We start from the raw sequence: 57,671 nt of genomic DNA on the forward strand, positions 1-57,671 counted from the left end.
GGCTGCCGCAGTGATGTTGTCAATGACGCTGCGGCAGCCTCAACCTTCTCAACCTTCCTCAACCTCCGAAACCCCTCAAAACATTCATCCATGCGGATTCTGTACTTCTTTACCCTACTTCTCTTGACTTGCTCCTGTGTGCAACACAAGCAATTGGTCAATTTTAACCAAGGGCCACTGCCTTTAAATAAAGCCGAAGCCATCCTCAATTCCATAGACCTGAGCATTCAGCCCGAGGATTTGTTGCAAATCAATGTGAGTAGTTTTGAACCAGACGCGATTAGAGCCTTCGTCCCTCAAGCGGGTGGAGCAGGCGGCCAGCAAAACAATAACTTCATGCAACAGAGTACCGGGGGAACTGGGGTCAATTCCTTGGAGTTGTTCACTGGCTATTTTGTAGATCGAGCGGGTTACATCGATTTCCCGGTCGTTGGCCGCGTAAAAGTAGGTGGATTAACCCTTGGCGTAGCACACGACACCATCCTCAATCGCATTTTGCCCTACGTGTCCGATGCGGTAGTTAGCCTCCGGTTTTTAAACCTCAAAATCACCTTATTGGGTGAGGTAGCCCAGCCCGGATTGGTCCGCATTTCGAATAAAAGAGTAACCTTGTTGGAAGCCATCGGCATGGCAGGTGATTTGACCCCATACGCCGACCGCACCAACATCCTACTCGTACGTGAAAAAGACGGACAACGCCAATACATTAATATGAATTTGCAGGATCCGGGCATATTTGCATCGCAATTTTTCTACCTGGAACAAAATGACTTCATATACGTAAGCCCGACTAAAGCAAAGATAGGGGGCATCACCGACCAGACCAGCCGCATTTTCACCTTTGGCTCAGCAGGTTTGTCTTTGATTACTTTGATCATTGCCATTTTTAGACGATGAGCACAAAAATCCATATCGTTGGATCCGGGTTGACGGGGGCTACCATTGCACGTTTGTTGCAAGATCAGGGCTATGATGTCACCGTGTTTGAACGCCGTGACCAGGTTGGTGGGAACGTGCACGATTTTGTGCATCCTTCGGGTGTCCGAATCCACAGTTATGGGCCACACTATTTTCGGACCAATTCAGAGGCGATTTGGGCTTATGTACAACGTTTTGGCTCTTTTTTTCCTTATCGTGCGGTGGTGAAATCATTTGTTGATGGGCAATACGAGAATTGGCCGATCTCTGCTGCATATTTACGGCGAATTGACTCAGGACAAGATTCGAAACCACACGCCTTGGCTAAGGCGAGACTCCAAGCCACCAATTTTGAGGAAGCTGCCCTACAGTTGATGCCTACAAAAGTGTATGAAAAGTTTGTCAAAAACTATACATTCAAACAATGGGGGGTGGCCCCTAGGCAACTCAGCCCTGATTTGGTCAAACGTTTTGAGATTCATCACGACGACGATCCACACCTGACTCCAGGCTACCGTTGGCAAGGCATCCCTACCGATGGTTATGCCTCATGGATGAGCAAAATGTTGGAGGGAATAAAAATACACCTCGGAGTAGATTATTTGCAACACCCGCAGGCATTTGAACCCGCCACCTATACCGTATTTACCGGGGCGATTGACGCGTATTTCGGCTTTGACCTGGGTCGTTTGCACTATCGCGGGCAGCAGCGTGAGCATGAGTACCTGCCCGCAGTTGACCGATATCAGCCCTGCGCCCAGGTGAACAATCCAGCCCTGGAAAACGGGGCACATATCCGCACTTTGGAATGGAAACACCTCATGTCGGTAGCGCAACAAGCCACCATCCGAGGCACCGTAATTACCCGCGAAATCCCCTTTAGTCCTCAAGACATTGATCAATATGAATACCCCTTTCCGGATACAATCAACCAACAACTTTACCAGCAATACCGCCAACGCGCCCAGAAAATCCCCAATTTACTCATTTGTGGCCGCCTGGGTGAAAACCGTTATTACGACATGGATCAGGCCATTGGCCGGGCAATGATGCTAGTACAGAAGCAGATACTCCCGATCTTGTCCGCAAATAGCGGGCGAATATTTTCAAACCTTTCGTACTTTTGAGCAATGGATACTTCACAATCTACACCCTACAACTATTCAGGTGGAACACCCACGCCCAGTGGCAACAAGGAGTTGGACATCAAATACTTCTTTTTCCTCTTCTTGCGCAATTGGCACTGGTTGGCGCTGGGCCTCATGATCGGGTACAGCATCGCCTGGGTCAAATTGCGATATGCGACCAATATATACCAGGTAGGAGGTAGTATCTTGCTGGAAGACAACGCCAAAAGCAGCATCTCCGAAGAAATCATCACCGAAAAACTGGGACTGGAGCAAGAATCCAATGTAGATGACCAAATTCAGGTGCTTAAATCAACGACCTTGATGCGCCGGGTCGTAGATTCCCTCGATCTCAACGTGACGTACTATACGGTAGGGCGAGTAAAAACCAGTGAGATGTACAGCCCCAATTGCCCAGTAGTACTAACTGGCGCTTTGCCTCAGGTGTTGGCCTATGGCACTTCACTGCGGGTTCGTACGCTGAACGATTACGATTTTACTTTGGTAAAAGGTGAAAACGATACCTTAACCTGCCATTACGATACCCCATTTGTCCTCAACCAAATTGAATATACCCTGAGCCGACGGGCAGGTTCGGTACCCGGAACTGAATTTCTGATCCGCCTCAATTACCCCGCAGGTACAGCCGCAGAATATGCGAACAAGCTGGTGATTCAACCTGTTCCTGGTTCCAACGTGCTCAACCTCAGCATGCGCGACCCCGTAGCAGAGAAGTGTATCGATGTGTTTAAAACCCTCGTCAATGAGTTTGACCGCAGTCAGATTGAAATCAAAAATGAGTCTGGTCGTAAAACGCTCGAATTTATTGATGAACGTTTAGGTTTTATCACCAAAGAGCTTTACAACGTTGAAAAAGACGTAGAAGGCTACAAACGCAGCCGAGACCTACCCGTGGCCATCGAAAGTAAGGCCAGTGAATACCTCAGCAAAGTATCCACTGCTGATGAACAATTGATGGAGCTTGATCTGCGCTTGACCATGTTGGATGCCATCGAAAAAAAGCTCAATGACCCAAATGCACAAAATGAATCCCTACCGCTAAGTTCGGAGATATTGGCCAGCAGCGCTGCGGCAGAGCTCATTAAATCTTACAATGAGATGGTTCAGGAGCGCAAAAAACTGTCGGCAACCGCAGGCCCTACCAATCCAGCCTTAAAATCATTGGATAAAAAAGTGGAGGAGTTGCGTAAACCCCTGTTTGAAAATTTTACGGTCATTCGGCGCGAGCTCAACGATCGTCGTGCCCAAGTTAGCAAACGCTTAAGGCCTATTGAAAATAAAATTGATGCGATTCCTACTTACGAGCGGGAACTGCTTCAGATTTTGCGCCAGCAACAAATCAAGGAACAACTCTTTTTGTTTTTGTTGCAAAAAAGAGAAGAAACGGCCCTGAGTGTTGCAGCGCAGGTGTCCAATACCCGTATCCTCAACCCGCCGGTTGGGCAGGGACTGGTGGCGCCCGATCGCCGCCGAACCTTTACCCTATATCTGTTCATGGGCTTTTTGCTGCCGGGACTTGTGGTTTTCCTATTTGATTATTTCAACAACCGGGTTTACGACGAAAATGACATTCGCCGCCATACCAATGCACCTTTTTTGGGAGGGATCATGCAATCTGCTGCTGGGAAATCTATTGTAGTCAATCGCAGCAGTCGCTCTGCCATCGCGGAGATGTTTCGGATGTTGCGCACCAATTTGCAATACCTGGCCAAGGGGGAAACGAAAAAGGTCGTCCTCGTCAGCTCCAGTGTGAGTGGCGAGGGCAAAAGTTTTATTACCATTAACTTAGGCATCAGCATTTCGCTTTCGGGCCAAAAAACCCTTTTGCTGGGTTTGGACATCCGTAAGCCCAAATTGAGCCGCTACCTTACTGGGCAGCAGGCTGAACGTGGGGTAACCAATTACCTGGTGGGTCAGGCTTCCTTGGATGAACTCATCAAACCTTTGCCTGATCATCCGCTGGTGGATTACCTGGATTGTGGACCGATTCCGCCCAACCCCGCCGAGTTGTTGATGAGTGATGCAACCCGGGATTTGTTTACGGAGTTGCGCAAGCGCTACCAATACATCATCGTGGATACTGCCCCCGTCGGACTGGTCACCGATGCCCTTTTGCTCAATCAACACATTGATCAAACCATCATTGTCACTCGTTTTGGGATGAGCCGCACCCCGTTTCTGCGTATGGTGCAGGACATTTACAGCAACAACAAATTACCTCAGGTGGGTATCGTGCTCAATGGCCTCAAGTCCAGAGCAGGATACGGCTATGGCTATGGGTATGGCTATAGTGCATCATATGGTTATGGGTATGGCCAGGGGTATGGCAGTGAGTACTTCGACAAAGAGCCGCGCCGCCGTTGGTCCTGGCGCAGTATCCTCAAACGCTTGCGGTTAAAATAATTTTATAGCTTTGCGCCTGAGTAGTGGGGCAAAAATAAGTGTTCATTTTTTTTGAGCCAAAGGATTAGAGAAGACACTTGAAATGAACCGTTTACTTATCTAATCCTTTGGCAAAATGAACACTTATTTTTTTATCGCCCTTAAGTTAAGAAACAACGTACTGGAATGAGTCCTCAAAAAATAGAAGCAGCGCTAGCCGATTTATTTGAGCAGTGGGCGGGTGAAAGCCCCAAATTGATTTTGCCCTTGGCACCTTCTGGCTCCGAGCGGATTTATTACCGTTTGCAGGGTTCCGAACGGGCTGCCATCGGCACCTATAGCCCCAATGATCGGGAAAGTCGGGCATTTTTGGACTACAGCCGCCATTTTCACAGCAAATCCTTGCCCGTACCCGAAATCTATGCAGAAGACTTAAGTACCAAGGTCTATTTGCAAGAGGACTTGGGTTCTACTACTTTATATAGTTTTTTGTTGCAAAACGATGATTATTTCCCCGATTACTTGGCCCAAATCTACAAGCGGGTGGTGGAGCAATTGGCTCGTTTGCAAATCATTGGGGGGAAAGAACTCAGCTACGAGCACAGCTACCCCAAACCCGCCTTCGACAAAGAGGCCATGTTTTGGGATTTGAACTATTTCAAATACCACTTCCTGATGCTCACCCGGGTACGTTTTGATGAACAGGCCCTGGAAAAAGACTTTCACGATTTGGCCGATTATTTGCTTACTGCGGATACCCAATATTTCTTGTTTCGCGATTTTCAGTCGCGCAACATCATGATCAAAAGTGGCGAGCCTTACTTTATCGATTATCAGGGGGGACGCCGCGGTGCCCTTCAATACGATTTAGCCTCTTTGTTATTCCAAGCCAAAGCCAATATTCCAGCCGATATCCGCCAGGAAATTTTGCAGCATTACATCAAAGTGGCCGGTGAGTTGACACCAATTGATCCCGACCGGTTCACCGAGCATTACAATGGCTATGTGTTGATTCGCAACATCCAGGTTTTGGGGGCTTATGGCTTCCGGGGGCTGTTTGAGCGCAAAGAGCATTTTTTGAAAAGTATTCCCCACGCCTTGCGCAACATCAAAGGGCTGTTGGAAAACTGGCAGTTGCCCATCGAACTGCCCCACTTGCGGGAGGCGATGCAACGCATTTTGGATTCCAAAAAATTTGAACCCTTCAATAAAATCAAAAGCAGTAGCAGCTTACTCACGGTAGGGGTCAACAGTTTCTCCTACCATGCTGGCGGCGTTCCAGAAGATACTAGTGGCAACGGCGGTGGTTTTGTATTTGATTGTCGCTTCGTACACAATCCAGGCCGCTATGAGCCGTACAAAAAATTGACGGGCCGCGACGAATCGGTCATCAATTTCCTCAAGCAGCACAGTACAATGGACGAATACCTGCACAACGTATTCCGCATTGTGGATGCTGCGGTAGAAGACTACATCGAGCGCAGCTTCATGAACCTCACGGTCAATTTTGGTTGCACTGGAGGCCAGCATCGCTCCGTATACGCCGCCGACGCCCTCGCAAAACACCTAAAGGAGAAATACGGCGTCAAGGTGATCTTGCACCATGTGGAGCAGGAGAAGAAGAATTGGGAAAACTAATTTATTAGAGATGAAAGATGAAAGATGAAAGAGGCTACCGCAGGGACTTGTACAAGGTTATCGTCAAAAACGCTGCGGTAGCCTCTTTCATCTTTCATCTTTCATCTCTCATCTTTCCATAAATGTCTCTACTCAAAAAACTCGCCGGAGAAACCGCCATTTACGGCATGAGCAGCATTTTGCCGCGCTTGCTCAATTTTGTTTTGTTGACCCCTTTTTTGACCCGGGTGCTGAGTAAAGCGGATTATGGTATTTTTAATGACCTGTATTCTTATGTGGCGCTGTTCAATATCCTGCTGACCTTTCGGTTGGAGACAGCTTATTTTCGCTACGCTCAAAAACAGGAAGATGTAGAGCGGGCTTTTTCCACTTCGGCTTTATTTCTGCTGTTGTCTACCCTCGTTTTTACTGGTATTGCGCTTTTTTTGGCGCAGCCCATTGCCGATCTTCAGCAATATCCCGAGCATCCAGAGTTTATCGTGGCGCTCATTTTGATTTTGGGGCTGGACACCCTGACCTCCATTCCTTTTGCGCGGTTGCGCTTTGACAATCGCCCCTTGCGTTTTATGGGGATCAAACTGACCAACGTCATTGTCAATGTCCTGCTGGTGTTTTTTTACCTCTATTTTTGCCCAAAACTGGAGCAAAAAGCCGCATGGCAGTGGTTGCAATACCTGCATTTTAAGGACAACATGGTGGGAGATGTCTTTCTAGCCAATGTGGTGGGCAGTGCCGTGAATTTGCTGCAAGTATTGCCGACATATCTGCGCATGAAATTGGGGATCGACTGGGTGTTGCTGCGCCAAATGTTGCGCTATTCTTTCCCGCTGATCATTGCCGGAGTAGCGGGAGTAATCAATCAGTTTATTGGTACTCCACTGTTGAAATTTTTGGGGGAAGGGAATCTGAATCAAAATTTGGGCGAAGGCGGGGTATATGCAGCGGCGACCAAAATCCCGGTGATGATGAACCTCTTTACACAGGCCTTCAACTATGCTGCCGAACCATTCTTTTTCCGCAATGCCAATGAAAAAGGTTCAGAAAAGGTGTACGGGCAGGTCGCTCAAGCCTTTACACTGGTCAGTTGTGTGGCTTTTTTGGGCATCATGTTGAATATCGATTGGGTGGGTTTGTTTTTGGGGGAGAATTTCCGGGAAGGTTTGGCTACAGTTCCCGTGTTGTTGTTGGCCAACCTGTTTTTGGGATTGTTTACCACCTTTTCCATCTGGTACAAATTGGCCGATCGTACGGCGGTTGGAGGCTGGATTGCGCTGGGGGGCTCACTCATCACCATTGTGCTCAACGTGGTGTTGATCAAACAAGGATACAGCTACTACGCTCCGGCCTGGACTGCCCTGGTGTGTTATATTTTTATGACCCTCGTCAGTTATTGGGCAGGCCAAAAATACCATCCCATCCAGTACCCATTGGGGCGCATGTCCCTGTACCTGGTGCTGGCCTTGCTGGCTTATGGCTTGAGCGAAGGGGTACGTTACTGGGCACAAGATGCATTTTGGGTGATTTTGAGCATCAATTTTTTAATTCTTTTGGCTTACTTTGCCGCCATTGCCTGGATCGAAAAGCCGCTGATTAACCGTTTGTTGGCGCGGAAGGGACAGGAATAAAACGCTAAGTTGTTTTTTATGGAAAAGCATTACACTCTCATTACCGGCGCCAGCATGGGCATTGGTCGTGCGTTGGCGGAAGAATGTGCCAAAAGGGGCAGAAATGTATTGCTGGTAGCATTGGATGGCCCGGAATTGCATACTGCGGCCCAGGAAATTGTGCAAAAACACGGGGTGGAAGCCCATGCGTTTGGCCTAGACCTCACTGCAACCGATGCACCGCTGAAAGTGTATACCTGGTGCCAGGAAAATGGCTACAGTGTAGACATGCTGATCAATAACGCCGGATTTGGACTTGGCGACATCTTGGATAGGGTGCCGATTGGGGTGTACCAAAAGATGCTGCGGCTCAACAACCAGGTGATGTTTGAAATGACCTATCATTTTTTGCCGCAGTTGAAACAACTAGACAAGGCTTACATTCTCAATTCCAGCAGCATGGAAGGACTGATGCCGATGCCTTTCAAGGCGGCATATACCGCAACCAAACACTTTGTGACAGCTTTTTCCCTTTCGCTGCGCGAAGAGTTGGCCGAAACTGGCGTCAGTGTAAGTGCCTTGTGCCCTGGCCCGGTGGTAACCAACGAGGATGGCCTCAAACGCATTCAACGCAGCGGACGCAAGGCCAAACTGGTCGTGATGTATCCGTATCAGGTGGCGCCTATCGCCATCAATGGCCTGCTCAAAGGCAAACGCATCATTATTCCGGGGGTGATGAACCAGATTATGATTTTGGTGAACAACGGCCTGCCACTGGCTTTGCGGATGAAGTTGCTGCGGAAAATTGGGGCGGCGGTTATACCGAAGGAAACATGAGTTGTTTTCCCGAATGTTGATTTTTTTGCGGAAAACTAATCGCGGAGCGATTGAATTTAGAATAGCCCCGGTCGTCCGAGAAAATGCAAGGGAAATGGTCACAACCGTGGTAGCGGTTGAATTCATAGTGAATTGTTCAACCGCTGCCGCGGTTGTGGAATCCGCCTGAATCCTCCAAATCCCCGGACGACCGGGGCTATTCTAAATTTAACCGCTGCCGCGGTTGTGTTTTAACATTCAAGATGAGGAATGCTCATGTTCATTCCGTGAAAATTTCCACGCGCAGGCCGAGCCACTCGGTGCGGTAAACACTGGTTGTGCCCGTGACGTAAAAGTTTCTACTTTTTATATGGATGGCCAAACGTTTTACTTTGAGGCTCGCTAGGTCAGGCATAGTAGATTGGTCAGGCCCACCGTTGATGCTTACCATTAGTTCTTTTTCGGCTTTGATGCAGCGCTCTACTCGATTGCGAATGTTTGCAATACCCTCTTCCGAAAGAGGGCCTTCAAAAGTAGAATGGCCATCTTCTATAATTTCGCGCCATTTTTTGGCTTCCAGGGTCAATAATCGGCGGAGGTAAGTATTGTTTTGGTTGCTCAGGATTTTGGTCTTGTAAGCTTCAAAACCTTGGGGGTCTAAGGGTATCCCTCCAATGATGACTTGCATGTCTTTACTCCAATTTCCGGTTTGCATTTTCTTCAAAATATTGAAGTCAAACGCTTCGGTGCCACAGCCACTTTCATGTCCCTGAATCACTAAAGGGAATTCGCTGTTTTCACCAGCGTAAATTCTACAAAGTCCACCATTGGTGTCTTCCAGGGCTATAGAGCTCAATCGGCCATTTTCATTCAAGGTATAAGAAATTCGTTTATTGATCTTTAAGGGAATTTTAGTCAAACGCTCTAGTTCAGCATGATCAATGTCCAGATCGACGATGATGAGGATAAAGTTGGTTTCTGATGGAGGCAAAATGGTATCTGGGCTTGGGTTTGGGACAAGTGTAACATTTGTTGATTCGGGTTTATTGGGAGCAAGCACCTTCTTTTTTTCTTCCTGTGCAGTTGGTGCGGGATCAAAAGAAATGGACTCCGGTTCATGCTGTACTTGAGCATCTAAAGCAAACTTTGGGGTATCCTCCACCGGAGTGTTCTTTCCATCTGCTGGGCGATTAAACATGGGCAACAAAGGGAACAACAACAATGCCAGCGCATACCGCAGGGTGTACGGTTTAGGAGAGGGTTTACTGTTCATCATCATGATCCGTTCTTTGAGCAATGAAAAACTGTAAGAGGTGGAAAGGCTATTGCTGAATGAGGAGTTGGCCCAGTTCAACAGGCTGCGTTGATAAGCTTTTTTATCCCAGTGTTGTTGCAATACCGCATGATCTGCCAGGTATTCCAGGTTGTTTTCCACCAGTCGGCGATAAAGCCAGGCTGCTGGATTAAACCATTGCCAGATCAGGGTGAGTTCAGCCAAAAGGATGTCCCAGGTATGCCTTTGGTGTACGTGCGCCAATTCGTGGGTAAGCACCATGTCAAATTCTGAATTCTGGTACAGTTGCTCCGAGATAAAAACGGTCCGACCAAAGGCAAAAGGAGACAAAGCGCCGGGGCAGACCGCCAGGCAGTAACTGCCCCTTCGCTCAATGCGTGCACTACGATACAATTTCCACAACGATAAAATTTGGAGGATGAACCGAATGCTCAAAGCCAGGCAGCCAAGGCCATAAAGCCAAGGAACAATTTCCATAAAACGAATTGGGTGAGTAGACTTGGATTGGGGTTTAATTGGAGATGGATTGGATTGGTTTTCCTGGTCGTTTTGTGTCAGTGCGAAGGGAGGACTGAACTCAATCATGGCCTCATTCTCGCGCTGACTGGGGGTAAGCAATTTAATGTGCTCAGATGGAACATTGATTTTACGCCAGATCGTCCAGGACTCTGGCAAGTGGATATAGGGAATGATCAGGCTTGCCAGCAATAGCCCCAATAAAAAGCTACGGTTCCAATTCAAGTAGGTACTCCTAAGGAATAGTACATGATACACCACTACCCCGATGATGAGGATGACGGCAGCCGTTAAGTTGTATTTTAGGATTGGGTCGTGCATAGCCGATGGGTGTTGACAGGATCAATTATTGCTCAGTGAAAATTTCCAATCTCAATCCAGCAGGTTCCTCCTTGATCAACTTTGTGGTATTCTCCTGGTAGTAATGGGCTATTTTGTCATGGGCTTCGATGCGGCTCAATTTTAAATTTTCCAGCACGGGCAAGGTATTTTGCGGCGCTCCTCCATTGATGGTTACGATCAATCCCAGGTTGCCTTCTGTACATTTTTGCACCTTACCTTTAAGGTGATTGAGCGTCTTTTCGGTAAAGGTGGTATAGGTCATATGGCCCTTTTCGTAGGTATGTACCCAGTTTAAAGCTTTAAGCTGAATTAGTCTTCGAAGGTTTCCAGCTTCATAAATGGCCAAAGCTTTGGGGCGAAGTGCAGCAATCGCCTCTTTGGTTGCCGGCAAACCAACGCAATATATTTTGGTTTTATCCCAGTCTGCCGCCAGGATTACGTCAAGCACCTCTAAGGATAGTTGATCTTCACCACCTGTGGATCCTTTTTTGCCAAAAAGAACACTAGGCAAGCGATCCTCTCCTATGGGCATCGAATTTCCACTTGCACTCCCTTTCCCTTTTAGGGTGTATCCGATTAATTTGTTGTCTGCATTTCTATCCAGGATGAGCTTTCTATCCAATGGAAAGCTCATCTCGCTCAATTTTTCCATTTCACTTTCGGTCGCATTTGGCCCGATCACGATAAAAAATTCGGATGAATCCGTTTTCGATTCGCTTGATTCTGTGTGTGTAATGATTGAGCTTATGGATGGTTTGGAAGGTGCTTTTGTTTGACGAGCTTCACTGGAGGGCGCTTGAACAGATTCGTTCGCTTCCAAATTCAAATCGGTATTTGCTTTTTTATAATCCAAGGGAAATTTTGGACCTTGATCTGAGTCAATTGCAGCAGCTTGTACAAATGCTGGCTGGTTAAAAACAGACAAGATTGGTAATAGGGATAAAATCATTGCATAACCCAGGAAATACACTTTTGACGAGGGTTTCCGATTCATCATCATAATTCTTTCTTTTAGGAGTGAAAAATTATAGGAAGTGGAAAGGCGGTTACTCACATTCGAGTTTGACCAATGGAGCAAACTAAGCTGGTATTGTTTTTTATTCCATTGTTGTTGAAGCACACTGCGATCGGCCAAGTATTCCAGATTGGTTTCCACCAGTCGCCGGTACAGCCAGGCCCCTGGGTTGAACCATTGCCAGACGAGCAGCAGCTCAGCCGCCAGAATATCCAGGGTATGCTGCTGTCGAACATGCGCCAGCTCATGGGTTAAAATCAGTTCCAAGTCTTCACTTTGCAGCAAGGCTTCGGATAAAAAAATGGTATACCCAAATGCAAAAGGAGACAATTCCTCCCGGCAAAAGGCCAATTGATAGCCATCCCTTTCTTCAATGTGGGCATTCCGGAATAGTTTAAACAGCGATAATAAGTGTATCAAAAAACGTATGCCAAAAACCAAACGACCCAGGCCATAGAACAAAAACAACAGTTGGGTGATGGGCACAATGGGGTGCTTGGTGGAAATCACTTCACTTGTTTCGGAGGGTGTTTCTTGCTCGCTTAGGTTTATCTCCGTAAAAAACTGAGGTTCGGGCAGTTTTTCGTCAGCATTTAACCTGGTTACAGGGAGTGAAGTAGTCACCTTGTTTTGCCAGCCTTGTAAAGTCCATGATGCAGGCAAATGCACGAATGGCAGAATCAGCGAAGCGAGCAAGATGCTCCACAACAACACCCGGTTCCAGCGCAAAAAGGTACTGCGCCAAAACAATAAACAGTATAGCAGGGTACCAACTAGCAGCAATATAGCTGCTTGCAGCAAATGGGAAAAGACCATACCTATTACACTATTATGAGAGGCATCTGACGTGCGAGGTCGACTTACTCTCCTTTTTCAATGGCTTTTAAGATGTCTTTCAGTTCTTCAGGCGTAATTTTTTTCTCGCGGGCAAAAAATGCCACCATGTTCTTGTAGGAGTTGTCGAAATACGCAGTCATGGAATCCCCCAGGAACTGGCGTTGATAGGCTTCCTTGCTGATCTTGGGTAAGTAACGGTGAGTGCCGCCAAAGTCTTCATGTGTCACGAAGCCGTAGGGTTCGCTTTCCAGCCTGCGAATCACCGTTGATACCGTGTTGTAGTGCGGCTTTGGCTCGGGCAGTAGCTCGATGAGGTCCTTGACGAAGGCTTGCTCCAGTTTCCACAAGGCTTGCATCAGCTCTTCTTCTTTGCGCGTAAGTCGCTTCATGGTTATAATTATTGTGTTTGACAAACATATAACTAGTTTTATAGTTTGTCAACTATTTTTCTAGTTATTTTTAACAAAAAAAATCCAGCAGCTTTTTTGATGCTGCTGGCTTTTTGCTTTAGCGCTTACTTAGAGTTTGAGTTCAGCCCGTTTTCCCATTTGGTCGATGCGGAAAAGTTTTCCGTCCTCGTACAGCAAAGCCGTTGAATTGGGATCCACGTGGCGGGTATCGATGGCGATGACTTTACCACCATAAAAAGATTTTACTGCATTGACTAAGGTGTGTCCAACCACAATTCGTTTCCCGCCAAATTTCCGTAGTGACTCCTCTATCTCTGCCTCCTGAGCTTGCCCCATCACATAGTTGCGGTACCAAATCGGACCATTGGCATCAAACAAAAACCTCAATATCTCATCGTCAATCCGAAACACATCCTCCTGGATGAAATAAAAAGGCCGCATGGTATTGTTGATTTCTGACAGGGTTTTATCCAAATAATTCAGATCAGGTGCCAGGCCACCGTGCACAAAGATGAAGTCGCCAACTCTTTCCACCACGTTTTTGGTGGCCAGCCAGCGGCCCAATTCTGTAGTGCCTTTAAACCAGTTGCCATAAGGCTCTTGATACAAGTCGGCATTGCGCATGTATTTGGGGTGCACATAACGATGGTCGTTGGACATGTTCATGATCTCATGGTTGCCCAAAATAAAATGCACATAACCTCCGGCAGCCTTTGCCTTATCCTCCAAATCGTAAATTAGCCAAAGTGTTTCGGTGACATTGGTACCTCGGTCAAAAAAATCACCTACACATACGAGATGTCCTTTGCCAAAAGTCCAATTGTATTGCGCATCGATTACTTTGTGGTTGATCAAAAAGTTGCGGAAAGACCCAAAGGTCCCCTCGATGTCGGATACCGCCAGGATTTTTTCAACTTTGGGATACTCGGTATTCTCAATTCTATGCTTGGACTTGAGCTTGGTGCTGAAATTCCATTCTGGATTTTTGGTGAAGTGACACTTAATGGTCAAGTTGTCTTTTTGTCTGGCCTCAATGGAGTCAAGGGTGGCCACCGCCAAGGTGTCCTTCATCTGGATTTGTCGGATATAAACCTTGTTTTTGCGGTAAAAAAGGTGTGGTCCATCGGTATCTACCTTACCTGCTTCGGGAGGCAGAGGAGTGGCATGGTCTTCCTGTGCCATTAGTACATTGCTGATTAAAGCCAGGCAAAATACCAGAAATATAGAGTTGAAAAACGCTGATTTGTCCGTGTTCATAATACGTCGCTTGTGATCAATATAAATAGGGTTAAGTATATGGTTTTTTGATTTGCCATCAAAATAAAAAACTTGTGCAGCCTTTTACGACAAATTTACCCTAAGCCATTGTCTTTATGACGAAATAAAAGCAAATAGCCACAGTTTAAACGCAAGTATTGTAATAATTAGTCAGCCATAGTGGCTTTAGTGGCTACTTTCTTTGTCGCAAAGCCTCGAATAGCAAAATAGCCGTTGAAACGGAAACATTCATCGAATCAACTAGCCCATGCATCGGAATGATCACCCGTTGGTAAGCATTTTGAATCCAAAAAGACGATATCCCATCTGCTTCCGTTCCCATCACCAGTGCCGTAGGGCCCCGAAAATCACAATCGTAATAGGGATAACTGGCTTCCAGATGGGTAGCAAAAATCCGAATCTGGTGTTTTTGCAACCATTCCAGCGCTTCCGCCGCAGCTACACTAAAAATAGGCACCGTGAACACTGCGCCCAAACTGGCCCGGATTACATTCGGGTTGTACCAATCCGTTTGGGGGTCGCACAACAACACCGCATCTACCCCGGCGGCATCGGCAGTGCGCAGAATGGCACCCAGATTGCCAGGTTTTTCTACCGTTTCGAGCAGCAAGATCAAGGGATTTGTTTTAACCTTAAACTCGTTTAAAGCTGGGGATTTGCTCCGCAATACCGCAACCACATTGGGTACATTCGCCCGGTATGCGATTTTTTCCATCACTGGCCCATTCACCTGAATCAGTTGTTGGGCGGCAGAAGGTTGATGTTTTAAGACTTGTTGGATATTTTCTTCAGGGGTGATGTCGGGATTGTACAAAAGTTGTTCCACTACATAACCTGCGCGCAAGGCCATTCCCACTTCGATTAATCCCTCAGCCACCAACAAACCCTGTTTGCGGCGTTCCCTGGCTTTCTCCAGTAAGCTGCCAATGTTTTTAATCAATGGATTTTGCAGACTGCTGATTATCTTTGCGCTTGACATATATTTGTAGTGGGGCAAAAATAAGTGTTCATTTTTCTTGAGCCAAAGGATTAGATAAGGCACTTGAAATGAATCGTTTACTCATCTAATCCTTTGGCAAAATGAAAACTTATTTTTTTATCGCCCTTTTAAATACTTCACCTTAATAAAACAGAGCGCTAAAACTGCACAAATTCGTGCACTTTACCTACTCTGAAGCCTTTATTTTGGTGTATTCGCAACTATGCAGGCATTACCATTACCTCCTTTTGAAGATTACGAGCTCATCGATAGCGGCAATTTTAAAAAATTGGAACGCTTTGGGCCATACGTCCTTTCACGTCCAGAGCCGCAAGCCATTTGGTCGCCAGCACTAAGCGAAGCAGAATGGAACAAAAAAGCCCAGGCTACCTTTAACCGAAAATCAGGAGCGGCCGCAAGCGCCGAAGATGGCAACTGGGAACTCAAACCCGGCATGCCCGAACAATGGCACATCCGCTACCACTACGAAGGTATGCACCTGACTTTCCGATTGGGACTAACGGCGTTTAAACACGTGGGCGTTTTCCCGGAACAGGCCGAAAACTGGAACTACATCTATCAGGGCTTGCGCCAAATGGAAGTCGATCAACCCGTAGTGCTCAATCTTTTTGCCTACACGGGTGGTGCTTCTTTGGCTGCCAAAGCTGCTGGTGCCGATGTGGTACACGTGGATTCGGTCAAACCCGTAGTGAGTTGGGCCCGCCAAAATATGGAGGCCAGCCAACTGAGCAACATCCGTTGGACGGTAGAAGATGCCCTGAAATTTGTGCGCAAGGAAGCCAAAAGAGGCCGCAAATACCAGTCGATCATCCTCGATCCGCCCGCTTATGGCCGGGGACCGGAGGGCGAAAAATGGTTGTTGGACAAACACTTGCCTGAGCTCCTGGAGCATTGTGGGCAGATTCTCGACCCTGAGCACCACTTATTGATCCTCAATTTGTACTCAATGGGCTTCTCAGCCTTAATTGCCGAAAATTTGGTGAAGCAATATTTTCCCTTTGCGCAAGATGTGGAAAATGGGGAGTTGTACATTCGGGATCAGGGGGGGAGAAATCTGCCACTGGGGGTTTTTGCGCGATTTTATAAAAAACAAGTGTTTATAAAAAAATAATAAAACTTTTTTTGGTAAAAAAATAAAAACATGCTATTTTTGAGTTTAAGGTCACCTAAACCCAAAATATGGCGAAACCTATTGACTACGACGCGCTGCTCAAAGATTTCATTACCGATTTCTTCCCTGACCTCATTGCTTTTGCTAACCCGCTTCTGTACGCGGCTATTGATTGGGATCGAGGGTATGTTTTTCTTGAACAAGAATTGATTAATGCGCTACGCGGAAAATTTAAAGTGCGAGGCAAACGCAAGCAAACCGATAAATTGGTCAAGGTATACCTCAAAAATGGACTGGAGCACTTTGTATTTGTACATATAGAATTCCAGCATAAAAAAGAGAAAGGCTTTGGGCGACGTATGTTTGTCTATCGGGCATTAATTGGCTTGCGCTATGGATTAGATAATATCACCGCGATGGCCATTTTCACTGGTGCACCTCCTCCTGTGGAAGAACGCAGTTATTATAGTGATACTTTTGGTACAAGCATCGAGTATAAATTTGGTACGGTCATCGCCGCAGAATTAGAAGAAGAGCATTTACTTAAGGTCTCGAATAATCCCTTTGCGCTAGCGATGCTTGCAGCTTTATACGCTTATCAAAGTCGAAACAAACCTAAGGTCCGATTGGGGCTAAAAAATCAGCTGTTTGCCTTGGTTAAGTCTCAAGATATCGGCATTGACAAGATTGTAAAGATGCTTATCTTTGTAAGAGACTATGTGAATTTGCCTCAAAAACTGGAGAATGAGTTTCAAGAGACTCAATTTTCTTTAGTTTTTCCAAATGCAGAAGCTATGACCATTTCTAAAGGAACAAAAGAATTTGCGGTAGGACTATACGAACATGTATTTGGCTACGATCCTGAAACGCTCCTCAAAGAGGAAAAGAAAAAAGCTCAGGAGTTATTGGACAAAGAACGTCAGGCCGTAATTGAAGCACTAGGTCGCGAGGAAGAAGAGCGTCAAAAAGCAGAAGAGGAACGTCTTCGCTTGGACAATACTATTCGCTATTTGTATGAAACAGTAAAAATGAGCGCTCCAGAAATAGCAGCAATAGTAGATAAAGACGTGATTTATATTGAAAAATTATTGGCTGCTGCTAATGAAACCGATCAAGATTAGCCGTCATCTCATATGGAACAGCTCCTCAAAAAACTCAACTACAAGGATCAATCTCCTGTGCTTTTGCTTAATCTGCCTGCCGAATTGAGCGACTTTGCGCGTTACGTACAAAGTGTGACCGAACTGGTTGATCACCTAGACGAAGTAGAAAAGCCTCAATTTGCCCTCTTCTTCGTAACCCAATTGACCGAAATCGAGACCATTGCGGAAACGCTAGAAGGCCGATTGGAAGATGATACCATCCTCTGGTTCGTGTACCCCAAGGGCACTTCTAAACGCTATAAGTGTAACTTCAATCGAGATAATGGTTGGGCGGCCTTGGGCAAACTCGGCCTTGAGCCAGTACGGATGGTGGCCGTCAATGAAGATTGGAGCGCGCTGCGCTTCAGACGGGTAGAATACATCAAAACTTTGACGCGGAAATCTGGGACTTTGTCGGAGGAAGGAAATAGAAAGATGAGAGATGAAAGATGAGAGATGAAACATTTGCGTTACCGCTTTCATCTCTCATCTTTCATCTCTCATCTTTTACTTATCCAACCCTGGTGAGCGTTTCAAAAACTCATGGTACAACTGGATATGCCGGCTATCCAATGGCACCTGCCAGCCGTCGATGAACAAGTACTTGATTTGTGATTTGGTTTCCAGTGCGTCGCCAGTGGTGGCAAACAAGGTTGCACTTTTGCCCACTTCCAGCGAACCCAGGGTTTTATCCACGCCAAAAATCTCCGCAGGAATAATCGTGATGGCTTTCAGCGCCTGTTCTTTACCCAGACCATAAGCTGCTGCAAAACCTGCATTAAACGGAAGATTCCGTACGTTTTCCACTTCAAAAGTACGCAGCGCTACTTTTACCCCGGCTTTGTGCATCAAACCCGCATTGGCGTAAGCTTTATCGTAACGATCGGAAGAACGAGTAGGCAAGGTAATCACGGGGCCAGTAATGACCGGAATTTTTGCCTTGGCCAGTTTATCGGCTACCCGCCAGCCTTCGGCTACTCCGGTAAATACCACCTTGGTGATCTTTTTGCTCTCCACCCATTTGATCGCGCTTTCGATGTCTTCTGCCCGGTTCACTTCGATCATTAGCAACATTTGGCCACGAACTACCGGTGCCAAAGCCGCCATTTCTGGGTTGTAAGGCACTTTTATACTCGCGTCTTTTTGCGCAGCGGAATCTACTTTGGCATAAAATTTTGCACCTTCCCAAATCTCATTGAGCTTTGACAAGGCTTTTTCCTGCTCTTTTTTCAATTCTTCCTCGGTACGCTGTGGGCCAAAGAAGCCACCGCCTCTGCCTACACTTGGAAAGTTCATGATCATCCCTTTGAATCCGGCAAACATCTGATCAGGGGTATAACCCACCAGATTGATCAGCGAAGCAGTGCCTGGAAAACGACCTCCCGTTGGCGCAACCAAGGCCGTGGTCACTCCGTTTACGCGGGTAACCGGAATGGCGGTTGCGTTGGGGTTCACCGCAGTAAGGGCCTCTACCTGTGGGGTGAGGTCGCCTATTTCATCATCGTCGTTGGTCACATCGACCGATTCTACTTCCACCAAGCCCAATTGGGTGCCTCCATCAATCAAGCCAGGGTACAAGGTCAAGCCTTTGCAGTCGATGACCTGGGCCCCACTGGGAACGGCTGCGTTGGTGCCCAGCGCAGTAATTTTCCCATCCTGGATCACCAGGGTACCTTGCACCAAACCTTTGGTTACGGTTTGAATGCTGGCATTGGTCAAGGCGTAGGTGCCCTTGCTGGGTTTGGCCACCTGACCGAACAGCGTAACACCCCCCAAAACCAGAAAAAATATGCTTAGAAATCTCATTTTCATCTGATTAGTTTTTCAATTGAAACAATTGCTCCATCGCTTCGGCTACGCCATGCATGCAACGATCGTGATCGTGGTCAGAGCCCATTTGGAAAGTAGTAGTAGCCCGGATAGGGTCAATGTCCAAACGCATGTCGTCAGGATCATTGGCGCGATCAAAACGAACGACTCCATCAACGATAGTGATGACGGGCACTGCATAAACTGACAAGGGATGTCCATCAAAAATGGCCACATCAGCATCTTTGCCTACTTCCAAAGAACCAACCCGATTTTCCACACCCAACTGTTTAGCGGGGTTGATGGTGATCAAAGCCAGGGCTTCTTCGTCGGTCAAGCCACCATAATATTGGGTCTTGGCAGCTTCGTGGTAGAGGTGACGGATGTAGTCGCCAGAGTCGGAGTTGATGGAAGTAACCACGCCGTTTTTAGTCAAAATGCTGGCGTTGTAAGCCGTTGAGTAATACACTTCAAACTTGTAAGCCCACCAATCGGCAAACACTGAAGCCGAAGCGCCAAAGGCAGCCAATTCAGGCGCTACTTTGAAACCTTCGTTCACGTGTTGGAAAGTGATTTTTTTGATGCCAAAATCCTTACATACGTTCATCAGCATCAGGATTTCATCGGCGCGGTAAGAGTGGCAGTGAATCAGAATCTCGCCACTAAGTACGGCGGCCAAAGTTTCCAATCTCCGATCGTATTTTGGAGGCAAGGCCGTTGGTTTGCTGGCTTTTTCAGCGTTGTACTTTTTCCAGGCCTCATTGTAAGCTTTGGCTTCGGAGAAAGATTTGCGGATCACAAATTCTACCCCCATGCGGGTGCGTGGAACAATCCCCCGGCCAATGCCGTGTACACGAGTGGGGTTTTCGCCCAAGGCAAATTTGATGGTGCGAGGAGCTCCTTCCATCGGGTACTCGTTGGGATTGAGGGAGCCGTAGCGGTGTTTGATGGTCTGACACTGGCCACCAATGGCGTTGGCCGAACCGTGCATGGCGTGGGAAGAGGTACAGCCGCCCGCCAAAGCCCGATAAACGGAAATGTCCATCGGATCAATGGCGTCACCGACCGCAACTTCCGCCGTAACTGGGTTGGTCGCTTCGTTTACCGCATCGATGGCAATGTGGGAGTGGGCGTCGATGATGCCGGGCATGACGTATTTTCCCGTAGCATCTACCGTTTTGACCCCGGCTGGAGCAGTCAGGCCCTTGCCAATTCGGGTGATTTTGCCATTCTCGATCAGTACGTCGGAGCCTTCCAGCGTACCTTTGGTCACGGTCAATACCGTACCGTTTTTGATGAGCATGCTGCCTTTGCTGGCTTGGGCATGGAGTCCCAGGGCAATCAACAGGCAGCAACTTATGATGGTGAATTGCTTCATTGTTTTGTTTTTTACCGTTTCATTAATTGCGTGGCTCTTTGGAACCTTCGATGGGGAATGCACCGAAATCGCCTACTTTTACCTTGCCAGAGAACTTGGTACCGTCGAAGGTAATTGCAAAGTCGAGGGGCAATTCCTGACCCATGTTTACCGTAGAGCTAAAGGTCATGTCATTGCCTTTCAGGGCTGGGCTGGACATTGATTTGCTTTTGCCCTCTGCATCCGTCCAGGTACCGCCAATTTTACCGCCGTCGTCAATCAGACTCAGCGTGCCTTTGTAGACCGTTCCCTGGGCGTCAATTTCGTAGTTCCATTTGCCAAGAAATTTGCCCAGATCGCTTGGCGCAGCAGCACCACGTGCACCTGCCGGGCCACCCGCACCGGGACGAGCAGCAGCTTCTGCTTCAAACTCGTAAATGGTACCATCCACAAACACGTAGCGCACCTGGGATTTTTCATCGAAATAAGGCTTCTTTGAGACCACCAGGTTGGCAATCTTGCCTTTTTCCACTGTGCCCAAACTTTGAGCTACGCCAAACATAGCAGCAGGAGTGGTGGTCAAAGCAGCCAGAGCCTGGTCTTCTTTTAACCCAGCTTTAACCATACGGCGCAGGGCTTCCCGGATGTCGGCAGTTTTGGCATTCATGGTAGAAAAACCAAAATTGATGCTTTTGCCCGCGAAGGTAGCCGCTTGGGCTTCGTAGAGTTTCATCTCGTCGGCACGGCGTTTTTCAAGACGCTCCAATTCGGGATCTTTCGCAGTAGAATCCTTTTTTGCAGGTTCCTTTTTATCCATCTTGGGCAAATCCAAAGAAAGAATCAAGGGAATATTCTGCGCTTTGAGCTGGTCTGCTAATGGCCAGGCCTGACGCAAACCGCCCAGAATGAGTGGGAATTTCAGCTCTTGTTGCAGCGCCAAAACCCGGTAAACCGACTTGAGGTCAGGTGCCACAAAACAAATTGGGCGTTGTTTGTCGATGACCGGGTAAAATGCCTGTAAAGAACGATCCGTTGCGGGGCGAGACATGCCTGCTGGATTAGCCGCATACATTTTTTCGTGCGCTTTGGCTTGTTCCGCCTGCTTGTACAATTCCCGGAATTTGGACATTACGGCAATTACGGTGTTAGGGTACAAACCTTGGGCACCTACCAACTGGCTGATCATGGCGAAATTGTCTTTCATTACCATGTTGTCGGCAGCGGTGCCGCCCAGTGAAATCAGGGCGCTACTTCCTGGCAGCATCCGACCCATCGGAGCAACGTGGGCGTTGGTAAAGCCTAGTTTGCGCAGGTCTTCGATGGATTTTTCCGTCGCTTTAATGAGGTTGCGCGCCTGCAATTCGGGTTGAATCCCCGCCAGGTCATTGGGTGGGCTACCAGGGTTAATACCTTGTGGGCGTTGACCTTGGCCTCCCCCTCCACCACCTCCGGGTCCGCCACCAGCAGTGGGGCGTACCTCTGGACGGGGAATACCCGCGTTGGAGAGGGCATCGATGAACCCAGCGTAGACAAATAGGGAATCAGCAGGAATGATTTTAGCGTCGGCAGGAATGCTCACATTTTGACCCGCACTGATGATCAGTCCATCTTTAATCACAACCGTACCATTGGTGATGGTTTGGCCAGGTTTGACTACGATGGTGGCATTTTTGAGTGCATAGGTTCGGGTGATCGGCTTGAGGGCCTCTTCGCTGCTCTGAGCTAAGCCCGTACTCAAACACCATACGCTTAGTAGGGCGGTAAGGGTTAGCAATAGTCCTTTCATACTTAGGTTTTACAAGGTTGAGAATAAATATTGGCGTTATTTTAGGTAGAAAAAAAATCCCATTTTTGCATAAGCGACCAATGACGCTAAAAATACCGCAAAAGGCATAAAATAGCAGTAGGAAAGTTTACTTTTTAAAAAATTGTAAAATGTTAAATTTTCACAAAATCGGGAAAAGAGGGTTGTAAATCCGCAGGAAGCTTTATATTTAAGCCATTGAGGTTATCAAAAAATGAAAAATCACTGACCCTAACACCTGAAGTAGAGCTTTTTACACTGGAAAATCTACGTAGTAGTGGGGCAAAAATAAATGTTCATTTTTATGAGCCAAGGGATTAGATAAGGCACTTTAAATGAACCGTTTATTTATCTAATCCCTTGGCAAAATGAACACTTATTTTTTTATCGCCCTTCATTACTGATCAGCTCATCCCATCGACGTACCAGCTCACACTCTAATTGATTACAGCGTTATTCGCCAAACAAGTACTTAGCCATGAAACCAGTAGCAGCCATTCTACTCACGCTAATCCTTTGTGTTTTATTTTTTGCTCAGACTGCGGCTCAAAAAGTGTACAGTATCAACCCCGCTTCACCCACTGAAAAACATTGGGTAGATTCGGTGTTCAACACCATGAGTGGGGACGAACGGATCGGTCAGTTGATCATGATTCGGGCGCATTCTGACAAGGGAGATGCCTATGCTGAGTCCGTAGCAGAAATTGTCAAAAAATACAAAGTGGGAGCGCTTTGCTTTTTTCAGGGCACACCCGAAAAACAACTAGAATACACCAATAAATACCAAACCCTTTCTCGCATCCCCCTCATGGTCGCCATCGACGGCGAATGGGGTTTGGGCATGCGCATGAAAGAAAGCGCCATCAGTTTTCCCAAACAATTGACCCTTGGTGCCATTCAAAACAACGATCTATTGTACAAAATGGGCCAGGAAATTGCCCGCCAAAGCAAACGTATTGGCCTCAACGTCAATTTTGCCCCCGTTGCCGACATCAACAGCAATGCCCGCAATCCGGTGATTGGTTACCGTTCCTTTGGTGAAGACCGTTACAATGTAACCGTCAAAGCCTACCACTACATGAAAGGGATGCAGGACAATGGCATCATGGCTTGCGCCAAACATTTCCCTGGCCACGGCGATACCGATGCCGATTCGCACTACGACCTCCCGGTGGTCAACCATCAAATGAGCCGTTTGGACAGCGTGGAGTTTTACCCTTTCCGTTCTTTGGTGAATTATGGCATTGGCGGGGTGATGGTGGCTCATTTACAAGTACCTGCGCTGGATGATCGTGATGATCGTCCTACTTCCTTGTCACGCAATACGATCACCCACGTTTTGCGCCGGGCGATGGGTTTTGAAGGCTTGATTTTTACAGATGGCATGGAAATGCAGGGGGTTACCGAGCATTTTTCGGACGGCATTGCCGAAGCCGAAGCGATTTTGGCGGGCAATGACATGATTTGTGTGCCGCCCAGTACCGCCAAGGCCATCGAAGCACTCCAGCGCTATGTTCGGGAAGGCAAAATCAGTCAGGAGCAAATTGATGCCAGTGTGAAGCGGATTTTGACCTATAAATTCCGCTTGGGTTTGACCAAATACCAGCCTAAAGAGGTACTTACTGCCCGCAAAGACGTCAACAACGCCCAAGCTGAAACACTCAAACGCGAGTTGATCAAAAATGCACTAACTATGGTGCGCAATACCCAGCACCTAGTGCCATTTGGGCGGGTTGACACCCTGAGTTTTGCGTCATTGAGCATCGGTGCCGATGGCCTGACCGCTTTCCAAAAACGCCTGGCTTCCTACGCCAAAATGACTCATCTTTACACTGGGAAAGAACTCAACGACGATCGCCAGGCCGCATTGTTGGCCCAACTAAGCAAATACAAGGTGGTTTTTGTCAGTTTGCATGAAATGACTTCGGCGGCTTCCAAAAACTACGGCATTTCGTACAGCAGCATTCAGTTTTTGAAAAAACTCAACACCCAAACCAAGGTAGTACTCAGCATTTTTGGCTCGCCTTACAGCTTGAAGTTTTTTGACGAGCTTGAGTCTGTCCAAATGGCTTACGAGAGTGAGGCACTGGTACAGGATTTAAGTGCTCAAGCCCTTTTTGGAGCCTTTGGCATGACGGGGCGTTTGCCCATCACCGCTTCCGAGCGCAGCCGCTTCAATGTGGGCGAAGAAACCCAGGCCAATGGCCGTTTGGGCTATAGCATCCCGGAAGCAGTGGGGATGTCTTCGGATACCCTGAATCGCATCGAGCTCATCGCCAATGAAGCGATCAATGTGGCAGCTACGCCGGGTTGTGTGGTCCTGGTGGCCAAAGACGGGCAAATCATTTATGAAAAAGCTTTCGGGCACCATACTTACCTCAAGGATCATCCGACCCAAACCTCGGATGTGTTTGACCTGGCTTCAGTGACCAAAATTGCGGCCACAACCATTTCCATGATGCGTTTTATGGACGATGGCCGCATCGATTTGCGCAAGCCTTTGAGCAATTACCTGCCCAATCTCAATGGCACCAATAAGGCGGCCATGGTCGTCCAGGACATCATGGCGCACAATGCAGGTTTGATTGGTTGGTTGCCTTTTTACAAACGAACCTTGGCGCATACCCCGGATAGTTTGAACAAACCTTCCTTAAAATATTATCGCAGCGTCCCCGAAGGAGAATTTGTGGTGCCGGTGGCCAGCAATTTGTACATGAATAAAAATTTCATGGACAGCATTTTTATGCAAATCCGCCAATCAGAATTGCGGCCCAACATTAATTACCGTTACAGCGATCTGGGTTTTTACATGCTGGCGCAAATGGTGGAGCACCAAAGCGGGGTGGGTTTTGACAAGTATGTCGACTCTACCTTCTATGCCCCACTCGGACTACAGTCGGCTACGTTTAACCCCTGGAAAAAATTTCCAATTGAACAAATGCCACCCACCGAAGAGGATCGTTACTTCCGCCAGCAGCGTGTTCAGGGTTACGTACACGACATGGGCTCAGCCATGCTGGGCGGGGTAAGTGGCCATGCTGGCCTCTTTTCTAATGCCAATGACCTGGCGGTGATCATGCAAATGTTGCTGCAACAAGGTTATTATGGTGGGAATCGGTACCTGGAGCCACAAACGGTACAAAATTTCATTACCCGGCACCCGCGCAGCATTCGCCGGGGAGTAGGTTTTGACATGTACCCAATGGGAGCAAGTTACCCCACCAATATGTCGGCGCAGGCGTCGGAGAGCACTTTTGGGCACACGGGTTTTACGGGTACTTGTACCTGGGTGGATCCTGAGCACAATCTCGTGTATGTGTTCCTCTCGAATCGCACTTTTCCTTCTCAGCAGAACAATCGTTTGGAGAAGTTTGATACCCGGCAGCGGATTCAAGGGCTGGTGTACAAGTCGATTCGGCCAAAGGGGGCAGGGGGAGCAAGTTCTGCGCAGTGAGAGTTAGAGTTGTATGATAGAGCAGCTCCAAAGCGACATTTTTTCACAAAGAAACCACAAAGGAGCACAAAGGACACAAAGTTAGACGTTGACGACGCTTTGTGTTCTTTGTGCTCCTTTGTGGTTTCTTTGTGAAAAAATAATAGTGTCAATGGAGTCCAAACCTCACCGCTCCAACTGCCGCTTCCGAATTCGACTAAACGTCTCCGGAGTCATGCCCAACATGGACGCCAAATATTGCAGCGGCACCTGATTGAACAATTCCGGATTTTGGCTAAAAAACAGATCATAGCGCTCCTCGCTAGACAGCGATAGGTGGGTAACAATTCTTTGTTCCAGGATGGTAAAACAGCGGGCAATGAACAGTTTTTCCAAGGTAGACCAACGGGGAACCACCTGATCGATCTTGGCGTAATCCGTTTTCGAAATCACCAATAGTTCTACATCGCTCAGGGTATGCAAATTCCAACGGGCGGGTTGATTGAATAAAAAACTGGCCAAATCGACCGAAAAATAGCCGGGTGAGGAAATCCACTTGGTGACTTCGCGGCCTTTGTCGTCGATCAAATATTCCCGAACGATGCCACTTTGGACAAAGCCCAGCCAATCGGCATACTGACCTTCTTTTAGCAAATAAGTCCCTTTGGGGTAAGTTTTGGGTTTAAAAAATTGCAGGACCTGTTGGAGGCTTTCAGGGGGGAAGCCGAAGTAAGACTGGATGTATTTTTCGAGCTCGTTGGGCATAGGGAACACAGTTCTTTTCTAAAAACTGAACGAATTTTAGCATTTTTTGTCATTGCTTAGGTGATTCCTTGAGTGCCTTAAGTTTCTTAGGTGGTGAAAGAGTACCCTGCTACGCAGGTTTTTTTCTTTTCACCACCTAAGAAACCGAAGAAACCATAGGCTCACCTTAGCTGAGTAACTCCCTTCAAGATCAATGCGGCAATCTATCCCGCAGGTATCCATACACCCAGGTACCCGCTACTGCACTGATGATGGTGGCAATGATCGCCAAGGCCCCCGTTCCCAATTGTGCAAACAAGGGCCCGGGGCAGGCACCCGTTATCGCCCAGCCGATCCCAAAGAGCAAACCACCAATGATCTGGCCTTTGTTGAAGGTTTTATCCTGGAATTCGATGGATTCACCTTTGATGGTTTTGATTTTGAATTTTTTGATCAAAAAAATCGAAATCGCCCCAACCACTACGGCGGTGCCAATCACCCCGTACATGTGAAACGACTGAAGGCGAAACATTTCCTGAATGCGAAACCAGGAAACCACTTCCGATTTTACAAAAACGATTCCAAACAACAACCCGATCACCGCGTATTTGAGGTTGCCCACAAAACCTTCGTGGTGCTCACTTTCGTTGACACACATGGTGTGCAAGGAACGTACCTCGTAGTCGGTGTCTTGCAGCGGTTCGTTGGATTTATTTGTATCTTTTACCATGACTTGCATTTTTTAAAGGCCCAACAAAAAGGGTACGATCAAATTGGCAGAGATAAATCCCCCGACCATGAAGCAGATGGTGGCAACCAAAGAGGGCCATTGCAAATTGCTCAAACCACTGATGGCGTGACCACTGGTGCAGCCCCCTGCATAACGAGTGCCAAAACCCACCAAAAAGCCGCCAACTACAAAGAAAAACAATCCTTTGAGCGAGAACAGGGTGCTCCAGTTGAACAACTGGCTAGGCACCATATTGCTCAAATCAGTGATCCCGTATTGCGACAGGGATGCCGCCAGACTTGGGCTGATCTGCACATCGTTGGGATCGCTCAGGAATTTGGCAGCAATGAATCCACCAATGACTACCCCTCCGATGAAAAAGAGATTCCAGGCTTCCTTTTTCCAGTCGTACTTAAAAAAAGGAATATTGGCCGGAAGGCAAGCTGCACAGATGTGGCGCAGGTTGGCCGAGATCCCAAAATTTTTATTGCCCAAAATGAGCAAGGCTGGTACCGTAAGGCCGATCAGCACTCCGGCTACTGACCAATGCCAGGGTTGCCGGATGAATTCGATTAGGTTGGACATATCCAGTCTGTTTTGAAAAAATCTTATTGGTTGCTATCGCTCAGGACAATAAAAGTACAATTTATTGCGCACTGAGGTTGAAAAGTAAAGCAAAAATCGACTAATCAAGTAGAGGTTTATGTGATCTAAATCACAAGCGTTCAGATTTTTTACGCAAAAAATAAAAAGGAGAGGCGACCCTCGGCCACCTCCCCACAAATCAACAAGATTCTTCAAATGACATCGACTTGTTACAATTCTGTAGCTTGTTCCACCAATTCACTCAGGGGCAAATTGGTAGTCTGTAATGCTTTGAAGCCTCCTTGAATGTTGATGATATTGGTAAATCCACGCGACTTTAAAATCGAAACGGCGATCATCGAGCGATAGCCGCCAGCACAATGTACGTAGTATAGTTGCTCACGATCGAGGGTAGACATGTTGCGGCTGATGAAATCCAGCGGGAAATTGGTAGCCCCGTCCACGTGTTGGGTTTCGTACTCGCTGACTCTGCGGGCATCCAGTAAGTTGATGCTGGAGTTGTAGATTTTGGCAAAATCCTCCGCAGCAATTTCTTTGATCAGATCCTGCTCTTCGCCAGCTTCCTGCCAGACTTTAAAACCACCTTCGAGGTAACCGATGGCATTGTCATAACCTACACGGGCCAAACGGGTTACAATTTCGTCTTCACGGCCTGCATCGGCGATGAACAGGATCGGTTGTTTCAGGTCGGGCACCAGCGCACCTACCCAAGGAGCAAAAGTGTCATCAATGCCAATGAAAATGGAGCCGGGAATAAAGCCTTTGGCAAATTCATCCTGAGGACGGGTGTCAATCACCAGGGCGTCTTCTTCTGCCCAGGCTGCTTTGAATGCACGTACACTCAGAGCCTGCATGGCGCGATTGTGTACTTCTTCGAAGCTCTCGTAGCCCATTTTGTTCATCACCGCGTTTTTGGGGAAGTACTGGGGTGGATCGACCAAACCCGTGGTGACTTCCTTCACAAATTCGGCGCGGGACATGTCGGCGCGCAGGGCGTAGTTGACTTGCTTTTGGGCACCCAGAGTACCCCAGGTTTCTTTGCTCATTTTTTTGCCACAAGCCGAACCAGCGCCGTGGCCGGGATATACGATGACCTCATCGGCCAGGGTCATAATTTTGTTGCGCAAACTGTCAAAGAGGTGCCCCGCCAGGTCTTCGCGGCTGAGGTCGGTTTTTACGGCTAGGTCAGGACGGCCAACGTCGCCGAGGAATAAGGTATCCCCAGTGAAAAGGGCATAATCCACGCCGTTTTCATCGCGCAACAAGAAGGTGCTCGATTCCATGGTATGGCCGGGTGTGTGCAGCACGACGATGCTCACTTTACCCAGTTTGAGTATTTCAGCATCTTTGGCTACATGGGCCTCAAAATTGGGCTGGGCAGTTGGTCCAAAAACGATGGTAGCATTGGTTTTTTTGGCTAGGTCGAGGTGACCGGATACGAAGTCGGCGTGGAAGTGGGTTTCCAGCACGTATTTGATGGTAGCGCCATCGGCTTCGGCGCGTTCGATGTAAGGTTGGGTTTCGCGCAATGGGTCGATAATGGCGGCTTCCCCCTCACTTTCAATGTAGTAGGCAGCTTCTGCCAAACATCCTGTATAAATTTGTTCTACCTTCATACCTTGTAGATTTTGGTTATGCGATGAATAAATGTGATGCTTTGTATTTATTCAGGTAGTTATTTTAGGGAAGAATACAGCAGTTTCGCTGATGATGACACAAAACTACAGGAGAGATAGGTGTGATGAAGTGACAAGGATCACATTGGAAGCGCGTTTTTAAAAAAATAGTTTAGGTTAAATTTTGGCTTGGTGATCCACATTACAAAATTCCAGCCGCTGAACCCGCAATTTTGCACTCAAATCAAGGACTCGAATCAAAATACAAGTATATGCTCAAGCGCTTTTTCCCCATTTTAGCCTGGCTTCCTAAATACAGCAAAGATCAATTGCAAGGCGACTTATCGGCGGGACTCACCGTAGGCGTCATGCTCATTCCACAAGGTATGGCCTATGCCATGCTGGCGGGCCTAGCCCCTATTCATGGTTTGTATGCGGTAACCGTTCCTTTAATCCTCTATGCTATCCTGGGCACCTCCCGACAATTGGCCGTAGGCCCTGTGGCGATGGTTTCACTCCTGACTGCAGCGGGTATTGGTGCCTTGCAACCGGCTACTCCAGAATTGTACTTAGTGTATGCACTCACCGCAGCTTTGATGGTGGGGGTGTTGCAGCTGGCTATGGGCGTTTTTCGTTTGGGTTTTTTGGTCAATTTTTTATCTCATCCGGTCATTAGTGGTTTTACCTCAGCGGCGGCGATCATCATTGGTTTGAGCCAGTTGAAACATTTGCTGCGCATTGACTTGCCCAAAAGTGAACACATCCAGGAAATGCTGCTGGCACTGGCCAAAAATATCGGCAATACCCATTTATTGACCATAGGAATAGGGATTGTAGCCATTGTAGTGATCAAATATGGGAAAAAACTGCACAAAAGTTTACCTACTTCACTAATCGCCGTGGTCTTGGGCATTTTAGCCGTTTGGGGACTTAATTTAACGGATTACGGCATCAAAATTGTGGGTGAAGTGCCCAGTGGTTTGCCTGCTATTTCTACTCCTTCCTTTGACCCCAGCGTGTGGAAAAGTTTAATATCCGTAGCACTGACCATTTCCTTGGTGGGTTTTATGGAAAGTTTTGCGGTAGCCAAAGCCATCCAGGCCAAGCATAAAAATTACAACGTGGACGCCAATCAGGAACTGGTGGCCTTAGGTGTAGCCAACCTTGGCGCAGCTTTTTTTCAGGGATATCCCATCACGGGAGGGTTTTCGCGTACGGCCGTGAACGATCAAGCCGGGGCAAAAACCGGGATGGCTTCTATTTTTAGCGCGGTGTTGATCGTCCTGACCTTGTTGTTCCTGACCCCTCTCTTTTACTATCTGCCCAATGCAGTGCTGGCAGCAGTGGTGATCGTGGCCGTGATTGGTTTGATCGATTTCAAAGAAGCCCTGCATTTGTGGAAAGAAGACCGATCCGATTTTTGGATGCTGATTGCCACCTTTATCATCACCCTGACCATGGGGATTGAAACGGGGATTGGCGCAGGAGTGGTACTTTCACTGGGGATGGTGGTGTACCGTTCAACCCGCCCGCACATTGCAGTACTTGCTAAAGTCCCGAATACCGATTTTTACCGCAACATCTACCGTTTTGACAACCTAGAGTTGCGGGAAGACCTACTCATCTTGCGCTTGGATGGTCCACTGTATTTCGCCAACCTCAATTACTTCAAAGATCACCTCAGCAAATTGATGGCGGAGCGCGGCAATGCCCTTAAAGCCGTTGTCATTTATGCGGAAAGCATCAGCCATGTCGACAGTAGTGCGGTTCATGCCCTTAAAGATTGGGTGACGGAAATCAAAGCCCAAGGTATTAACATCTATTTCGCCAGCCTGATTGGACCAGTACGCGACATTTTCGCCAAAACTGGACTGGGTGAATTGATTGGTGAAAACAACCTATTTATGAGCAACCAACAAGCTGTGGATGCTTTTGATAACTTACCGAGTTCCAATGGGCAACCCGAAAAGTATAAGGACTACGCACTGCAAAGTAATGTATAATTTAGGCTGAGCTAAAGGACTTTATACTGTGGATCTGGCTAATTTTTTTGATTTAATTGGCGTTCAAGTAAAAAAAATCGGTGTCAAATCGCGAAATTTGCCCTTAATTTGAATTTTTGTGCCTAATTTCGTCCAATTGAGTTTGCAACATTGCAAACACAAAAGCAGGCACAGGGCTATAAGTGATCAATATGGGTATCGTTATTTCGTTGCTGAATCATAAAGGTGGTGTAGGCAAAACAACCAGTTCGATTAACATTGCAGCGGGGTTGGTTGAATTGGGTAAAAAAGTACTGTTGATTGACCTCGACCCGCAGGCCAATCTCACCTTGTCGTTAGGCATTCCAAGGCATCCCCAGTCCATTTACGAATCGCTGCGGGGGGAAGCACCATTGGTTCCCTACCCCGCTAAACAGAACCTGGACATTGTCATTTCCACCCTCGACCTATCCGGGGCTGAAATGGAATTGATCAACGAAGCCGGGCGCGAATACCTGCTCAAGGAACTTATTGAGCCCATTCGTGGTGTATATGATTTCATCATCATCGATTGTCCTCCCTCACTGGCGCTGCTGACCTTAAACGCACTGGCTGCCAGCGACACCGTATACATTCCGCTGCAAACGGAGTTTTTGGCCATGCAAGGTTTGGCCAAAATCAAACAAGTGATTGATAAGGTGAAATTCCGCCTCAACAAAGGCCTCTACATCGGTGGTGTGATTGCTACCATGTACGATGCCCGCAAGGTATTGAACCGCGATGTGGTGGAAACCATCAAAAAATACTTTGGAGAAATTGTGTTCAACACGATGATTCGCGACAACGTAGCCCTAGCTGAGGCACCCTCTCAACGCAAAGACATCTTTGCCTACAGCCCCAATAGCCCCGGTGCCGAGGACTACCTGAACCTAAGCCGAGAAATCATCGAAAGAACCAATACAAAGCATAAAGTTTAGGCTGCCAACCCACAAGAAAGGGTGTGAGTGTGATGTGTGACAGTGTGGGTGTGTTGGCCTTTCATTCCCAAAAACTTACGCCAACCCACGGATTTATCCGCGGGAGGCTACCATACAAACTCAACCCACGAATTTATTCGTGGGAGAAAAAGGAAACAATGAGTAAAAAACGATTCACCGCCGGTCTTGAAAGCCTGCTCAGCAGCCCCGAGGAGGATACGCTGCGAGGCAATGCCCTGCTCTCGGCTGAATCGACCACTGCCAAAAGCATCAACCCCACCCCTAAGCCCGAACCCAGCAAAAAAACCCATGGCAAACGTTTTACCGACGACTTGCAAGCGTTCCTCATGGAGGCCTTTGAAGAATCCTTTGATAGGCAAATGCAGCAAGTGCCCGCTGAAGCTGAAATCAAAAAGCGTAGCGCCAAACCCATGGAGGGCCTGGATGCACTGATCCGCTCTACGATCGAACCTAAAGTGCAATTTGACCAACATGCCACCCGCCGCCTCACCTTACAATTTGACGAGCGCAAACTGGAAAAACTCAAAACCATCGCCAAGATGGAAAAAACCCTCCTACGCGACATCATTGATGGCATTGTGGAGGAGTACATTGCGCGTTGGGAAAAACAAAAAAATCCGTGACGGCATGCTGTATGGCTCCGCTATACCCGGCGACCACATAGGGTCGCCGCTACGGATGCGTACATCATTTCGCAATTTTTTTTCAACTTTTCACTTACCTTTGCCCTTCTGATTACCAAAATTTTTACACCATGAAAATACGTTTGATGATTGCGTCAATGCTACTGATGGCCTTGGCATTTGCTTGTGGCGGTACTGGTGCCGCAGGAGCTGGAGAAAAAATTGAAAAGGAAATGATGACGGAGCACGACCGCATCATGCCCAAAATGGGAGAGTTGAACGAATTGTACAAGGAAATGCGGCAGTATCTGTTTTTGGATACCACCATGACCATGGAAACCCGTGAAAACCTGAGCATGGTCACCGTCAACCTCAAAGAGGCTGAAGAATCCATGATGAACTGGATGAATGGCGTCAGTGACCTGGAATTGAACAAAGTTTCGATGAAGCCAGAAGAGTTGGAAAAATACCTGACCACTCAAAAGGATGAAATCCTACGCATCGGTCAATTTACTGATGAGACCATTGATAAAGCCAAAAAGGCATTGGCAAACCGCAAACAATAACCTGATTTATGCGCAAATACTTGTTTTGGCTGCTGCTGCCCTTGGTAGTAGGCTGCCAATTGGGTGCGCCAGATCAAAACGCTCCGCTACCCATTTTAGGAGAGTTTGATGTGGTCAATGGAGACACCGTCTATCATACCATTCGCGACTTTTCCTTTGTGAATCAGGATAGTCAGGAGGTCAACAATCAAACTTTTGATGGGAAAGCTTATGTGGTAGACTTTTTCTTCATCTCTTGCCCTACCATCTGTCCCAAAGTAAAAAAACAAATGCTCCGCTTGTCTGAGCGGTTCAAGGATGAAGGCAGGCTGGTTCTGTTGTCTCATACGATTGACACCAAGCACGACACGATTCCTCGTTTGAAAAAGTTTGCGACAGATTTGGGCGTAGGATTGCCCCAATGGCACTTTGTAACCGGAGAAAAAGATTCTATTTACAGTATTGCCAATGATTATTTCAGCATCGCGCAGGAAGATCCCAATGCGCCAGGTGGTTTTGACCACAGTGGCCGTTTGATTTTGGTGGATACCCAGCGCCGGGTGCGCGCTTTCTGTGATGGAACCGATCCCAAGTCGGTGGATCAGTTCATGGTGGATGTGGCCCGTTTACTGAAGGAAATGAAATAAAAAAGGGTTTCAGGTTCCAGCCCCACCCGGCACTTCGACTTCGCTCAGTGACCGGACGGGGCTGGAACCTGAAACCCTTTTTGTTAGTTTAACGGGAGTGCAAACCCAGCCTGTACCGCAAATCCTCTGCTGCGGAAAGTCTCTTGCACCACTGGGATATCAGCATTCGCAGTGAAACCATGTTGGTAACGGCCATCCAGGAAGAAGCGGCCAATGCCAGTGTTGACTTCCATTCCGGCGCCAGCTATACCACCTACTTCCAGTCGATTGTAATTGACCGCATCCAGGTCGATGTCCATTTCAAAAAGTTTGATTTCAATGATCCCGGAGGTTCTGGCGATCAGCTTGCTGTTGAGGTTGTAGCCAAGATATGGACCTACCTGCGCATAAAAGCGTACCGCATCTAGGCCTGATTTTGCCTTGAACAATACGGGCAACTCCAGGGTGTTGAAACGAAAATCGGCGCGGGCACCCAGGGGAATTTCAAAATCGCCAATCTTCACGTCTTTTTGCAAGTCATAACCGAAACCGCGGCCAGCATAACCCAATTCGGCTTGTACGGAAAAGTTGCCGCCAAAATCCAGTTCTGCAAAAGCAGCAGTGGTATTGCTGTAGATATAATCTGCTTTAGGCGTCAGTTCGCTCAATAGTTCGGATTGTTTGATGGTGCTCATCTGTAAACCGGAGCGGACCCCGACATGCAAGGTGCTTTGTGCATTGGTGCCAGAAATTAAAGCCAGGAACAAAGCTGCTGCCAGGAAGAACGTATTTTTCATCTTTCGTTTGGTTTTTCGTAAGTGATGTTTGATGAAACAAAGATGCAGGCAGAATTTGTTAAATGGCGTTAAGCGCTAGTTAGGATAGATTTAAAGTTGGCAGGCGTTCCTAAATATTTAGTTAAAACGAATGACAAAGCAAATGACGAATTTTTCGAATGACGAATACATCGGGCGTGGAAGATTAAGGGTAAGTTCCAGATTTGAGTCCTATTTATTCGTATTCATCAACAAATCTTGAGGGCAACGCTCCAAATTCGTCATTCGTCATTCGAAAAATTCGTCATTTGCTATTATTCTTCCGAAACTGGTTCCCCCTCAAATACTTCTCCATCAAACTCCGTCTTCTCCGAACTGGCATCATAACCCTGCTCACGCAACCACTGACTAAACTGCTCAGTATAGCCATGTGTAGCAACAATGCGCTCAGCCCCCGTAGCGGCCACCGCCTGATTGAGTTCATCCCAATCGCCATGATCACTCAAAATGAAACCCCGATCGGCATTGCGCCTGCGCCTTGCACTGCGCAGCGCCATCCAACCCGAAGCCAAACCCAATGAAATAGGCGAAAAGCGCCGCACCATGGGCGAATCTGCCGCAGAAGGTGGAACAATGATGATGGCCCCCTCTATTTGACCTTTTTTCGTATCCTGAGCCAGTCGAGTGGAAGGTGGAAGGACAATGCCTTGTGCGCGCAGGATTTCGTTGACGTTTTCCACCGCACCGTGGGTGAAAATGGGGCCGATAGAGGTATCCAGGCCATGCATCAGGCGTTGGGCCTTGCCCAGGGCATAGCCCGTGAGCACAGTCACTTTGCCCTCGGCTTTATTTTGCGACCACCAGGCATTGATGTCGGCAAAAACTTCCTCCTGTTTGGGCCATTGGTAGATCGGCAGCCCAAAAGTACATTCGGTGATAAAAGCATGGCAGTTTATGGGTTCAAACGCCTCTGCTAAACCATCGTCTTCTAGTTTGTAATCGCCCGAAGCGACCCACACCTCGCCCTGGTACTCCACCCGAATTTGGGCAGAACCCACAATGTGTCCAGCGGGATGAAAGGAAAAACGTACGCCGTTGATCAAGCGGCTTTCACCGTAGCCTACAGTTTCAATGTTGATGGGGCCCAAGCGGTAGCGGATGACGGGCTTGGCACTGCGCGTGCAGAGGTAATAATCAGAACCCCAGCGGGCATGGTCGGAGTGGCCGTGGGTAATGAGGGCGCGTTTGACGGGTTTCCAGGGATCGATGTAGACATCGGCCTGGGCGCAATAAATGCCGTTTTTGTTGAATTCCAGCAGCGCCATTACTGCCGCAATTGCCGGTAATTATTCGCATTGGTTGGATCGATCCGCGACATGATGTCTGCTACGCGGTCTTTTTCATCGGGCGTTCCCACCCTGAAAATCTCGGTGATTTCCTTCGATTTCGAGGTCAGGAACAATTGCATCAGGATGGTATTCGGGTAAGTATCAAAAGATTTACGCGCGTTTTCCAGGGTTTTGGAAATGATCGAACGCCCTTTGGCGGGGTCTTGCGACATTTGATCCAAACCCAAACGGTGGTACACGTATTGCAACTCACGCATGGGTTTCATCCGGGGCGAAGACCAGTTTTCGCTGATCCAAAAGCGGTTGCGGTTGTTGCCTTCGATGGAGTTCCAGCCCCGGCCTTTCACTGCCGAAGCACTCTGCGCTACATTCACAATTTGTTGGGCTGCCTGAAAATAATCCGAACCGCCGTTCAGCGAAAAGGAATCGTAATCCATACCCAGGATGATGTGGATGTAAAATGCCACCACCTGCGAAAGGTTGTCGTTAAACACTGATTTGCTGAATTGAAGCGGTTGAAACTGCTCGTATTTAAACGTCACCTCGCGGTCGATGTAATTGAAGAGGGCCGTTTCATTGCTGCTGCCATAAATTGGGCGTGAAGCCTGAATGGCCAATTCAGCAGTATATACGTTGGGGATGGGTCTTTGGCTATCATCGGTGGCTTCGCCAGTGATGGTCAGCAGAATGTTGCCTTTGATGCGTTCTTCTTGGCGAAAATCGTCTTCGGTCCATTTGCCGCTGTTGACAAATTCTCTCAATGCCTGTTCCAAGCCATTGAATACCGCCGGATCAGCCGCCAGCAAACGTTGGATGTTTACTTTGGTAGTAAAATTCAATTCCTGGGCTTGAACCATAATCAAGCCAGCAAAAAACAAGACAAAGACTGTGAAAAAATTCCTCATAGCAGCAGCTATTTTTGTTTCCGTTCCTAACCCTTGAATAAATCGATCATTGCTTGCAGAATATCCTCCGCAACCGCATTCTTTGACTTTAACTCAAAATCGCGTTTCTTATTGTTTCTGAACAGGATGCTGATCTTGTTGGTGTCGTGGTTAAACCCGGCACCGGCATCGCGTAGGGAGTTCAGGACAATGCAATCAAAATTCTTTTTTTCCAGTTTGCCCTGGGCATTGTTTTCTTCGTCGTTGGTTTCCAGCGCGAATCCAATCAACAACTGGCCAGCCTGTTTCATTTTACCCAAATCGGCAGCGATATCGGGATTTTTGATCAGGTCTAATTGTAGTTCTTCGCCTTTTTTCTTGATTTTTTCGGTAGCCACCGTTTTGGGACGGTAATCGGCTACTGCAGCGGCAAGAATGGCTGCGTCCATTTGTGGAAACAATTGCAGGGCCGCGTCGTGCATTTCCTGAGCGGTTTCCACTTTGACCAGTTTTACCGCTTTTTCCTGTGGCGTCAATTTAGATGGTCCCAACACCAGCGTAACTTCTGCACCACGGCGGGCTGCCGCATCGGCCAGGGCAATGCCCATTTTGCCAGATGAACGATTGCCAATGAAGCGCACAGGGTCAATGGGTTCGTAGGTGGGACCGGCGGTCAACAGGATTTTTTTACCCGCCAAGTCTTGTTTTTGGGCAAAAAAATGCTCCAGATACGCCACAATCTCCTCGGGTTCGGCCATACGTCCTTCACCAGAAAGGCCACTGGCTAACTCCCCTACACCTACAGGGATGAGCTGATTGCCATAACTGATCAAACGTTCTACATTGTGCCGGGTGGCGGGATGATGCCACATATCGAGGTCCATGGCCGGTGCAAAAAAGACCGGGCAACGCGCCGACAGATAGGCCGCTACCAATATATTGTCACAAAGCCCGCTGGCCAATTTGGCTAAAGTAGTGGCAGTTACTGGCGCAATCAGCATGGCATCGGCCCATAGGCCTAGCTCTACGTGGTTGTTCCACCCCGTTTCAGAACTGACTTCGCTGTATACCGGACGTTTGGAGAGCGTGGAAAGGGTAAGTGGAGTAATAAAATCACGGGCGGAGGGTGTCATCAGCACCTGTACCTCGGCTCCAGCTTTGATGAGTAGGCGCGTGAGAAAGGCAGATTTGTAGGCAGCAATACTACCGGAGATGCCGAGGATGATTTTTTTGCCTTGCAACATAAGCGGGAGAGATGAGAGATGAAAGATGAGAGATGAAAGATAAGAGTTCATATCATATCATCTTTCATCTTTCATCTCTCATCTTTTCTATTCCTGTGGGCGCTTCTTCCGCTCTACATAACGGAAAGCGATTTCGTTGTTGAGGAATTCCTCGGTAGCAATGATAGCCGGATTCGGCAAACGCTCATAAAACTTGGAGATTTCGATTTGCTCCTTGTTTTCGCTGATTTCCTCGATGGTATCCGAATTCACTGCAAACTCCTCCAGCTTGTTGTGCAACTCGTGCTTGAGGTCTACGCTCAATTGGCGGGCACGCTTGGTGATGATGGCCAGTGATTCGTATACATTAGCCGTTTTGCGGGCCATTGCGTCCATGTTGCGGGCACGAACGTTAGGATCCAGACCTTGCACTTTGGTTTTGATATCGGACATTGGTCAATAATTTTAACTGTTTATTGGAATTATCCTGAATGCTCTGTACTTCTTTCAGGCTTTCTGACTTAGGGTAACGTTCCAGGAATTCAGCCGACAAACGACGGCATTCCTTAAATCGTTCTTCCCTTTTGTCCAAAATACTGTTGAGCGCCAGATCGTAGTACGAACGCAGGATCATTAAACGCACTTCTTGGGCATTTTTGGTTTCCGGAAAATCTTTCAGCAGGTTTTCAAACGCACTTACTGCCGATTGGTAATAGCGCAAATTGAAATACAATTTTCCTTCTTCAAATGCTTTGGTCTCCAATTTCAAGCGCAAGCGGTCGATGAGTGTGTTGCACTCCGCTACCCGTTTGCTGTCTGGATAGGTATTGACAAAAAATTCAAACTCTTCGATGGCCTGATTGGTGTTGCCCTGATCCAAACGGAAAGTAGGGGACTCCTGGTATTGAGCGTAGGCAGACATAAATTCTGCCTCTTCGCGCAATGGGCTGGCACCATAAGTATTGGCGAAAGTTTTGAAGTGGTACGAAGCCGATGTGTAGCTCCGCAAATTATAAAAGGTATAGGCGTATTTGTAAAACACGTCCTCTGCCTCCTTTGTTCCACGCACATTGGGGATGATCATCTCCAACAGGGTTTGGGACTTTTGCCACTCTTCCGCCTGGTAATATTCCAAAGCTTTGGCGTAAATCTTTTTCACATCGCCGCCGGTGCGAATTTGTTCAAACTCACTTTTGCAGCCATTCAGCCACAAAATGCTCATCAACAACAAAGCCAAAACTGGTAAAACGGTGGTTTTCTTCTCCATAGGGCTGCAAAATTACTCTATTCTTGTGAATTGCGCAATTCAATTGGATAAAGAATCAAATGCAGCACTGAGGGTTGGTTGGGGGTAAATAAAAATGTTGTTCGAAATTTTTACTGTTTTTCAGGCATTTATGAATTTAATCTTGTAATTTTTTTTTGAAAAAAGCTTGCAAGAAGAAAAAAAGCACTTTACATTTGCACCGCTTTAGGGGGAGGCGTGATGCCAGCTGAGCTAGAAAGCACCGAAGAATTGATTTTTAATTGACTTTACAAAAACATCGTCAAGTGGATACGTTAAGTTATAGAACGGTTCATGCAAATAAGGCAACTGTAGAGCGCAAGTGGTATGTGATCGACGCGGAAGGCGAGATTGCTGGACGTTTGTTCTCCCAGGTGGCGCACATTTTGCGTGGCAAGAATAAACCTTCTTACACCTCTCATTTTGATGCGGGTGACTATGTGATCATCGTTAATGCAGGCAAAGTACGCTTTACAGGCAATAAGTTGAATCAGAAAGAATACCAGACTTACTCCGGTTTCCAGGGTGGTCAGAAGCGCATTGTAGCAAAAGACCTGTTGGCGCGCAAACCCATTTATTTGGTAGAGCGTGGCATCAAGGGTATGTTACCTAAGAACCGCTTAGGTCGTGCAATGGTGAAAAAATTGTTTGTGTACGAAAGTGCCAATCATCCACACGAAGCACAACAGCCGATTGAACTGAATTTTAAGAAGTAAACACAACCCATGGCCTAGCTGTGGGAACATCAAGTCAACATGACGACTGAACAAATTAATGCCACCGGGAGGAGAAAGTCATCTGTAGCTCGTGTTTACCTGAAAAAAGGTGAAGGCAATATCGAGATAAATGGCCGTGACTATAAAGAGTACTTCCCACAAACTCACGTACAAATAGCCGTTGTGGCACCACTGCAAGAAGTTGCAGTAGACAAACTGTACGATATCAAAGTAAACGTTTCTGGCGGCGGCTTTAAAGGCCAAGCTGAAGCAGTGCGTATGGGTATTTCCCGCGCCCTGATTCAATTGAACGAAGACTTCCGCAAGCCATTGAAAGACCGTAAGTTCCTTACCCGTGATGCCCGCGAGGTTGAACGTAAGAAATACGGTAAGCCAAAGGCGCGCAAGAGCTTCCAGTTCTCCAAGCGTTAATGGAACTCGTATTTGTGGAAAAGTTTTCTTTCTAATTTTTCAATCCGGAATAATGGATAAGCCTACTTATAAAGAACTTTTGGATGCTGGCGTTCACTTCGGTCACTTAAAAAAGAAGTGGAACCCTAAAATGTCTCCATACATCTTCATGGAGCGCAAGGGCATTCACATCATTGACCTGAATCGCACCCTCGATTCCTTGGATCGTGCAGCCAACGCCATGCGCCAAATGGCCAAAAGTGGTAAAAAAATCATGTTTGTTGCGACCAAAAAACAGGCTCGCGACATCGTTTCTGAAGCAGCAAAGACCGTAGGGATGCCCTTCATCGCCGACCGTTGGTTGGGTGGTATGATGACCAACTTTGCAACCATTCGCCGTTCGGTGAAGAAGATGCAAACCATCGACCGCATGCTTGCTGATGGTACGCTCACCAGCGTAACCAAAAAAGAACGCCTGACTTTGACGCGTGAACGCGACAAACTGGACAAAGTACTGGGTGGTATCGCCAACCTGAACCGCCTGCCTGCTGCCATCTTCGTAGTAGACATCTCTCACGAGCACATCGCAATTGCTGAAGCCCACAAACTGGGTATTCGCACTTTCGGTATCGTAGACACCAACTCTGACCCAAATCAGGTGGACTACGCTATCCCTGGCAACGACGACGCTTCTAAATCCGTAAAAATCATCACTGATTATATGGTAGAAGCCATTCGCCAAGGTTTGGAAGAGCGCAAAGCTGTGAAAGCAGAGAAGGAAGCAGTAAGATAGCTATCAGCTATCAGCAATCAGCTTTCAGCCAGATTCTGCGTTGAAAACTGATTGCTGATGGCTGTCTCTGATTGCTGATAGCTGACGGCTGATAGCTGACAGCTCCCATTCCAACCATTCATCAACATATAAATCAACACTTACCATGAGCGTTACCATCTCTGCCGCTGATGTAAAAAAATTGCGTGACATGACCGGTGCCGGTATGTCTGACTGCAAAAATGCATTGGTCGAAGCTGAAGGGAATTTCGATACAGCGATCGATTTGCTACGCAAAAAAGGACAAAAATTGTCCCTGAAGCGTGCAGATCGTGAAACTACTGAAGGTTGTGTATTGGCACTTGTGTCGCCCGACAAAACACGTGGTGTAATCGTTAAATTGGGTTGCGAAACCGACTTCGTTGCCAAAAATGAAGATTTTATCGCCCTGACCCGCGGTTTTGCGGAACTCGCTCTGGCAGAGTTTCCAGAAAACCTGGAAGCGCTTTTGGCCTTGTCATACGAAGACATCACCGTTGGTGAAAAAGCCATCGAACAAGTCGGCGTAATTGGCGAAAAAATTGACGTTGTATACGAACGCCTTGAAGCAGCCATGGTTTGTCCTTACATCCACATGGGCAACAAAGCCGGTGTATTGGTAGGCTTGAACAAAACTGCCGACAACTTCTACGATGCTGGCCGTGATGTAGCCATGCAGGTAGCTGCCATGCACCCCGTTGCCCTGGACAAGGACGATGTTGATGCAAGTGTAGTAGAAAAAGAAATTGAAATTGGTAAAGAACTGGCGCGCAACGAAGGCAAACCAGAAGAAATGCTTGAAAAGATCGCCTTGGGCCGTTTGAACAAGTTCTACAAGGAGAATACCCTGGTCAACCAGGACTTCGTGAAGGACAACAAACTGACCATTGGCGCTTACCTCAAGTCCATCGATAAAGACTTGGTCGCCACGGGCTTCAAACACGTGAAACTGGGTTAATCCAGAAAGGCGAATCGGAAAAATTTCCGGTTCGCCTTTTTCATTAATAGCAACTACACAGTTTTGGAAAACAACCACATTAGGAGTTATTCTACAAAACTGCTATCTTCGACTTCAAATTAAAAATCAGCTTTGGCGCATGCAGCTCAAGTACAAACGTATCCTGCTTAAACTCAGTGGAGAATCCTTAATGGGTGACCAACAATTCGGCATCGACGCCAAAATGTTGTTTCACTACGCCAATCAAATTAAGGGCCTCATCGACATTGGTGTACAGATCGCCGTAGTGATCGGTGGCGGGAATATTTTCCGGGGTTTATCCGCCAGCAAATCAGGAATTGAGCGCGTTCAAGGCGATTACATGGGCATGATGGCCACCGTCATCAACGGCATGGCCCTACAAAGCGCCCTCGAAGGTTCGGGCATTTATACCCGCCTCATCTCGGCCATTGAAATGAAACAAATCGCGGAACCTTACATCCGCCGCCGCGCCATTCGCCATCTTGAAAAAGGCCGGGTGGTCATCTTCTCTGCGGGCACCGGCAGCCCCTACTTCACCACCGACTCGGCCGCCGCCCTCCGCGCCAACGAAATCAACGCCGACGTCATCCTCAAAGGCACCCGGGTAGACGGCATCTACAGCGCCGATCCCGAAAAAGATCCTACCGCCACCAAATTTGATACACTCACCTACGCCAAAGTCATCAGCCTCGGCCTCGGAGTCATGGACATGACCGCTTTTACGCTCTGCCAGGAAAACAACCTACCGATCATCGTTTTTGACATCGGGGATCATGAGAATTTGAAGCGGATCGTGAAAGGGGAGAATATTGGGACGCTGGTGGAGGGCTAGTAGCGGCAAGCCTTGCGCTTGCCCAATCCGCGTTTTAGCCCATTAAAAAAGGAAGGATTACCAAGATTCATATCAATTCATCAGTTGTCAAATGCTTATTTTGATGCTGCGCAATAGCGTCTATACCTAAAACTTGCCATCCCTTCCCCCCATCGTCAAAAACCATTCACCCCCCTCACTCGTCATTCGGCAATTTTATTTGCCCAAAGTCCTTTTGGCCAACACAATTCTTTATATTCGTGGCTGCACCCAAAAGTATTCGCAATGACCAAGTACTTCTCCTTTACGACTCTAGTGCTCCTGGCCCTGGGCCTGGCCTATGTTGATTCCAATCAAACCGACAAGATCACCCAACAAAAACGCAGTCCTGAGCAAATTTTTGATGAATTGTGCTCTTCCTGCCACGGTGCATCTGCCCAAACCTTTGTGGATCGGCGTTGGAAACACGGCAACTCCCGTGCCGAACTCATCACCACCATCACCAATGGTTGGGCCGACAATGGCATGCCGTCCTTTGGTAAAACCCTTAAGAAAAAAGAAATTGAGGGCATGGCCGATTACATCCTGAAGAACCTTGCCAACATGGGCAAGTTCGACGTGACCAAAGTGACCCACCCACGCCCCGGAGAAACCTTCACTTCGGAAGGTATGAAATTTCAAATCGAACGAGTAGCCGAAGGGCTGGATTCTCCCTGGGGTATGGCCTTTTTACCCGGTGGCGACATGCTCATCACCGACCGCAATGGTAAAATGTACCGCCGCAGCGCCGCTGGCGACATGCAGCCCATCAGTGGTGTACCGCCCGTAGTGGCTGAAGGCCAGGGTGGCTTGCTGGATGTGGAATTACACCCTCAATTTGCCCAAAACAACCTGATCTATCTTTCTTATTCCATCGGCAAGAAAGAAGGCGATAAGGTATTGACCAGTACTGCCATTTCCCGCGCCCGTTTGGAGGGGAATCAATTGCTGGATGAAAAAATGATTTTCGACGCCCAGCCTTATTTCACCACCCGCCACCACTACGGAAGCCGGTTAGAATTTGGCCGTGATGGTTACCTGTATTTCAGTGTAGGCGACCGGGGCAACCACTACAAAACCTCGCAGCAACTGGATGCTGGGGGAGGCAAAATCCACCGCATCAAGGATGATGGTTCCATTCCTGCCGACAACCCATTTGTGGGTCAAGCTGGCAAAACTGCCTCGGTTTATTCCTATGGCCACCGCAACCCCCAAGGTTTGTGTATGGACCCCACGACGGGCCAAATTTGGGCCACTGAGCACGGTCCCCGTGGTGGCGACGAGATCAATATGATCAAAAAAGGAGCCGATTATGGCTGGCCGACAATCTCCTATGGCATCAATTACGACGGGACCATCATGACCCCCAAAACTGCCCAGGCCGGCATGGAACAGCCCATCCATCAATGGACACCTTCGATCGGCCCCAGCGGGATGACCTTCGTCAAAGGTGACCGTTACCCTGCCTGGAAAGGCAATCTTTTGTTGGGCTCCTTGCGCTTCCAATACTTGAGCCGCGTCGTCCTCAAAGATGGCAAATTCCAAAAAGAAGAAATCCTCTTGCAAAAAATGGGCCGCTTGCGCAACGTTGAAATGAGCCCGGACGGCTACATTTATATCGCTACCGAACAGCCTGGGATGATCAACCGCATTGTACCTGTTGCAGCTAACTAAGGGGCGATAAAAAAATAAGTGCTCATTTTGCTAGAGGATTAGATAAGTAAACGCTTCATTTTAAGTGTCTTATCTAATCCTTTGGTTCAAGAAAAATGGGCACTTATTTTTGCCCCACAACCCATACAACTCATGCAGATCAAAGAAGAACCCAAAACCTACGACGTCGTCATCGTTGGCTCCGGTGCCGGAGGTGGCATGGCCGCGTACATGCTCGCCAAGGCGGGCGCGAAGGTATGCCTTTTAGAAGCAGGTGGTTATTACGACCCTGCCGACCCCAAATACATTACCCAGCTCAAATGGCCATGGGAGTCGCCCCGCCGTGGAGCAGGCAGTACCCGTGCTTTTGGCGATTTTGACGCAGCCTGGGGCGGCTGGCAAATTGAGGGGGAACCCTACACTACCGTGGGGGGTACCGAGTTCCACTGGTTCCGCTCGCGCATGTTGGGTGGGCGTACCAACCACTGGGGCCGGATTTCCCTACGCTTTGGACCCGACGATTTCCGCCGAGGTTCCATGACTGGCATTGGCGACGACTGGCCCATTGGCTACGACGACCTCAAACCTTTTTACGATCGGGTGGACAAACTGATCGGGGTTTTTGGATCGGTGGAAAATTTTCCCAACGAACCCGATGGCCATTTTTTACCCCCTCCCAAGCCGCGATTGCATGAGTTGATGATCAAAAAAGCAGGCAAAAACATCGGCGTTCCGGTGATTCCTTCCCGCTTGTCGATCCTCACCCAAAAGATCAACGATGAACGTGGGGTTTGTTTCAACTGTCGGCAGTGCAACCGGGGTTGTGCCGTATACGCTGACTTTTCTTCTTCTTCCGTTTTGGTCATTCCTGCCCTAAAAACGGGTAACCTTACGCTGGTCAACGGGGCCATGGTGCGTGAGGTGCTCACCGATACACAAACCGGATTGGCTACGGGGGTTTCCTACGTAGATACCCTCACCCGTGAGGAAGTCAGCGTCAAAGCCAAAGTGGTGGTGCTGGCTGCCTCGGCCTGCGAATCGTCCCGTTTGTTGCTCAACTCTAAAAGTGGACGTTTCCCGCAAGGTTTGGCCAACAGCAGCGGGGTGATCGGCAAATACCTGAACGACTCCACGGGGGCCAGCCGCTCGGGTTTCATTCCCGCCCTGATGGACCGCAAGCGCTACAACGAAGACGGGGTTGGCGGCATGCACGTGTATACACCCTGGTGGCTCAACAACAATAAACTTGACTTTGCCCGCGGATACCACATTGAATACGGCGGGGGTATGGGTATGCCGGCCTATGGATTTGGTATGGGCATGCAGGGGTCCAATGGCAAATATGCTTACGGGGATGGCTCAACCAAACCCGCTGGTGGTTATGGTTCTCGCCTCAAGGAGGATGCCCGGCGCTTCTTTGGTGCCTACATCAACATGGCGGGCCGCGGCGAACCCATTCCACTCGAAAGCAACTACTGCGAAATCGATCCCGACAAAGTGGACAAGTACGGTATCCCAGTACTGCGTTTCCACTACAAATGGACGGATCACGAGATCAAGCAGGCCAAACACATGCAGGATACCTTTGAACAAATGATCGTCGAAATGGGGGGGATTCCGCAAGGCAGAAAACCAGGTCCGGAGAATGATTATGGACTGGCCAAGCCTGGACAAATCATCCACGAGATCGGCACCGTGCGGATGGGCAAAGACCCCAACAAGTCGGCCCTCAACGAGTGGCAACAAGCGCACGATGTAAAAAATCTGTTTGTGGTGGATGCAGCTCCCTTCGTATCGCAAGGGGACAAAAACGTGACCTGGACGATCCTGGCTTCTTCGATGCGCACTTCGGAATACATTATTGAACAGGTGAAGGCCAATAAAATTTAAGAAGTAGTTGAGAAAGTTGAGGGAGGTTGAGAAGGTTGAGGCTACCGCAAGCGACATTGTCAGCGTCCCTTGCGGCAGCCTCAACCTCCTCAACCTTTCTCAACCTCCCTCAACCAAAAATATCTTCCAATGAAAAGAAGAGATTTGCTCAAAAATATCGCTTTGACTTCAGTGGGTGTAGCTACGGCGGCCACTGGTCTCAATGCCAGCCCAACAAAGGAGTCTGACCTGGAAGCGGGCAAAAAGAAAAAAAAGAAGGCCGCGCCTGGGCGTACCCCCGAGGAGGTAGAACGCGACGCCAAACTGATGGCGGAAACCTTCTTCACGCCACACGAAATGGCCACCATCACGGTCATTTGTGACATCATTTTACCAGCCGATGCAACTTCAGGCAGTGCTTCCCAAGCAGGAGTGCCTGCCTTCATCGAGTTCATGGCCAAGGACATGCCTCAGCAGCAAACGCCCTTGCGTGGCGGCATGATGTGGATCGACAACCAGGCGATGAAACGTTTTGGCAAAAAGTTCGTGGCTTGCACTGCTGCTGAGCGCATCCAAATCGTGGACGATATTGCTTATCCAGAACAGGCCAAACCCGCGATGAAACAAGGGGTAGCCTTCTTCAACCTGATGCGCGATTTGACCATGACCGGGTTTTATACCACGGAAATGGGCTTTCAGGATTTGGGCTATGTGGGCAATCAGCCGAATACCTGGTTGGGTGTGCCAGAAGAGGTGCTGAAGCAGTATGGGCTGACGGGTCAGGAATAGATGGTCAATTCAACCAATAGTATATAATTACTGAGGTGTATCTTAGGTGTCTGAGGTTTCTTAGGTGGTGAAAAATAATGAGACCTGCGAAGCAGGTATTTCACCACCTAAGAAACCTCAGACACTAAAGACACACCTCAGTAATAAAGCCTAAAACGGCAGATCATCCATATCCTTACTATTCCCACCGCCCCCACTCGTCCGCTCATCACCAGCGCTAGGGAAAGATCCATCCTCCTCCGCCGAAGCACTCGGCGCGCTACTCTTCTCTGCTTTGGAAGGCCGATCCAAACGCCATGCGTTCAAATTCGTGAAATATTTGCCTTGCCATTCCCGACCGCGCAGGTCGAAATGCACCTTGATGTTTTCACCTTCGGTATAATCGTCGATCAGGGCACAACGGTCTTGCACCAGTTGAAACTTGACGAATTGTGGGTACTGTCCACTTTCCACTTCAATCACAAACTCACGAGCCTGGAAGCTCCCTGATTTATTTTCAGATGGATAGACCTTATGCAATTTTCCTTCAACTTCGAATGACATGATGAATGGTATTTTTTGAAGCGTGAAAATACAAAAAGCTTTTTAAAAAGTTGAGGAGTTGAGAGGTTTATAAGTTGAGTAATAGGCGCTTCGGCTCCGCTCAGCGACCGATTGCTCAACTTCTAAACCTCTCAACCCCTCAACTAGCCATTGAATTCAATATCCCGGGTAGAAACCGCCAATACATTTTGCCGATGGCGAATGGCGAGGTACAGCAGTTCGAGCACACTCAAACCTTGTAGAAAAAAAGGCCGCTGGTCTTGCGAGTGCCAGATAACGTCTTCCAGTTTTGAAAAATCGCTGGAAAAAATCGACCCCGGTTGGTTCAGGAGCCAAGCCAGTTTGATGGCTTTGGTTTTGGTGCTGCGTAGTACAAATTGCTGATCGGACAAAAAACAGCTAGCCAAATCCTCGCCCAGCAAATGTGCACCACTCGTTGAGCGTGGGTTACACTCCAACACATACAGTTTATCGCCGCAGAGCATGAGGTCAAAACTCAGTTGCCCCTCAATTTGGTAATGCTCCCCAAATTTTTTCACCGCCTCAAAAATGTCCTGCCGAAAAAAGCCCTCGAAGTATACACTAGCCCCTTTACCCGCTCGTTGCATGGGGCGATAGGCCGCAAAGCCCCCCAGTTGCCCCTGGTGCCAAATGGAATACACACAAATTTCCTGTCCGAACAGCCGTTCCTGCGCGATCCAATCCTGAGGTTTTTTGCGTGGTGTCTGGCATTTTTGCTCCGGCTGTCCAATGATTACTTGACTGGCAAAACGGGAAAAAACGGGTTTAAACACGTAAGCTTCCGCATTTTTCCAGTCTTCAAAATCGGCACAAGAAAGAGTGGCTGGAATCTGAAAAAAGTTTTGAGCCAAATCCAAAAAACGCTGTTTGTGGTGCAATTCCACCATGAGCTCAAAGCCATTCGTCCACACCCGACAAGGCAATTCATCCTTGATTTTACTCACATAAAAAGTCTCTTCACAAGTGGGGATCAGGTGTTCAATCTGGTAGCGCTCCACCAAATCTTTCAGGGCTTGGGTAAAAGCGGCAAATTCTTGCACCGGGGCCGGAATCCGCAGGTATTGCTCCACGAATCCACTCCAGCGTGCGATCGGGAACAAGTTCATATCCGCCAAATAAACCCGATGCCCCTGTTGTGCAAAGGCCCGGCACAACTCCAGGGTCACCGGAGCGCGTGCACCTGTCAGCAAGATGGAACTCATGATTCTGGACTGGGAATTAAAGTGCTAATCATTGCAAGTGTTTTTGTTTTCTCCAATATAAACGTACTTTTGCACCAAAGTTTATTGTAAAATTTACACTTAGTTCGCCTTAGATAATTTTCTTTGTGCAAGCACCTTATTAACCAACTTTTATTTTCATCCAACCTTTAATGCAAACGATGGAAGCTATTGCGCACCCAATCAAAAACACAAAAATCGTAGCAACGGTCGGCCCGGCCTCCAAAACCTACGAAGCTCTACTCGATTTGGCCAAGGCCGGGGTGAACGTGTTTCGCCTCAATTTTTCGCATGGTACCCATGACGATCACCTGCAGGTCATCAACCACGTAACATACATCAACGAGAAATACGGAATGCACCTCGGTGTTCTCGCCGATTTGCAAGGCCCCAAATTGCGCGTAGGCGAGATTGAAAACAACGCACTCGAGCTCAAGCCAGGCGATGTGGTCACTTTTGTCAACGAAAAATGTGTGGGCAATATGGAAAAAATCTACATGAGTTACCAGGATTTCCCCAAAGATGTAAAAGCGGGCGAAACGGTACTTGTAGATGACGGCAAACTGGTTTTTGAAGTGGTAGAAACCAACTCAAAAGACACCGTTAAGCTGAAAACCATTTACGGTGGAATCTTGTCCTCGCGTAAAGGTGTAAACCTCCCGAATACCAAAGTATCACTGCCTTGTTTAACTGAAAAAGACCTGGCGGACTTAGCTTTCATCCTGACTCAGCCAGTCAACTGGATTGCCTTGTCCTTCGTTCGCCGTGCCTCCGACGTGAAACAACTGCGTGAAATTCTGCATGAAAAAGGACACCCTGCCAAGATCATCTCCAAAATTGAAAAACCCGAAGCCATTGACCGAATCGACAAAATCATCAAAGCATCCAATGCGGTGATGGTGGCTCGTGGTGACCTCGGGATCGAAATGCCGATCGAGCAAGTGCCGAATATTCAGAAAATGATCATCCAAAAGTGTTTGCAACGCGCTCGTCCCGTGATTGTAGCCACCCAAATGATGGAGAGCATGATAACCAATCCATCTCCTACCCGTGCCGAAGCTACCGACGTAGCCAACGCCGTATTGGACGGTGCAGATGCAGTGATGTTGAGTGGAGAAACCGCTTCGGGCATGCACCCCGTAAAAGTGGTTGAGTACATGACGAAGATCATTGTAGAAGCTGAAAAGCACTTCACCATTGGCGCACGTCGCCCCCAACCTTCGCCTCAATCGCGTACTTTCCTTTCCGATGCCGTGTGTTTGAATGCCGCCAAAACTGCGGAAGACATTCACGCCAAAGCCATCGTGGGGATGACCAGTTCGGGATATACCGCGTTTAAAGTATCGAGCTACCGCCCCAAAAACACCATCGAAATTTACATCTTTTCAGATCGCCAGCACATGTTGTCGACCCTGAACCTGGTGTGGGGTGTGCGCTGTTACTACTACGACCAGTTTACGACCACCGACGAAACAATCACCGACGTAACCGAAATTTTGAAGCAAGACGGTGTCATCAAGGAAGGTGACATCATTGTCAATACTGCTACCATGCCCTTGCATCGCCGCCATCGTACCAACATGCTTAAGGTGACTGTTGTAGAGTAAGCTGCGTCTACAGGTTGAACAAGCGCTTTATGCGGCGCAAAAGAGTCTACAAGTTTGTATCATTTGAGGATGAAAATGTGTTGAGCGTGCTCAAGAGTTCTCCCTTAAAAAATACAAACTTGTAGACCTCAAAAGTATTTTACATGAAAGTAATTATCCCCATGGCTGGACGAGGTTCACGCTTACGTCCACATACCTTAACTATTCCAAAACCACTTCTTCCTATTGCAGGCAAACCCATCGTACAGCGTATTGTTGAGGATTTTCATGCATCATTTTCAGAAGATATTGAAGAAGTTGCCTTTGTTGTCGGCGATTTTGGTAAAGAAGTAGAACTCCAACTGGAAGGTATTGCCGCTTTGATCGGTGCCAAATGTTCCATTTACAAGCAGGATTTGCCTCTCGGACCTGCTCACGCCATTTACAAAGCACGCGAAAGTTTAGAGGGGCCTTGTATCGTGGCCTTTGCGGATACTTTGTTCAAAGCCGATTTCAATTTTGACACGACCCAAGATGGACTGATTTGGGTCAAACAAGTGGATAATCCGGCTTCTTTTGGTGTAGTGAAGGCCAACGAGGACAACATCATCACCGATTTTGTAGAAAAATCGCCTGTCTTCGTCTCTGATCAAGCCATTGTGGGGATTTATTATTTCCGCGACGGTGGTTATTTTCGCAGCCAGGTCGAACGACTAATCAATCAAAACATTAAGGATAAAGGTGAGTTTCAAATCACTTCGGTGCTCGAACTCATGAAAAACCAGGGCACTCGTTTTCGCAAAGCCACCATCGAAGAATGGCTGGATTGTGGCAACATGGAAAATATGCTGGAGACGAATCGGAGGGTGCTGGAATTGAAAGAAAACTTCGAGCAATTGATCGATCCCTCGGCAGACTTACAAAACAGCAAAATCATCCCCCCCTGTTATATTGGACCAAATACCCAAATTCGCAATTCAGTGATTGGTCCTTTCGTTTCAATTGGAAGCAACTGTTGCATTGAAAATGCTGTTATTGAAAATAGTGTCATTCAGAACGAAGCCATCGTACGGCATGTGTCCATGAGCCAATCCATGATGGGCAATCAAAGTGAATACACTGGGGTTCCAAAAGCATTAAATATGGGTGATTTTACCTTCTCAAAAGGGTAATCGCCCCAAATCTTTGGTTTATGAGGAGTTTAATCATCACTGTACTGTTTTTGGGCATGATCAGCCTGCATGCGCAAGAAATAGTTGGCAATAAAGAAATAGATCGCGAGGCCCTGCTCATTGAGGCCAGCAAGGAAAAAATGCTGGGCCGTCTGGACAAAGCCAAAGAATTGTACAAACAACTCCTCACCGAATTCCCCAATACTGAAGCCGCAGCCTATGAATTGGCGCGGATTCTTATAGTGCAAAAACAGCCAGAAGAAGCCATCATTTGGGTCAGCAAAGCCGTAACGGCCAATCCTTCCAACGTTTGGTACAGCATCCTCAAAGCCGATGCCCTACAAGCAATGGGTCAATACAAGGATGCCGCCGCCGTTTACGAACAGTTGACCCGTCAGCATCCCACCCAATCCAATTATTTTTACAAGTGGGCTTTTTATCTGGTCAAAGCCAACGAACTCAATGCGGCACTCAAAGTATACGACGATCTGGAGCGCCGCAATGGCATAGATGAAAACCTCATCCGCCTCAAACACGGCCTTTATGTTGCCCAAGGCGATCAGAAAAAAGCCACCCGGGAATTGTTGCGACTAGCAGAAGCCCATCCCACCAACGTTGACTATTGGCACAACCTGGCCGAATACTATACCCAAAACGGTGAAAAAGAACAGGCACGTGGAGTATACCGCAAGATTTTAGCCCTGGATCCCAATGACGCCAAAGCCAATCTGGCTCAGGCTGGTGGTGACGTCAACAAACAAAACGATGCGCAGTATTTGGGGTCACTGCGCCAAACTTTTGAAAGCCGCGAGGTTTCGTTGGAAGTGAAACTGGGTAAAATTTTACCTCTGGTTGAAAAATTCAAAACCGCCAATGACACCACTTTGGGTAGTGAAATATTGCAACTCTCCGAGATACTGGAAAAACAATATCCCAAAGAAGCCAAACCTTTTGCCATAAGCGCCACCGTTTTGAGCAAACAAGGTAAAAAGGCCGAGGCTGTCGAAAAAATGCGCCAGGCCCTCAATCTAGACGATACCGACTTCAGCTATTGGGAAACCTTTTTTGGTGATCTGGAAACCACGGGAGATATGCCTGCACTGCTAAAGGCGACCGAAAATGCACTGGATGTATTCCCCAACAAACCCGAAATATACGTGTATGCAGCAAGTGCCGAATTGGCCTTGCATCACCTGAGCAATGTGGAAGATCTGGTAGCCCAGGCACTGCCGATGTCGGCCAAATTCCCCGTTGTTCGCCAACATTTGATGAGTTTGTTGGCCATGGCACAAACGCAGGAAAACAACCTTGCTGGGGCAGATCAGAACTTTGCCGAAGCCCTCAAAATCAATGCCAATGCCGCCACCGTACTGGCATGGCAATCCTTAAGCTTTGCCCAGCGTACGAATGGCACTGCCCAGGCACTACAATTGGCTCAAAAGGCTCTACAAACTGAACCGCAGTCGCGCCTCGTCACTTTTGCGCTTGCTCGTGCCCAATTCCGCAGCGGCAACAACAGCGAAGCAAAAAGCAAAATAGAATCCTTGTTGCCCAGTGCCAATCCGCTTTACCTCGAACAATACGGTGATGTTCTATTTAAAAGTGGTGATACCGCCGCGGCAGTACAACAATGGGGATTAGCCGTAACAAAAGGCAGTACTTCTCCGTCTTTGAAGAAAAAATTCAATGAAAAACAATTGCATGAATAAGGGCTTAAATATATCTGGATGGGATTTTCTTGGGGTGAACAATCGGATTGGTAATCCCCAATTGTTTTTGCTATTGCTGCTGGCTGGCCTTAATTTTGCTTGTGGCACCTCCAAGAAAGTGAATACTACCGACTTAAGTTCCACGGAACTGTTGGTACGCCGCATCGAGACCAATCAGATCAAAGCCAAAACCTTTGATGCCCGAGCCAAAATTGATTTTCGCAGCCCGGATATGTCTGCTTCCGCCACGGCCCGCATCAAAATGCAAAAGGACAGTTCCGTATGGGTTACCCTCAGCAAATTGGGCTTTGAAATCGCCCGCGCCCTGATCACCAAAGACTCTGTCCATATCCTCGATCGCATCAACAACGAATATGCCGTATATGGCCTCGATCACCTGAGTAAGGAATACCAGCTACCGGGCAATTTGTTGCTGATTCAGCAAGTTGTACTAGGCAATCCTTTTTTCTTGTCGCGCAAGTTTAGCAGTACTTCCGAGGGAGACAGCTATGTGTTGAGCGATTCTGGTTCGGGCAAAGAGGTGAAAATGTCGCTTGAAAAAGCAGCTTTGCGCCTGCGCAATTTGCAATATTTGGAGCCTGGCGCTTCGCGTAGTCTAAATTTGGATTTGGAAGAATACAAAGCGGCTAACGACAAACAAGATTTTTCGTACCTTCGTAAATTCGTGGTGGACAGCCGCGAAACAGGAAAAGTTGAAGTAAATATTCAATTCACACAGGTAGAACTCAATGTCCCTATATCGATGCCATTTGATGTTCCACAGCGCTTCAAAAGGATCAAATAAACGAATCATTGGTCGGGTGCTGTTATTGCTACTGGGTTTGTCCTTGTGGACGCAGCTGGTTTTTGCCCAAAACAGGAAAGACCTGGAGGACAAACGCCGCAAGTTGATCGAAGAAATTGATCAAACCAATACCCGTTTGTCGGCCACGCGCAAAGACAAAAATGCTGCCCTGCAAGTATTCCTGACCCTCCAATCACAAGTCAAGAAGCGCGAGCAACTCATCAATACCCTACACCAGGAAATTACTTTTAATGAGGAAAGTATCCTGCGCACCAATGATGTTTTGGTAGCCCTTCAGGACGATGTTCAGCGCCTGAAGCAAGAATATACCCAAACCCTGCGGCTGGCCCTGCGCAACAAACTCAACCAAAGTTACCTGGTCTTTTTATTGTCTGCCGACAACCTCAATGCTGCCATTCGCCGCTGGCAATACATCCGGCAATACCAGCGCTACCGCAAGCGTCAGGCCAAAATGATCGCCGAAACCCAAAAAACCTTACAGTCCAAAACGATCCAACTGGAACGCCGCATCCGGGAAAAAGAAAAACTGCTGGGTGGTGTAGAGCAACAAAAACAAAACCTCAGTGTTGAATTACAGGACAAAGACAAAGCCCTCAAAAGTTTGAATGCCGATGAAAAGGTGTTGCTCAAGGAATTGACGGATCGGCAAAAAAACCACAACAAAGTCAATCGGGTCATTGAAAATGTGATCCAGCAAGAAATGTTGGCCCAACGTAAAAAAGCCCGTAGTGCCGAGGCCCTGGCCAATGCCAATAATCCCGCACCCGTCACGGTGTTGCCTTCTACCAAAACGGATCGCAATACCAGCAAAGCCAGCGCCAATACTCCATCACCGACCAATACTCCTCCTGCCGAGGACGTACTGGCCACTGGCTCCTTTGGCGCTCGACGGGGCCGACTCGGCTGGCCTGTCGATCAAGGGCGCATCGTGCAAGGTTTTGGTACTTTTCAGCACCCCAAATACAAAGATGTAAAGGTATCCAATAGCGGGCTTGACATCGGAACAGTTGCCGCAGGCAAAGTGCGGGCCGTTTTTGAAGGCAAGGTCGTTGGTGCTCAATTCATCAATGGCTATCAATACACCGTAATTTTACAACACGGTACTTATTATACCGTGTATTCCAATCTTGCTTCAGTAAGCATCAAGAGAGGAGATTCCGTCACGAGTGGACAAGAAATTGGCCAGGTGGGAACTGAAAAGCCCGAAATGCACTTTGAACTATGGCGGGACAAACAAAAACTCAATCCCACAAGCTGGTTAGAACGAAAATAAACATATGGCAAACGAGTGGAACATCGGAGAACAGCGGAAAAAAGGCATCAAACAAGAGGCGGAGTTCGCCCTGTTGGTGGGGGTTATCCACAAATCGCAGACCGAAGAACTAGTTGAAGAATACCTGGATGAATTGGAGTTTCTGGCCCTTACGGCCGGAGCAGTAGCGGTAAAACGTTATACACAAAAACTGGTTGCTCCTGATTCCCGAACCTACATCGGTAAAGGAAAGCTGGAAGAAATTGCCGACTACATCGAGCGGCACGAAGAAATTTCGATGGTCATTTTTGACGATGACCTTACGGGCAAACAAACCAATGCCCTGGAAGAAGCTCTGAAAGTCAAAATCATCGACCGCAGTAGCCTCATCCTGGACATTTTTGCAACCCGCGCTCAAACCGCGCAGGCCAAAACCCAGGTGGAACTGGCCCAAATGCAATACTTGCTGCCGCGCCTGCGGGGTCTCTGGACGCACTTGGAACGCCAACGTGGGGGTATCGGGATGCGGGGCCCCGGGGAGAAAGAAATTGAAACAGATCGCCGGATCATTCGCGATAAAATTGCCCTGCTGAAGGACAAGCTCAAGGTGATCGACCGCCAGGCAACTACCCAGCGCAAGAACCGGGGGGAATTAATCCGGGTATCACTGGTGGGCTACACCAACGTAGGCAAGTCGACCCTGATGAACCTACTGAGCAAATCGGAGGTTTTTGCCGAAAATAAACTTTTTGCAACGCTGGATACGACTGTGCGCAAAGTGGCCTGGGATAATGTGCCCTTTCTGTTGTCCGACACAGTTGGGTTTATCCGCAAATTGCCCCACCACCTCATCGAAAGTTTTAAATCCACCCTCGATGAAGTACTCGAAAGTGACATTTTGCTGCACGTGGTAGACATCTCGCACCCCCAACACGAAGATCAAATCCGTACCGTCAACAATACCTTGGAAGAATTGCAGGCCCTGCAAAAACCCACCTTGTTTGTATTCAACAAAATTGACCGTTACCGCGAGTTGCACTACGATCCGTTTTTGGAAGAAGACGCCAAGGAGGAAATTGAAATAGGCATCCGCGGCAACCTCAAACACCTTTTCGCCCACGAGAACGTACTGATCTCAGCCATGAGCAAAGAAGGCGTGGATGAACTGCGGGAGAAGGTCTTGAAAATGGTGAAGGAGCAGTACCATATTCGGTATCCGTATCAGTCGCGGCAGTGGTAGGACTACTGCTTCACCAACCCGGCAATTTGCTCCACAATGTAGACCAAAGACAAGCCCCCCGCCTTATTCGGCTCAGTCCCCATTAAAAACACCTCGTCATCATTGATTTGTCGACAGTGTTGGGGTTCTAGCGTGGCATTGGGGCGCAGGTTGAATTTGGATTGTAGTGGCCGCATTTCGAGG

50 protein-coding genes (1 of these 50 running past the window's edge) are annotated in these 57,671 nt (G+C 47.9%); 29 read left to right on the forward strand and 21 right to left on the reverse strand.

Annotation, left to right across the window (positions count from 1 at the left end):
- From ACEW9O_RS16650 to ACEW9O_RS16675, 6 genes are all read left to right on the forward strand, one after another.
- Positions 1–897: polysaccharide biosynthesis/export family protein (locus ACEW9O_RS16650; RefSeq protein WP_373551314.1), on the forward strand; the 897-nt coding region annotated here is incomplete at its 5' end.
- A complete protein-coding gene (locus ACEW9O_RS16655) occupies positions 894–2,045 on the forward strand; it encodes an FAD-dependent oxidoreductase (RefSeq protein WP_373551315.1) in 1,152 nt (383 codons plus the stop codon). The genes ACEW9O_RS16650 and ACEW9O_RS16655, both read left to right, overlap by 4 nt.
- A 3-nt stretch (positions 2,046–2,048) precedes the next feature.
- Positions 2,049–4,469 (forward strand): GumC family protein, encoded by a 2,421-nt coding sequence (locus ACEW9O_RS16660; protein WP_373551316.1) that lies wholly within the window; start codon positions 2,049–2,051, stop codon positions 4,467–4,469.
- A gap of 165 nt (positions 4,470–4,634) precedes the next feature.
- Positions 4,635–6,086: a phosphotransferase gene (locus ACEW9O_RS16665; RefSeq protein WP_373551317.1), complete on the forward strand. Its 1,452-nt coding sequence runs from the start codon at positions 4,635–4,637 to the stop codon at positions 6,084–6,086.
- Positions 6,087–6,208: 122 nt separating this feature from the next.
- The gene (locus ACEW9O_RS16670; protein ID WP_373551318.1) at positions 6,209–7,711 is read left to right on the forward strand and encodes a lipopolysaccharide biosynthesis protein; all 1,503 of its coding nucleotides are present in this window, start codon (positions 6,209–6,211) and stop codon (positions 7,709–7,711) included.
- Between the two features lie 18 nt (positions 7,712–7,729).
- Positions 7,730–8,527: an SDR family NAD(P)-dependent oxidoreductase gene (locus tag ACEW9O_RS16675; protein WP_373551319.1), complete on the forward strand. Its 798-nt coding sequence runs from the start codon at positions 7,730–7,732 to the stop codon at positions 8,525–8,527.
- Positions 8,528–8,786: 259 nt separating this feature from the next.
- Here ACEW9O_RS16675 and ACEW9O_RS16680 read toward each other — a convergent pair whose 3' ends face one another.
- From ACEW9O_RS16680 to ACEW9O_RS16700, 5 genes are all read right to left on the reverse strand, one after another.
- A complete protein-coding gene (locus ACEW9O_RS16680) occupies positions 8,787–10,637 on the reverse strand; it encodes a M56 family metallopeptidase (RefSeq protein WP_373551320.1) in 1,851 nt (616 codons plus the stop codon).
- Positions 10,638–10,662: 25 nt separating this feature from the next.
- A complete protein-coding gene (locus ACEW9O_RS16685; RefSeq protein WP_373551321.1) occupies positions 10,663–12,489 on the reverse strand; it encodes a M56 family metallopeptidase in 1,827 nt (608 codons plus the stop codon).
- A gap of 44 nt (positions 12,490–12,533) precedes the next feature.
- On the reverse strand, positions 12,534–12,899 hold the full coding sequence (locus tag ACEW9O_RS16690; RefSeq protein WP_373551322.1) for a BlaI/MecI/CopY family transcriptional regulator: 366 nt from the start codon (positions 12,897–12,899) through the stop codon (positions 12,534–12,536).
- 129 nt (positions 12,900–13,028) lie between these two features.
- Positions 13,029–14,177 carry a metallophosphoesterase gene (locus ACEW9O_RS16695; protein ID WP_373551323.1) on the reverse strand — a complete coding sequence of 383 codons (1,149 nt, stop codon included), beginning with the start codon at positions 14,175–14,177 and terminating at the stop codon, positions 13,029–13,031.
- Positions 14,178–14,370: 193 nt separating this feature from the next.
- On the reverse strand, positions 14,371–15,177 hold the full coding sequence (locus tag ACEW9O_RS16700) for a TrmH family RNA methyltransferase (RefSeq protein ID WP_373551324.1): 807 nt from the start codon (positions 15,175–15,177) through the stop codon (positions 14,371–14,373).
- A gap of 223 nt (positions 15,178–15,400) precedes the next feature.
- Here ACEW9O_RS16700 and ACEW9O_RS16705 point away from each other — a divergent pair, with 223 nt between their 5' ends.
- From ACEW9O_RS16705 to ACEW9O_RS16715, 3 genes are all read left to right on the forward strand, one after another.
- The gene (locus tag ACEW9O_RS16705) at positions 15,401–16,309 is read left to right on the forward strand and encodes a class I SAM-dependent methyltransferase (RefSeq protein WP_373551325.1); all 909 of its coding nucleotides are present in this window, start codon (positions 15,401–15,403) and stop codon (positions 16,307–16,309) included.
- A gap of 68 nt (positions 16,310–16,377) precedes the next feature.
- Entirely contained in the window at positions 16,378–17,430 is a 1,053-nt protein-coding gene (locus tag ACEW9O_RS16710; protein ID WP_373551326.1) for a hypothetical protein, read from the forward strand.
- Positions 17,431–17,442: 12 nt separating this feature from the next.
- Positions 17,443–17,904, forward strand: coding sequence for a hypothetical protein (locus ACEW9O_RS16715; protein ID WP_373551327.1), 462 nt, complete (start codon positions 17,443–17,445; stop codon positions 17,902–17,904).
- A 54-nt stretch (positions 17,905–17,958) separates the two neighbouring features.
- Here ACEW9O_RS16715 and ACEW9O_RS16720 read toward each other — a convergent pair whose 3' ends face one another.
- The 3 genes from ACEW9O_RS16720 to ACEW9O_RS16730 are packed head-to-tail and all read right to left on the reverse strand — an operon-like array spanning position 17,959 to position 22,403.
- Positions 17,959–19,263, reverse strand: a complete 1,305-nt coding sequence (locus ACEW9O_RS16720; RefSeq protein WP_373551328.1) for an amidohydrolase family protein — start codon at positions 19,261–19,263, stop codon at positions 17,959–17,961.
- 4 nt (positions 19,264–19,267) lie between these two features.
- The gene (locus tag ACEW9O_RS16725) at positions 19,268–20,638 is read right to left on the reverse strand and encodes an amidohydrolase family protein (RefSeq protein ID WP_373551329.1); all 1,371 of its coding nucleotides are present in this window, start codon (positions 20,636–20,638) and stop codon (positions 19,268–19,270) included.
- Positions 20,639–20,660: 22 nt separating this feature from the next.
- Entirely contained in the window at positions 20,661–22,403 is a 1,743-nt protein-coding gene (locus ACEW9O_RS16730) for an amidohydrolase family protein (protein WP_373551330.1), read from the reverse strand.
- Positions 22,404–22,899: 496 nt separating this feature from the next.
- On the opposite strand from ACEW9O_RS16730, the gene ACEW9O_RS16735 reads away from it, so the two are divergent.
- Positions 22,900–25,875, forward strand: coding sequence for a glycoside hydrolase family 3 N-terminal domain-containing protein (locus tag ACEW9O_RS16735; RefSeq protein WP_373551331.1), 2,976 nt, complete (start codon positions 22,900–22,902; stop codon positions 25,873–25,875).
- 165 nt (positions 25,876–26,040) lie between these two features.
- On the opposite strand, the gene ACEW9O_RS16740 is transcribed toward ACEW9O_RS16735, so the two are convergent.
- From ACEW9O_RS16740 to ACEW9O_RS16755, 4 genes are all read right to left on the reverse strand, one after another.
- Positions 26,041–26,619 carry a Crp/Fnr family transcriptional regulator gene (locus ACEW9O_RS16740; protein WP_373551332.1) on the reverse strand — a complete coding sequence of 193 codons (579 nt, stop codon included), beginning with the start codon at positions 26,617–26,619 and terminating at the stop codon, positions 26,041–26,043.
- Between the two features lie 190 nt (positions 26,620–26,809).
- Positions 26,810–27,328 (reverse strand): YeeE/YedE family protein, encoded by a 519-nt coding sequence (locus ACEW9O_RS16745; protein ID WP_373551333.1) that lies wholly within the window; start codon positions 27,326–27,328, stop codon positions 26,810–26,812.
- Between the two features lie 12 nt (positions 27,329–27,340).
- Positions 27,341–27,913 (reverse strand): YeeE/YedE family protein, encoded by a 573-nt coding sequence (locus ACEW9O_RS16750; protein ID WP_373551334.1) that lies wholly within the window; start codon positions 27,911–27,913, stop codon positions 27,341–27,343.
- 230 nt (positions 27,914–28,143) lie between these two features.
- Positions 28,144–29,550, reverse strand: a complete 1,407-nt coding sequence (locus ACEW9O_RS16755) for a rhodanese-like domain-containing protein (RefSeq protein WP_373551335.1) — start codon at positions 29,548–29,550, stop codon at positions 28,144–28,146.
- Between the two features lie 272 nt (positions 29,551–29,822).
- Here ACEW9O_RS16755 and ACEW9O_RS16760 point away from each other — a divergent pair, with 272 nt between their 5' ends.
- The 5 genes from ACEW9O_RS16760 (at position 29,823) to ACEW9O_RS16780 (ending at position 34,345) form a co-directional block, all read left to right on the forward strand.
- A complete protein-coding gene (locus tag ACEW9O_RS16760) occupies positions 29,823–31,553 on the forward strand; it encodes a SulP family inorganic anion transporter (protein ID WP_373551336.1) in 1,731 nt (576 codons plus the stop codon).
- Between the two features lie 191 nt (positions 31,554–31,744).
- Positions 31,745–32,509, forward strand: coding sequence for a ParA family protein (locus ACEW9O_RS16765; RefSeq protein ID WP_373551337.1), 765 nt, complete (start codon positions 31,745–31,747; stop codon positions 32,507–32,509).
- A 158-nt stretch (positions 32,510–32,667) separates the two neighbouring features.
- A complete protein-coding gene (locus ACEW9O_RS16770; protein ID WP_373551338.1) occupies positions 32,668–33,153 on the forward strand; it encodes a hypothetical protein in 486 nt (161 codons plus the stop codon).
- Positions 33,154–33,284: 131 nt separating this feature from the next.
- Entirely contained in the window at positions 33,285–33,719 is a 435-nt protein-coding gene (locus ACEW9O_RS16775; RefSeq protein ID WP_373551339.1) for a hypothetical protein, read from the forward strand.
- Positions 33,720–33,727: 8 nt separating this feature from the next.
- The gene (locus ACEW9O_RS16780; RefSeq protein ID WP_373551340.1) at positions 33,728–34,345 is read left to right on the forward strand and encodes an SCO family protein; all 618 of its coding nucleotides are present in this window, start codon (positions 33,728–33,730) and stop codon (positions 34,343–34,345) included.
- An 83-nt stretch (positions 34,346–34,428) separates the two neighbouring features.
- On the opposite strand, the gene ACEW9O_RS16785 is transcribed toward ACEW9O_RS16780, so the two are convergent.
- From ACEW9O_RS16785 to ACEW9O_RS16810, 6 genes are all read right to left on the reverse strand, one after another.
- Positions 34,429–35,121, reverse strand: a complete 693-nt coding sequence (locus ACEW9O_RS16785; protein ID WP_373551341.1) for a porin family protein — start codon at positions 35,119–35,121, stop codon at positions 34,429–34,431.
- A gap of 293 nt (positions 35,122–35,414) precedes the next feature.
- Entirely contained in the window at positions 35,415–36,425 is a 1,011-nt protein-coding gene (locus tag ACEW9O_RS16790) for a ligase-associated DNA damage response exonuclease (RefSeq protein ID WP_373551342.1), read from the reverse strand.
- Positions 36,425–37,354, reverse strand: a complete 930-nt coding sequence (locus ACEW9O_RS16795; protein WP_373551343.1) for a DUF4835 family protein — start codon at positions 37,352–37,354, stop codon at positions 36,425–36,427. The genes ACEW9O_RS16790 and ACEW9O_RS16795 overlap by 1 nt, the downstream gene beginning before the upstream one ends.
- A gap of 26 nt (positions 37,355–37,380) precedes the next feature.
- Complete coding sequence (gene coaBC, locus ACEW9O_RS16800) at positions 37,381–38,577, reverse strand: bifunctional phosphopantothenoylcysteine decarboxylase/phosphopantothenate--cysteine ligase CoaBC (RefSeq protein WP_373551344.1); 1,197 nt, start codon at positions 38,575–38,577, stop codon at positions 37,381–37,383.
- An 87-nt stretch (positions 38,578–38,664) separates the two neighbouring features.
- Positions 38,665–39,009: a DNA-directed RNA polymerase subunit omega gene (locus ACEW9O_RS16805; RefSeq protein WP_373551345.1), complete on the reverse strand. Its 345-nt coding sequence runs from the start codon at positions 39,007–39,009 to the stop codon at positions 38,665–38,667.
- Entirely contained in the window at positions 38,969–39,823 is an 855-nt protein-coding gene (locus ACEW9O_RS16810) for an outer membrane protein assembly factor BamD (RefSeq protein WP_373551346.1), read from the reverse strand. Before ACEW9O_RS16810 ends, ACEW9O_RS16805 begins: the two co-directional genes overlap by 41 nt.
- 284 nt (positions 39,824–40,107) lie before the next feature.
- Here ACEW9O_RS16810 and rplM point away from each other — a divergent pair, with 284 nt between their 5' ends.
- The 8 genes from rplM to ACEW9O_RS16850 all read left to right on the forward strand — a co-directional run bounded on the left by rplM (position 40,108) and on the right by ACEW9O_RS16850 (position 47,919).
- Positions 40,108–40,557, forward strand: a complete 450-nt coding sequence (gene rplM / locus ACEW9O_RS16815) for a 50S ribosomal protein L13 (protein ID WP_373551347.1) — start codon at positions 40,108–40,110, stop codon at positions 40,555–40,557.
- 39 nt (positions 40,558–40,596) lie between these two features.
- Positions 40,597–40,989, forward strand: a complete 393-nt coding sequence (gene rpsI, locus ACEW9O_RS16820) for a 30S ribosomal protein S9 (protein ID WP_373551348.1) — start codon at positions 40,597–40,599, stop codon at positions 40,987–40,989.
- A 52-nt stretch (positions 40,990–41,041) separates the two neighbouring features.
- On the forward strand, positions 41,042–41,761 hold the full coding sequence (rpsB, locus tag ACEW9O_RS16825; protein ID WP_373551349.1) for a 30S ribosomal protein S2: 720 nt from the start codon (positions 41,042–41,044) through the stop codon (positions 41,759–41,761).
- Between the two features lie 145 nt (positions 41,762–41,906).
- Entirely contained in the window at positions 41,907–42,737 is an 831-nt protein-coding gene (tsf, locus tag ACEW9O_RS16830) for a translation elongation factor Ts (protein ID WP_373551350.1), read from the forward strand.
- Between the two features lie 139 nt (positions 42,738–42,876).
- Entirely contained in the window at positions 42,877–43,590 is a 714-nt protein-coding gene (gene pyrH, locus ACEW9O_RS16835; RefSeq protein ID WP_373551351.1) for a UMP kinase, read from the forward strand.
- Between the two features lie 264 nt (positions 43,591–43,854).
- Positions 43,855–45,282, forward strand: coding sequence for a PQQ-dependent sugar dehydrogenase (locus ACEW9O_RS16840; protein ID WP_373551352.1), 1,428 nt, complete (start codon positions 43,855–43,857; stop codon positions 45,280–45,282).
- A 132-nt stretch (positions 45,283–45,414) separates the two neighbouring features.
- Positions 45,415–47,151 carry a GMC oxidoreductase gene (locus ACEW9O_RS16845; protein ID WP_373551353.1) on the forward strand — a complete coding sequence of 579 codons (1,737 nt, stop codon included), beginning with the start codon at positions 45,415–45,417 and terminating at the stop codon, positions 47,149–47,151.
- Between the two features lie 129 nt (positions 47,152–47,280).
- Positions 47,281–47,919, forward strand: coding sequence for a gluconate 2-dehydrogenase subunit 3 family protein (locus ACEW9O_RS16850; protein WP_373551354.1), 639 nt, complete (start codon positions 47,281–47,283; stop codon positions 47,917–47,919).
- Positions 47,920–48,069: 150 nt separating this feature from the next.
- Here ACEW9O_RS16850 and ACEW9O_RS16855 read toward each other — a convergent pair whose 3' ends face one another.
- Entirely contained in the window at positions 48,070–48,462 is a 393-nt protein-coding gene (locus ACEW9O_RS16855; protein WP_373551355.1) for a DUF3127 domain-containing protein, read from the reverse strand.
- Between the two features lie 143 nt (positions 48,463–48,605).
- Positions 48,606–49,685 (reverse strand): ATP-grasp domain-containing protein, encoded by a 1,080-nt coding sequence (locus tag ACEW9O_RS16860; protein ID WP_373551356.1) that lies wholly within the window; start codon positions 49,683–49,685, stop codon positions 48,606–48,608.
- A gap of 179 nt (positions 49,686–49,864) precedes the next feature.
- On the opposite strand from ACEW9O_RS16860, the gene pyk reads away from it, so the two are divergent.
- The 6 genes from pyk to hflX all read left to right on the forward strand — a co-directional run bounded on the left by pyk (position 49,865) and on the right by hflX (position 57,488).
- On the forward strand, positions 49,865–51,310 hold the full coding sequence (gene pyk / locus ACEW9O_RS16865; RefSeq protein WP_373551357.1) for a pyruvate kinase: 1,446 nt from the start codon (positions 49,865–49,867) through the stop codon (positions 51,308–51,310).
- Positions 51,311–51,453: 143 nt separating this feature from the next.
- Complete coding sequence (locus tag ACEW9O_RS16870; RefSeq protein ID WP_373551358.1) at positions 51,454–52,461, forward strand: sugar phosphate nucleotidyltransferase; 1,008 nt, start codon at positions 51,454–51,456, stop codon at positions 52,459–52,461.
- 20 nt (positions 52,462–52,481) lie between these two features.
- Complete coding sequence (locus ACEW9O_RS16875) at positions 52,482–54,170, forward strand: tetratricopeptide repeat protein (RefSeq protein ID WP_373551359.1); 1,689 nt, start codon at positions 52,482–52,484, stop codon at positions 54,168–54,170.
- Positions 54,163–54,975, forward strand: a complete 813-nt coding sequence (locus ACEW9O_RS16880) for a DUF4292 domain-containing protein (RefSeq protein ID WP_373551360.1) — start codon at positions 54,163–54,165, stop codon at positions 54,973–54,975. The genes ACEW9O_RS16875 and ACEW9O_RS16880 overlap by 8 nt, the downstream gene beginning before the upstream one ends.
- 16 nt (positions 54,976–54,991) lie before the next feature.
- Positions 54,992–56,269 (forward strand): murein hydrolase activator EnvC, encoded by a 1,278-nt coding sequence (locus tag ACEW9O_RS16885; RefSeq protein WP_373551361.1) that lies wholly within the window; start codon positions 54,992–54,994, stop codon positions 56,267–56,269.
- 4 nt (positions 56,270–56,273) lie between these two features.
- Positions 56,274–57,488 carry a GTPase HflX gene (gene hflX, locus ACEW9O_RS16890; protein ID WP_373551362.1) on the forward strand — a complete coding sequence of 405 codons (1,215 nt, stop codon included), beginning with the start codon at positions 56,274–56,276 and terminating at the stop codon, positions 57,486–57,488.
- 2 nt (positions 57,489–57,490) lie between these two features.
- Here hflX and ACEW9O_RS16895 read toward each other — a convergent pair whose 3' ends face one another.
- Positions 57,491–57,671, reverse strand: partial view of a hypothetical protein gene (locus tag ACEW9O_RS16895; RefSeq protein ID WP_373551363.1) — the 3' portion only. Its footprint extends 1,313 nt past the window's final position; only the last 181 of its 1,494 coding nucleotides appear in the window; the start codon falls outside the window, past its right edge; it ends in the stop codon at positions 57,491–57,493.

It is taken from the genome of Haliscomenobacter sp. (genome assembly GCF_041740695.1).
Lineage (GTDB): Bacteria > Bacteroidota > Bacteroidia > Chitinophagales > Saprospiraceae > Haliscomenobacter.

Excerpts from the sequence above, each read along its gene's own strand:
- ACEW9O_RS16655 (WP_373551315.1), top strand. The coding sequence starts at position 894 with ATGAGCACAAAAATCCATATCGTTGGATCCGGGTTGACGGGGGCTACC.
- ACEW9O_RS16660 (WP_373551316.1), top strand. The coding sequence starts at position 2,049 with ATGGATACTTCACAATCTACACCCTACAACTATTCAGGTGGAACACCC.
- ACEW9O_RS16665 (WP_373551317.1), top strand. The coding sequence starts at position 4,635 with ATGAGTCCTCAAAAAATAGAAGCAGCGCTAGCCGATTTATTTGAGCAG.
- ACEW9O_RS16670 (WP_373551318.1), top strand. The coding sequence starts at position 6,209 with ATGTCTCTACTCAAAAAACTCGCCGGAGAAACCGCCATTTACGGCATG.
- ACEW9O_RS16675 (WP_373551319.1), top strand. The coding sequence starts at position 7,730 with ATGGAAAAGCATTACACTCTCATTACCGGCGCCAGCATGGGCATTGGT.
- ACEW9O_RS16680 (WP_373551320.1), bottom strand. The coding sequence starts at position 10,637 with ATGCACGACCCAATCCTAAAATACAACTTAACGGCTGCCGTCATCCTC.
- ACEW9O_RS16685 (WP_373551321.1), bottom strand. The coding sequence starts at position 12,489 with ATGGTCTTTTCCCATTTGCTGCAAGCAGCTATATTGCTGCTAGTTGGT.
- ACEW9O_RS16690 (WP_373551322.1), bottom strand. The coding sequence starts at position 12,899 with ATGAAGCGACTTACGCGCAAAGAAGAAGAGCTGATGCAAGCCTTGTGG.
- ACEW9O_RS16695 (WP_373551323.1), bottom strand. The coding sequence starts at position 14,177 with ATGAACACGGACAAATCAGCGTTTTTCAACTCTATATTTCTGGTATTT.
- ACEW9O_RS16700 (WP_373551324.1), bottom strand. The coding sequence starts at position 15,177 with ATGTCAAGCGCAAAGATAATCAGCAGTCTGCAAAATCCATTGATTAAA.
- ACEW9O_RS16705 (WP_373551325.1), top strand. The coding sequence starts at position 15,401 with ATGCAGGCATTACCATTACCTCCTTTTGAAGATTACGAGCTCATCGAT.
- ACEW9O_RS16710 (WP_373551326.1), top strand. The coding sequence starts at position 16,378 with ATGGCGAAACCTATTGACTACGACGCGCTGCTCAAAGATTTCATTACC.
- ACEW9O_RS16715 (WP_373551327.1), top strand. The coding sequence starts at position 17,443 with ATGGAACAGCTCCTCAAAAAACTCAACTACAAGGATCAATCTCCTGTG.
- ACEW9O_RS16720 (WP_373551328.1), bottom strand. The coding sequence starts at position 19,263 with ATGAAAATGAGATTTCTAAGCATATTTTTTCTGGTTTTGGGGGGTGTT.
- ACEW9O_RS16725 (WP_373551329.1), bottom strand. The coding sequence starts at position 20,638 with ATGAAGCAATTCACCATCATAAGTTGCTGCCTGTTGATTGCCCTGGGA.
- ACEW9O_RS16730 (WP_373551330.1), bottom strand. The coding sequence starts at position 22,403 with ATGAAAGGACTATTGCTAACCCTTACCGCCCTACTAAGCGTATGGTGT.
- ACEW9O_RS16735 (WP_373551331.1), top strand. The coding sequence starts at position 22,900 with ATGAAACCAGTAGCAGCCATTCTACTCACGCTAATCCTTTGTGTTTTA.
- ACEW9O_RS16740 (WP_373551332.1), bottom strand. The coding sequence starts at position 26,619 with ATGCCCAACGAGCTCGAAAAATACATCCAGTCTTACTTCGGCTTCCCC.
- ACEW9O_RS16745 (WP_373551333.1), bottom strand. The coding sequence starts at position 27,328 with ATGGTAAAAGATACAAATAAATCCAACGAACCGCTGCAAGACACCGAC.
- ACEW9O_RS16750 (WP_373551334.1), bottom strand. The coding sequence starts at position 27,913 with ATGTCCAACCTAATCGAATTCATCCGGCAACCCTGGCATTGGTCAGTA.
- ACEW9O_RS16755 (WP_373551335.1), bottom strand. The coding sequence starts at position 29,550 with ATGAAGGTAGAACAAATTTATACAGGATGTTTGGCAGAAGCTGCCTAC.
- ACEW9O_RS16760 (WP_373551336.1), top strand. The coding sequence starts at position 29,823 with ATGCTCAAGCGCTTTTTCCCCATTTTAGCCTGGCTTCCTAAATACAGC.
- ACEW9O_RS16765 (WP_373551337.1), top strand. The coding sequence starts at position 31,745 with ATGGGTATCGTTATTTCGTTGCTGAATCATAAAGGTGGTGTAGGCAAA.
- ACEW9O_RS16770 (WP_373551338.1), top strand. The coding sequence starts at position 32,668 with ATGAGTAAAAAACGATTCACCGCCGGTCTTGAAAGCCTGCTCAGCAGC.
- ACEW9O_RS16775 (WP_373551339.1), top strand. The coding sequence starts at position 33,285 with ATGAAAATACGTTTGATGATTGCGTCAATGCTACTGATGGCCTTGGCA.
- ACEW9O_RS16780 (WP_373551340.1), top strand. The coding sequence starts at position 33,728 with ATGCGCAAATACTTGTTTTGGCTGCTGCTGCCCTTGGTAGTAGGCTGC.
- ACEW9O_RS16785 (WP_373551341.1), bottom strand. The coding sequence starts at position 35,121 with ATGAAAAATACGTTCTTCCTGGCAGCAGCTTTGTTCCTGGCTTTAATT.
- ACEW9O_RS16790 (WP_373551342.1), bottom strand. The coding sequence starts at position 36,425 with ATGGCGCTGCTGGAATTCAACAAAAACGGCATTTATTGCGCCCAGGCC.
- ACEW9O_RS16795 (WP_373551343.1), bottom strand. The coding sequence starts at position 37,354 with ATGAGGAATTTTTTCACAGTCTTTGTCTTGTTTTTTGCTGGCTTGATT.
- coaBC (WP_373551344.1), bottom strand. The coding sequence starts at position 38,577 with ATGTTGCAAGGCAAAAAAATCATCCTCGGCATCTCCGGTAGTATTGCT.
- ACEW9O_RS16805 (WP_373551345.1), bottom strand. The coding sequence starts at position 39,009 with ATGTCCGATATCAAAACCAAAGTGCAAGGTCTGGATCCTAACGTTCGT.
- ACEW9O_RS16810 (WP_373551346.1), bottom strand. The coding sequence starts at position 39,823 with ATGGAGAAGAAAACCACCGTTTTACCAGTTTTGGCTTTGTTGTTGATG.
- rpsI (WP_373551348.1), top strand. The coding sequence starts at position 40,597 with ATGACGACTGAACAAATTAATGCCACCGGGAGGAGAAAGTCATCTGTA.
- rpsB (WP_373551349.1), top strand. The coding sequence starts at position 41,042 with ATGGATAAGCCTACTTATAAAGAACTTTTGGATGCTGGCGTTCACTTC.
- tsf (WP_373551350.1), top strand. The coding sequence starts at position 41,907 with ATGAGCGTTACCATCTCTGCCGCTGATGTAAAAAAATTGCGTGACATG.
- pyrH (WP_373551351.1), top strand. The coding sequence starts at position 42,877 with ATGCAGCTCAAGTACAAACGTATCCTGCTTAAACTCAGTGGAGAATCC.
- ACEW9O_RS16840 (WP_373551352.1), top strand. The coding sequence starts at position 43,855 with ATGACCAAGTACTTCTCCTTTACGACTCTAGTGCTCCTGGCCCTGGGC.
- ACEW9O_RS16845 (WP_373551353.1), top strand. The coding sequence starts at position 45,415 with ATGCAGATCAAAGAAGAACCCAAAACCTACGACGTCGTCATCGTTGGC.
- ACEW9O_RS16850 (WP_373551354.1), top strand. The coding sequence starts at position 47,281 with ATGAAAAGAAGAGATTTGCTCAAAAATATCGCTTTGACTTCAGTGGGT.
- ACEW9O_RS16855 (WP_373551355.1), bottom strand. The coding sequence starts at position 48,462 with ATGTCATTCGAAGTTGAAGGAAAATTGCATAAGGTCTATCCATCTGAA.
- ACEW9O_RS16860 (WP_373551356.1), bottom strand. The coding sequence starts at position 49,685 with ATGAGTTCCATCTTGCTGACAGGTGCACGCGCTCCGGTGACCCTGGAG.
- pyk (WP_373551357.1), top strand. The coding sequence starts at position 49,865 with ATGGAAGCTATTGCGCACCCAATCAAAAACACAAAAATCGTAGCAACG.
- ACEW9O_RS16870 (WP_373551358.1), top strand. The coding sequence starts at position 51,454 with ATGAAAGTAATTATCCCCATGGCTGGACGAGGTTCACGCTTACGTCCA.
- ACEW9O_RS16875 (WP_373551359.1), top strand. The coding sequence starts at position 52,482 with ATGAGGAGTTTAATCATCACTGTACTGTTTTTGGGCATGATCAGCCTG.
- ACEW9O_RS16880 (WP_373551360.1), top strand. The coding sequence starts at position 54,163 with ATGAATAAGGGCTTAAATATATCTGGATGGGATTTTCTTGGGGTGAAC.
- hflX (WP_373551362.1), top strand. The coding sequence starts at position 56,274 with ATGGCAAACGAGTGGAACATCGGAGAACAGCGGAAAAAAGGCATCAAA.